The following is a 57,671-nucleotide window of genomic DNA, read 5'->3' as shown; positions in this document are numbered from 1 at the left end:
AGGCCTCCAGCACCGACTCGGCGGCCTTCTCGGTTTCCGCCAGCACCACGCCGACGCCCTGGGTGCCTTCCAGCAGCTTGATCACCAGCGGTGCGCCGCCGACCATCTCGATCAGGTCCGGCACGTCGTCCGGCGAGTGGGCGAAGCCGGTGATTGGCAGGCCGATACCCTTGCGCGACAGCAGCTGCAGCGAGCGCAGCTTGTCCCGCGAGCGGGCGATGGCCACCGATTCGTTGAGCGGGAACACGCCCATCATCTCGAACTGGCGCAGCACGGCGCAGCCATAGAAGGTCACCGAGGCGCCGATCCGCGGGATCACCGCGTCGAAGTCTTCCAGCGGCTTGCCGCGGTAGTGGATCTGCGGCTTGTGGCTGGTGATGTTCATGTATGCGCGCAGGGTGTCGATCACGACCATTTCATGACCGCGCGCGCGGCCGGCCTCCACCAGGCGATGGGTGGAATACAGACGCGGATTGCGCGACAGCACGGCGATTTTCATTGAGCACCTGAATGAGAGGCGGGAACGACTATGAGGGGTTTGTCCTGTACGTAGGTCAGGCCCGGATTGACCACCAGCTGGCCCTGCACCAGCGCCCTGGAGCCCAGCAGCACGCGGTAGCGCATGCTCTTGCGGCAGGCCAGGGTGAATTCCACCGGCCAGATGCGGTCGCCCAGCGCCAGGCTGGTGCGGATCACGTAGCGGGTCTGGCTCTGGCCGTTGGAGCTCTTGATGGTCTTCATCGTCACCAGCGGCGCCTCGCAGCGGTGGCGGCGCTGCACCTGGGTGCCGAGGTGGGCGGTGAAACGCACCCAGGGATGACCATCGCGATGGAAGGGCACGATCTCGCTGGCATGCAGGCAGGATGTGCTGGCGCCGGTATCGATCTTCGCGCGCAGGCCCACCATGCCCAGTTCGGGGAGTGCGATCCACTCGCGCAAGCCGATCACGGAGAGGTGGTCGAAGGTCTTCAAGGAAGTTATTCCGGGCGGTTTGGCGGCATTCTAGCAGGGCGATCGACGCCCGCCAGCGGGCTCCCGGAAGAGTAGACTGAAGCCTTCAACGGCCAGGAATCCCGATTGTGAGCGACAAAGATGACGACAAGGTGCGCCTGGACAAATGGCTGTGGGCGGCGCGCTTCTACAAGACCCGCGCGCTGGCCAAGGAGGCCATCGAGGGCGGCAAGGTGCACCACCGCGGCGAGCGCTGCAAGCCGGGCAAGGAGCCGAAGATCGGCGACGAGTACGTGATCCGCACCGGCTTCGACGAACGCACCGTGGTGGTCAGGGCGCTGTCGGCGGTACGCCGTGGCGCGCCGGAAGCGCAGCTGCTCTACGAGGAAACCGTCGAGAGCATCCGCCGCCGCGAGGAAGCCGCCGCGATGCGCAAGGCTGGCGCCCTCGGCCTGCAGACCGACGGCCGGCCGAGCAAGAAACAGCGCCGGCAGCTGTTCAGTTTCCGCGATCAGGGGTAGGTGCGGACCTTGTAGGAGCGAGCTTGCTCGCGAACAAATCGTCCCGGCGGAACAAACACAGTGCCGTAGGATGGGTTGAGCGCAGCGATACCCATGCGGCCTGATCAGGCCGCAACCACACTCAACCGGTTAACCAGCGGCACCTTCGCCAGCACCCCGAACAACGGCGCTGTCAGCCGCATCAGGCCATCGCTGGCCCATGCCGCGAACGGCGTGAAGCAGCCCCAGGCCAGCGTCACCAATGCCATCTGCATGCCGCCAACGTAGTCGTCCTGCCCCCAGTGCGCGCCGGTCACCAGCCGCGGCAGCATGAACAGCAGCGCCAGGCCCCAGATCACCAGCCATTGCCACGCCGAACGGGCGAACAGGGTGAGGAACAGCGCCCAGAGCAGCAGCACCGAGGCGTGGTCGCCGGGGAAGCTGCGCATCGACTGGTCCTTGATCGCGAACGGCGTGTCTTCCCAGGCGGGGAACAGCTCGCTCAGGTGCACGTCGTCGGCGACATAGGTGGAAATGCTCTCGTGCTGCCAGCCCAGGTGGTGCGCCAGCCTGGCGTAGAGGAAGCGCACCGCGACCAGCAACAGCAGGTTGGCGAGGAAGCCGAAGGTCGCGGCGCGCACCTGGGCGGCCCTGAAGACCCAGTCGCCGCGGATCAGCAGGGACAGCAGGATCAGCCCGACCAGCAGGTCGAACGGCCGCGTGCTGGCGATCGCCCAGGCGGTGCGCCAGATCCCGTTCGTCGCCAGCGGCGCATTGAGGGTGTCGAACAGGCTGAAGTCGAAGCCGTCCATCAGCGCGCGGGCGGGCGTCCACAGCCAGAGGCCCAGCAGCCCCAGGACCAGCAGGTGGCAGGCGATGAAGGGGCGCCAGGACCAGGTGGCTTGGAACGGTGTGGCTTTATCCATAAAATCTACATCCCCCTTCCCGATCTCGAATTCAGCCGGATGCTGCAAGGCGCGCTTTATAGGCCTTTGTCACCGGCTTGTCATTTTCATCCAGCAGCGTTGTGCCAAGCATGTCCCAGATCGACCAATCCCAGCGTTTCCTCTTCGACAACACCGATGTCCGCGGTGAAATGGTCGAGCTCGAACGCAGCTATGCCGAAGTCCTGGCCAAGCATCCCTACCCGCAACCGGTGGCGCAGCTGCTCGGCGAGATGCTGGCGGCGGCCGCGCTCCTCTGCGGCACCCTCAAGTTCGAAGGACTGCTGATCCTGCAGGCGCGTTCCAGCGGCGCGGTCCCGCTATTGATGGTGGAGTGCTCCAGCGAGCGCGAAGTGCGCGGCCTGGCCCGCTACGACGCCGAGCTGATCGGCGACGCCGCCGGCCTGCACGAGCTGATGCCGGACGGCGTGCTGACCCTCACCGTCGACCCGCGCAAGGGCAAGCGCTACCAGGGCATCGTGCCGCTGGAGGGTGCGACCCTGGCCGACTGCCTGTCCGGCTACTTCGCCACCTCCGAGCAGCTGCCCACGCGCTTCTGGCTCAGCGCCGACAACCGCCGCGCCCGCGGTCTGCTGCTGCAGCAGCTGCCGGCCGATCGTCTGAAGGACGCCGAGGCCCGCGCCGCCAGTTGGCAGCACGTCACCACCCTGGCCGACACCCTGACCGTCGAGGAACTGCTGGCGCTGGACAACCAGACCCTGCTGCACCGCCTTTATCACGAGGAAGACGTGCGCCTGTTCGAGCCGAACGCGCTGCAGTTCCACTGCAGCTGCTCCCGCGAGCGTTCGGCCAACGCTCTGGTCAGCCTCGGCCACGAGGATGCCGAACGGCTGCTCGAGGAGCATGATGGTGAGGTGATAGTGGATTGCCAGTTCTGCAATCAGCGCTATCGCTTCGACAGCAGCGACGTCGCCCAGCTGTTCGCCGGCGGCGGCAGCCAGGCGCCGTCGCAGACGCGCCATTGAGCGCGACTATCGGGTCGATAGCCGCACAGTCGTTATCGCGTCCGGATCAGAGGCTGCCAATTTATGATGCATTTCTGGCATACTCCCGCGACTTTTTTCCGCTGTAGTGAGCTTTTCACGTCACTACGCAAAGTTTGGAGGACTCGGCCTCTGGCCGATGGGGACCCACATGACGCAAGCCAATAAAGCCGTTTACACCGATCTCAGCGTTGCCCAACTGGTCGAGGAAGCCATTCGCCGCGGCGAAGGCGAGCTGGCCGACAACGGCGCGCTGGTGGTGCGCACCGGCCATCGTACCGGCCGCTCTCCTGTCGACCGCTTCATCGTCGAAGAGCCGGGCAGCAAGGACTCCATCGCCTGGGGCGCGATCAACCGCCCGTTCCCGGCCGACAAGTTCGACGCCCTGTGGGACCGCGTCGAGGCCTTCAACAACGCCCAGGATCATTTCGTTTCCCACGTCCATGTAGGCTCCGCCGAGGATCACTACCTGGCCGTCAGGATGACCACCGGCACCGCCTGGCAGAACCTGTTCGGCCGTGCGCTGTTCATCGAGCCGGAGCAGTACAACCCGGCCGGCCGCGAAGAGTGGCAGGTCCTCAACGTCGCCAACTTCGAGTGCGTGCCCGAGCGTGACGGCACCAACTCCGACGGCTGCGTGATCCTCAACTTCGCCCAGAAGAAGGTGCTGATCGCCGGCATGCGCTACGCCGGCGAGATGAAGAAGGCCATGTTCGGCGTGCAGAACTACCTGCTGCCGGAGAAGGACGTGCTGCCGATGCACTGCGCCGCCAACATCGGCGAAGACGGCGACGTCACCCTGTTCTTCGGCCTGTCCGGCACCGGCAAGACCACCCTGTCCGCCGACGAAAGCCGCTACCTGATCGGCGACGACGAGCACGGCTGGGGCGAGGGCGTGGTGTTCAACATCGAGGGTGGCTGCTACGCCAAGTGCATCGACCTGTCCGAGAAGAACGAACCGGTGATCTGGAAGGCCATCAAGTTCGGCGCCGTGCTGGAAAACGTCGTCCTCGACGACAACCGCACCCCGGACTACGCCGATGACAGCCTGACCCAGAACTCCCGCGCCGCCTATCCGCTGGAGCACGTCGAGAAGCGTTCGGAAGCCAACCTGGGCGGCGAGCCCAATGCGGTCATCTTCCTGACCTGCGACCTGACCGGCGTGCTGCCGCCGGTGTCGATCCTGAACAACGAGCAGGCTGCCTACCACTTCCTGTCCGGCTACACCGCGCTGGTCGGCTCCACCGAAATGGGCTCCGGCGGCGGCATCAAGTCGACCTTCTCCACCTGCTTCGGCGCGCCGTTCTTCCCGCGTCCGGCCGGTGTCTACGCCGAACTGCTGATCAAGCGCATCAAGTCCTTCGGCTCCAAGGTCTACCTGGTCAACACCGGCTGGACCGGCGGCGGCTACGGCGTCGGCAAGCGCTTCAACATCCCGACCACCCGCGCGGTGATCTCCGCGATCCAGAGCGGCGCCCTGGTCGGCGCGGAAACCGAGCACCTGGACATCATCAACCTGGACGTGCCGAAGGCCGTTCCGGGCGTCGAGACCGTCCTGCTCAACCCGCGCAACACCTGGGCCGACCAGAACGCCTACGATGAAGCTGCGCGCGGCCTGGCTGCCAAGTTCATCGAGAACTTCAAGAAGTTCGACGTCTCCGACGCCATCAAGAACGCCGGCCCGCAGCTGTAAGCGAGCCCGTTCTTCGAAAGAGCCGCCTTCGGGCGGCTTTTTCATTTGCGTACCCGCAGGAATTCGATCATTCCGATCGATAGATTCGAATGAAGCCGGTAGTGCCTGCGCGTACGATGTCGGCTTTTTGCGACCAGAAAAAGGAATGCCTCCATGCATATCGATGACGCCATCCGCACCCGCCGCGCCGTGAAGCTCTACGATCCGCAATTCGCATTGAGCCGCGAGGAGAAGGACGAACTGCTGCAACTGGCGATGCTCGCGCCATCCGCCTACAACCTGCAGCCGGTGCGCTTCGTCGAGGTCAGCGATCCCGAACTGCGCGCGCAGATTCGCGCCGCGGGCAATGACCAGGCGCAGATGACCGACGCCTCGATGCTGGTGGTGGTCTGCGCCCAGGTCGACAGCTGGGAGAAGGATGCCCAGCGTGTCTGGGAAGGCGCGCCGCAGCCGGTGCGCGACTACATGGACGGCGCCATCGACGCCTACTACCGCGGCAAGCCCCAGGTGCAGCGCGACGAAGCCCTGCGCAGCTGCGGCCTCAGCGCCCAGACCCTGATGCTCGCCGCCCGCGGCAAGCGCCTGGATTCCTGCCCGATGGTCGGCTTCGACTTCGAGGCGGTGGGCAAGCTGATCAACCTGCCGGAAAACCACGTCATCGGCCTGATGATCGCCATCGGCAAGCGGGCCGCCGAAGCCAGGCCGCGGGTCGGCAAGCTGGCCATCGACGAAGTGGTGATCCGCGACCGTTTCTGAGGAGGCTTTGCAGGAGCACCTGCGACGTGCCAGAAACGTAGGGTGGATGAGGCTCTTTTCATCCACCATCGCGGGGCCGCATGCGCGGCCATGGTTTCGACCGGCACCCCATCACCAGGGGTAGCACCGGATCGCGAGCAAGCTCGCTCCTACAAAAGCATGCGTTCCGTAGGGCGGGTGTAACCCGCCACCGTTCCGACAGATGCCAACCGGTAGCCACTTCCATGCGCCGGGCGTCCGTAGGATGACCGGGCCATACAATGGTCAACGGAGTGACTCCCATGCATGACACCCTCGAACGCGTCTTCGGCTACCGCCAGTTCCGCCCCGGCCAGGAGGCGGCGATCCGCGCCGTACTGGCCGGACGATCGGCGGCGGCGATCTTTCCCACCGGCTCCGGCAAGTCGCTGTGCTACCAATTGCCGGCGCTGCAGTTGCCACACCTGACCCTGGTGGTTTCGCCCCTGCTGGCGCTGATGCAGGACCAACTGGCCTTCCTCGCCCGGCACGGCATTCCCGCCGCCAGCATCGACTCGGCGCAAGGCCGCGAGCAGACCGCCGAGGTGATGCGGCGCGCCCGCTCCGGCGAGCTGAAGGTGCTGATGATTTCCGTCGAGCGCCTGAAGAACGAACGCTTCCGCCACTTCATCGCCCAGGTGCCGATTTCCCTGCTGGTGGTGGACGAGGCGCACTGCATCTCCGAATGGGGGCACAACTTCCGCCCCGACTATCTCAAGCTGCCGGATTACCAGCGCCAGTTCGGCATTCCCCAGGTGCTGCTGCTGACGGCTACCGCCACGCCCGCGGTGATCGCCGACATGCAGGCGAAGTTCGCCATCGCCGCGGAGGACGTGATCACCACCGGCTTCTACCGGCCCAACCTGAACCTGCTGGTCGAACCCGTGCAGGGCGGTGCCAAGCTGCGCCGGCTGGTGGAATGGCTGGGCGCGCGAGCGGGACAGCCGAGCATCGTCTACGTGACCCAGCAGAAGACCGCCGAGGAGATCGCCGGGCAGCTGGCGCAGCGCGGCATCCCCGCCTGCGCCTACCACGCCGGCATGGCCCATGAGCAGCGCGAGTCGATCCAGCGGCAGTTCATGGAGGGCCGGCTGAACTGCATCGTCGCCACCATCGCCTTCGGCATGGGCATCGACAAGAGCGACATCCGCAACGTCGTGCATTTCGACCTGCCGAAATCCATCGAGAACTACAGCCAGGAGATCGGCCGCGCCGGGCGCGACGGCAAGCCCTCCGACTGCCTGGTGCTGGCCAACCGCGACAGCCTCAACGTGCTGCAGAACTTCGTCTACGGCGACACCCCGGAGCGCGACGGCATCCGCTGCGTGCTCGACGAACTGGCCGGCGCGCCGGGCGGCGAATGGGAACTGACCCTCACCGGGCTGTCCGACCAGAGCAACATCCGCCCGCTGCCGCTGAAAACCCTGCTGGTGCAACTGGAGCTGCGCGGAATCATCGCCCCACGCTACGCCTATTTCGCCGAGTACCGCTTCAAGTACCTGCTCGAACCGGAAAGCCTGCTGGCGAAGTTCGACGGCGAGCGGCGGCAGTTCGTCGAGGCCATAGTCGCCAGTTCGAAACGCGCGCGGACCTGGTGCACCGTGGATTTCGACGGCCTGTACAGCCAGCACCGGGCCGAGCGCGCGCGGGTGGTGAAGGCGCTGGACTTCTTCCAGGAGAGGGGCTGGATCGAGCTGGAGAGCAAGCAGATGACCGAGGTCTATGCGCGCCTGCGCGACGGCTTCGACATCGACGAACTCAGCGGCGAGTTGCACGCCTATTTCAAGCGCCACGAAGACAGCGAGATCGCGCGGATCGAGGCCATGCTCGCGCTGTTCGCCAGCGAGGAATGCCTGAGCCAACGCCTGGCGCGCTATTTCGGCGACGGGAATGCGCCGCAGCACTGCGGACATTGCTCGGTGTGCGCTGGTCAGATCGCCCGGTTGCCGGAAGCGCAGGCCCTGGCGGAGCCTTCCAGGGCGCAGTTGCAGGGCCATACCGCGGCATTCGTCCAGCGGCATACCGAGCTGCGCGGCACGGCTCCGGGAGCGGAATGTCTGACGCGGTTCCTCTGCGGGATCGGTTCGCCGCTGTTCACCCGCATGCGGGCGCGTAGCATCGAGGGGTTCGCCGCGCTGGAAGACTATCCGTACGCCACGGTGCGGCGCTGGGTCGAGGCGCTGTGCTGAGCGTCAGAGGCCCGGCGAAATGCCGGGCCTCGTCCTTGCGTCAGCTGCGCTCCCACACCTCGAAGGCATGGGCTGGCGATTCGTCGGTCGCCACGTGCTCGATGCTGGAAGCCAGATGCCAGTTCGCTTCCAGCTCGGGGAACCAGGCGTCGCCCTCCGGCTGCAGGGCGATGCGGGTGAGATAGAGGCGCTCGGCCAGCGGCTGCGCCTGCGTATAGAGCTGGGCGCCGCCGATCAGCATCAGTTCGTCGACGCCCTGTTCCCGGGCCCAGGCATCGGCGCGCTGCAGCGCTTCTTCCAGCGAGGGGAAGACTTCCGCGCCTTCCAGGGCGAGGCCGGGCTGGCGGCTGACCACCAGGTTGAGCCGGCCGGGCAGCGGGCGGCCCAGCGAGTCCCAGGTCTTGCGGCCCATGATGATCGGCTTGCCGAGGGTCATGGCCTTGAAGTGCCTGAGGTCCGTCGGCAGGTGCCAGGGCATGCGGTTGTCGAGGCCGATCACGCGGTTTTCCGCGAGGGCGGCGATCATGGCGAGGGGGAGTCGGGTCGGTTTCATGGGCGCGAGGATAGTCAGGCCGCGGCCCTGCCGGCAAGGCATCCGTGAAGGCACGCCGTTCAGCGGTTATGCTCTGCGCTGGGATTGCCGACGAGACCGCGTGTGACTGCCTCCCCCATTTCCGAACCCCGTCCCGATCTTCACGCCCTCTGGCTGGCCGAGGCACTGCGCCTGCGCGAGGAACAGGCCGGCGCGCTGGAGGACAGCGAAGCCTGTCGCCAGGCCCTGGTCGCCGGCGGCTCGCTGCAGCGACGCATCCTCGTCCGCGCGGAAGATCTCGCCCGCCGCGACGGCCTCGACAGCGCCCAGCGCGCCTGGCGCCAGGGTGCGCATCTGGCCCTGTGGATAATGCTGGCGCTGGCCCTGCTCAGTGGCGGCGGACTGGCCCTGGCCGCGCTCGGTGACGGGCAGCGGCCGGTCAATGTGTTCTGGGCGCTGGCCAGCCTGCTCGGCCTCGACCTGCTGATGCTGGCCGGCTGGGCCATCGGCTTCTTCGCCGGCGGCGAGGCGGCCGGGGCGTTGGGCCGGCTCTGGCTGTGGCTGAGCGGCAAGCTGTCCCGCGATGCCCGCGCCGCGCAACTGGCGCCGGCGCTGCTGGTGCTGTTCGGCCGCCAGGGCCTGACGCGCTGGGCGCTCGGCCTGCTGGTCCACGGCCTGTGGACGGTCGCGCTGCTCGCTGCCCTCGGCGTGCTGCTGGCGCTGCTGGCGACGCGGCGCTACGGCTTCGTCTGGGAAACCACCATCCTCGGCGGCGACACCTTCGTCCTGCTCACCCAGACCCTTGGCGCGCTGCCGGCGCTGCTCGGCTTCCCCGTGCCGGACAGCGAACTCATCCGTGCCAGCGGCGATGCCGCACTGACCAGCGAAGCCGCGCGCCACGCCTGGGCCGGCTGGCTGGTGGGCATCCTGCTGGTGTATGGCGTGCTGCTGCGCCTGGGTCTCTGGCTGCTCTGCCTGTGGCGCTGGCAGCGCGGCCGCGCGCGGCTCGGCCTGGACCTCTCGCTGCCCGGCTACAGCCTGCTGCGCGAACGGCTGATGCCGGCCAGCGTGCGCCTGGGCGTCAGCGATGCGGCGCCAGATGCGCTGGTCGAACCGCAGCCGCAAGCGCCCGCTGCCAGTGCGGACGGCGCCGTGCTGGTGGCCATCGAACTGGACGACCGCATGGCCTGGCCGCCGACGCTGCCCCAGGGCGTGGCGGACGCCGGCAACCTCGACGACGGCGCCCAGCGCCGCCGCCTGCTGGAGCAGCTCACCCGCTACCCGCCGGCGCGCCTGGCAATTGCCTGCGACCCGCGGCGCTCGCCGGATCGCGGCACCCTGGCGCTGATCGCCGAGCTGTCGCGCTGTGCCGCCGCCACCCGCGTCTGGCTGCTGCAGCCGCCGGTGGGAGAGGCGCTGGACAGCGACCGCCTGGGCGACTGGCGCGCCGCCATCGAACGCCTGCGGCTGCCGCACGCCGAGGCATCGCCGCTGGGCTGGCTGGAGACCGGGCATGACTGAGCCGCTGAAGCTGGCCGTGGTCGGCCACACCAATGTCGGCAAGACCTCATTGCTGCGCACCCTGACCCGCGACGTCGGCTTCGGCGAGGTGTCGCACCGGCCGAGCACCACCCGGCATGTCGAGGGCGCGCGGCTGTCGGTGGACGGCGATGCGCTGCTGGAGCTGTACGACACTCCCGGGCTGGAAGACGCCATCGCCCTGCGCGACTACCTGGAGACGCTGGAGCGCCCCGGCGAACGGCTCGATGGTCCCGAACGCCTGCGCCGCTTCCTCGACGGCAACGAGGCGCGCGGGCGCTTCGAGCAGGAAGCCAAGGTGCTGCGCCAGTTGCTGGCCTCCGACGCCGGCCTCTACGTGATCGATGCCCGCGAGCCGGTGCTGGCCAAGTACCGCGACGAGCTGGCGGTGCTGGCCGGCTGCGCGCGGCCGCTGCTGCCGGTGCTGAACTTCGTCGCCAGCCCGGGCCATCGCGAGGAACAGTGGCGCGAGGCACTGTCGCGTCTCGGCCTGCATGCGCTGGTGCGCTTCGACAGCGTGGCGCCGCCGCTGGACGGCGAGCGGCGTCTCTACGAAAGCCTGGCGCTGCTGCTGGAGCGTGCGCGGCCGCAACTGGACCGGCTGGTGGCCGATCACGAAGCTCAGGGTGCGATGCGCCGCGAGGCTGGCGCGCGGCTGATCGCCGAACTGCTGATCGACGTCGCCGCCTGCCGCAGCCAGGTGGCGCCCGGCGATGCGACAGTGCGCGCGGCCACCGAGGACATGCGCGGCAAGGTGCGCCAGCGCGAGGATGCCTGCGTCAAGGCGCTGCTCGGCCTCTACGCCTTCCGCAAGGACGATGCACGCACCGCCGACCTGCCGCTGCTGGACGGCCGCTGGGGCGACGACCTGTTCAATCCGGAAACCCTGCGCCAGCTCGGCATCCGCCTTGGCGGTGGCGTAGCGGCGGGGGCGGCGGCGGGCGCGGGTATCGATCTGCTGGTCGGCGGCATCACCCTCGGCGCCGCTGCGGCCCTCGGCGCGCTGGCCGGCGGCGCCTGGCAGACCGTCGGCCACTACGGCGAACGCCTGCTCGGAAAACTCAAGGGCCGCCGCGAACTGAGCGTGAATGACGGCGTGCTGCGCCTGCTCGCCCTGCGCCAGCGCCAACTGCTCGCCGCCCTGCAGGCGCGCGGGCATGCGGCGGTGGAGGCGATCCGCGTGGAGTCGCCGGAGGACCGCCAGTGGCGCGAGGGCAAGCTGCCGGACGCCCTGCGCCGGGCGCGGGCGCATCCGGAGTGGTCGACGCTCAATGGGGCGAAGCGGGTGGAGCAGAGCGAGCGGCAGGAGCAGGTGGTGCGGCTGGCGGCGCAGTTGCTGGAGCCATGATTCCGAGGGTTCGCTACGGTGGTTCGGGCATGCGTAGGGTGGATCACGCTCCATCGATCCACCATGGCCGCGCATGCGGCCCCGGGAGGGTGGATGAAAAAAGCCTCATCCACCCTACGTTTCTTTCGCGGCTCCAATCAGGTCGATCAACTCCGCCTCGATCCGCCCATCCCCGATCCGCAGGATTGCCAGCGAAATCGGCAATTTGAATCGCCTTGGCCCCGCGCTGCCCGGATTGAGATAGAGCACCCCGTCGCGCACTTCATGCAGCGGCTTGTGCGAATGCCCCGCAAGCACCACGTCGATGCCCTCTGCGCGCGGATCGATGGGTAATTGCTTGAGATCGTGGATCAGGTACAGCCGCTTGCCGCCGATCTCCAGCGTCAGGGTTTCCGGAATGTCGTCCGCCCAGGCGTCGCGGTCGTTATTGCCGCGCACCACCTCCAGCGGCGCCAGTTCGCGCAGGGTGGCGAGGATTTCCGGCTTGCCGATGTCGCCCAGGTGCAGCAGGCGATCGCAATCGCGCAGGGCTGCGAGGGCTTCCGGGCGGAGCAGGTTGTGGGTGTCGGCGATCACGCCGATGCGGAGGGCAATGCTCATCGGAGCAGCATAAACGACGACGCCACCCGAGGGTGGCGTCGCGCTGGATCAGGCTTCCTGGATCGCCGGAGACTCCGGCAGGAACCAGTTCAGCAGCAGGGCACAGATGCCGCCGGTGGCGACGCCCGACTCTAGCACCGCGCGCACCGCCGCCGGCATGTGCGCGAGGAATTCCGGCACCTGCGATACGCCGAGGCCGAGAGCCAGGGAGATGGCGATGATCAGCAGGGCGCGGCGGTCGAGGCGGGTGCCGGCGAGGATGTTGATGCCGGCGGCGGCCACCGAGCCGAACATCACCATCACCGCGCCGCCGAGCACCGGCTCCGGCACCGCCTGGATGGCGCCGGCGACGCTGGGGAACAGGCCGAGCAGCACCAGCATCGCGGCGATCCACAGGCCGACGTGGCGGCTGGCGATGCCGGTGAGCTGGATCACCCCGTTGTTCTGCGCGAACACCGAGCTGGGGAAGGTATTGAACAGGCCGGCCAGCAGCGAGTTGGCGCCGTTCACCAGTACGCCGCCCTTGATCCGCTGCATCCACAGCGGGCCTTCCACCGGCTGGCGCGAGATCTTGCTGGTGGCGGTGACGTCGCCGATGGCTTCCAGCGCGGTGACCAGGTAGATCACCAGCAGCGGGACGAACAGCGACCAGGAGAAGCCCACGCCGAAGTGCAGCGGCGCCGGAACCTGGAAGGCGGGCGCCTCATGCATGCCGGTGAAGTCCAGGCGGCCGAGGTAACCGGCCAGCGCATAGCCGGCGGCGAGGGCGATGACGATGGCGCCGCTGCGCAGCCAGACCACCGGGATGCGGTTGAGGACGATGATGATGCCCAGCACCAGGCCGGACAGCAGCAGGTTCTCGCCGTTGGCGAAGGTGCCGTTGCCCATCGCCGAGAAACCTCCGCCCATGCTGATCAGGCCGACCTTGATCAGCGTCAGGCCGATCATCAGCACCACGATGCCGGTCACCAGCGGGGTGATCAGGCGCTTGACGAAGGGCAGCACGCGGGACAGGCCCATCTCCACGAAGGAACCGGCCATCACCACGCCGAAGATCGCCGCCATCACCGCTTCCACCGGCGTGCCCGACTTGACCATCGCCGCGCCACCGGCGATCAGCGGGCCGACGAAGTTGAAGCTGGTGCCCTGGACGATCAGCAGCCCGGCGCCGAACGGGCCGAAGCGCTTGCACTGGACGAAGGTGGCGATGCCGGAGATCACCAGCGACATCGAGACGATCAGGTTGGTGTCGCGCGGCGACACGCCCAGCGCCTGGCAGATCAGCAGGCCGGGGGTGACGATCGGCACGATGATCGCCAGCAGGTGCTGCAGCGCGGCGAGCAGGGCGACCACCGGCCTGGGACGATCTTCCAGGCCGTAGACCAGATCGTTGCGGGGTTCGCTGACGGGCGGCTGTGCGAGTGAGGTCATGACGGCGCTCCGTGAAAAAGGGCGCGATTCTACTGTCCGGAGGGCGGGGTGGACAGTGTCATGAGGCAAGGGATGACGAGTGGGGTGACGGAAAGCGGCAGTCTATGACTCGATCAAGTTCGACTTATGACAAATAAGGTCAACAGGTTTCTTGATGTCCCGATTATTTTAATTGCTTGGGAAAATTCCGCTGGTGGGGGAGAAAGGGCTGACTGCGTTGAATTGCCTGCGGGTCATTTAATGCGTTCTTCCGATGTTGCAGTAAGGCATCGGAAGGATGAGTTGAATGTTTCAGGAGGAATTCAAATGAGTACGGTGCAGAAAGGTTTCACGTTGATCGAATTGATGATCGTGGTCGCGATTATCGGAATTCTCGCGACTATCGCATTGCCCGCGTATCAAGACTATACGGCGCGCGCCAAGGTGTCTGAAGTGATATTGGCTGCCTCCACATGTCGTACTTCAATATCTGAAGCATCCCAGACTGGCTTGGCTGCTGCTCCTACTGCCGCTAACCAGTTCGGATGTGGCGAAGGAGGTACGTCGGCTTCTCCAATTTCTCAATATGTTGAAAGTGTTTCCACTTCGCAAGCTGGTGTAATCACAGTCAAGGCTCGTGGCATTTCTCAGTTGGGAACCAAAGTTCTTGTTGAACTCACTCCCTATAGCGATGCTGCTGCAACAGCGAAGTCCGCGGCTGCTGACTTTGCAAGTGCCTCAGTGCAACCGGTTCGCGCTTGGAAATGTTCTGCTCCGGCAACTAATGGTATCGAGGCCAGGTATCTTCCTTCCAGTTGTCGGTAATTTCTGTAAATAAAAAGCCCGGCAATACGCCGGGCTTTCTTATTTGCAGAGGACTATCAGCCTTCCAGCAACGCCTTATTGCGTACCGCCCCCTTATCCGCACTGGTCGCCAGCAACGCATAAGCCTTCAGCGCAGTACTCACGCGACGCGCACGCGGCTGGGCCGGTTTCCAGCCCTTCTTGTCCTGCTCGGCGCGGCGGGTGGCCAGTTCTTCATCGCTTACCAGCAGGTTGATGCTGCGGTTGGGGATGTCGATGAGCACCTTGTCGCCGTCCTGCACCAGGCCGATGGCGCCGCCGGCTGCGGCTTCCGGAGAGGCGTGGCCGATGGACAGGCCCGAGGTGCCGCCGGAGAAGCGGCCGTCGGTGAGCAGGGCGCAGTCCTTGCCCAGGCCCTTGGACTTCAGGTAGCTGGTCGGATAGAGCATTTCCTGCATGCCCGGGCCGCCTTTCGGGCCTTCGTAGCGGATGATGACGATGTCGCCGGCCTTCACTTCGTCGGCGAGGATGCCTTTCACGGCGCTGTCCTGGCTTTCGAAGATTTTCGCGGTGCCTTCGAACACGTGGATGGACTCATCCACGCCGGCGGTCTTCACCACGCAGCCGTCGAGGGCGATGTTGCCGTACAGCACGGCCAGGCCGCCCTCCTGGGAGTAGGCGTGCTCGACGCTGCGGATGCAGCCTTCGGCGCGGTCGTCGTCGAGGGTCGGCCAGCGGGTCGACTGGCTGAACGCGGTCTGGGTCGGGATGCCTGCCGGGCCGGCCTTGAAGAAGGTGTGCACGGCTTCATCCGTGGTCTGGGTGATGTCCCACTGGGCGATGGCGTCGGCCATGCTCGGGCTGTGCACGGTCGGCACGTCGGTGTGCAGCAGGCCGCCGCGGGCCAGCTCGCCGAGGATGCTGAAGATGCCGCCGGCGCGGTGCACGTCTTCCATGTGGTACTTCTGGATGTTCGGCGCGACCTTGCACAGCTGCGGCACCTTGCGCGACAGGCGATCGATGTCGCGCAGGTCGAAGGCGATCTCCGCCTCCTGGGCGGCGGCCAGCAGGTGCAGGATGGTGTTGGTCGAACCGCCCATGGCGATGTCGAGGGTCATGGCGTTCTCGAACGCCTTGAAGCTGGCGACGTTGCGCGGCAGCACGCTGTCGTCGCCTTCGCCGTAGTAGCGCTGGCACAGCTCGACGGCCAGGCGGCCGGCGCGCAGGAACAGCTGCTCGCGGTCGCTGTGGGTGGCCAGGGTCGAGCCGTTGCCCGGCAGCGACAGGCCGAGGGCCTCGGTCAGGCAGTTCATCGAGTTGGCGGTGAACATGCCGGAGCAGGAACCGCAGGTCGGGCAGGCGCTGCGCTCGTACTCGGCGACCTTCTCGTCGGAGCAGGAGTCGTCGGCGGCGACCACCATGGCGTCGACCAGGTCCAGGCCGTGGTTGGCCAGCTTGGTCTTGCCGGCCTCCATCGGCCCGCCGGAGACGAACACCACCGGGATGTTCAGGCGTAGCGCGGCCATCAGCATGCCGGGGGTGATCTTGTCGCAGTTGGAGATGCACACGATGGCGTCGGCGCAGTGGGCGTTGACCATGTATTCCACGGAGTCGGCGATGATCTCGCGGCTCGGCAGGGAATAGAGCATGCCGTCATGGCCCATGGCGATGCCGTCGTCCACCGCGATGGTGTTGAACTCCTTGGCCACGCCGCCGGCCTTCTCGATCTCGCGGGCGACCAACTGGCCCAGGTCCTTCAGGTGCACGTGGCCCGGGACGAACTGGGTGAAGGAGTTGGCGATGGCGATGATCGGTTTCTTGAAGTCTTCGTCCTTCATCCCGGTGGCGCGCCACAGGGCGCGGGCGCCGGCCATGTTGCGGCCGTGGGTGGAGGTTTTCGAGCGGTAATCGGGCATGACACGTTCCTGCGGCTAAATCAGGTATCGGTAAGAGTCTTATCGTGAGCGTGGAACGAAAGACATGCAAACGACGGATGGAGCTGCATGCTCGGAGTCGGACGCAAGGCGAGGCGGGGTCACCGCCCGCGCGGCCTGTGGCTCACGGGCCCGCCGGAGGATAAATGGCGAGGGATGGCCGGATTCTACGCCGGGGGCTGCCGGCAGGGAAAGCCGCCCCGCCGGGCGGGGAGCCATAAGCGTCGTAGGATGGGTGGAGCGAAGCGATACCCATGCGGGATCGGTGATGGGTATCGCAAGCTCAACCCATCCTACGGTGGTCAGCTCGGCAGGATCCGGCAGGTGATGCTCTTGATGTAGCGGGTTTCCGGGATCGCCGGGTGCACCGGGTGGTCCGGGCCCTGGCCGCCGCGTTCGAGCAACTGGATGTGGCGGTCCAGGTGGCGGGCGCTGCCGAGCAGGATGTTCTGCAGGTCGTCTTCCGGCAGGTGCATGGAGCAGGAAGCGCTGACCAGGATGCCGTCCTTGCTGAGCAGGCGCATGGCCTGTTCGTTCAGGCGCCGGTAGGCGGCCTCGCCGTTCTTCAGGTCCTTCTTGCGCTTGATGAAGGCCGGCGGGTCGGCGATGACCACGTCGAAGCGTTCATCGGCGGCCTTCAGTTCGCGCAGGGCTTCGAACACGTCGCCCTCGACGCAGGCGACCTTCTCGGCGACGCCGTTCAGCGTGGCGTTACGCTCGACGCCGTCGAGGGCGAAGCCGGAAGCGTCCACGCACATCACTTCGCTGGCGCCGAACGCCGCGGCCTGGATGCCCCAGCCGCCGATGTAGCTGAACAGGTCGAGCACGCGCTTGCCCTGCACGTAGGGCGCGAGGCGGGCGCGGTTCATGCGGTGGTCGTAGAACCAGCCGGTCTTCTGCCCGGCCAGCACCGGCGCCTCGAACTTCACGCCGTTCTCTTCCAGCGGCACCCATTCCGGAACGTTGCCGTAGGCGCTGTCCACGTAGCGCTCCAGGCCTTCGGCGTCGCGCGCGCTGGAGTCGTTCTTCCACAGCACGGCGCTGGGCTTGAGCACCTGCAGCAGGGCGGCGAGGACGTCGTCCTTGCGTAGCTCCATGGCCGCGGAGGCGAGCTGGACCACGACCACATCGCCGAAGCGATCGACCACCAGGCCGGGAAGCAGGTCGGAATCGCCGTAGACCAGGCGGTAGAAGGGCTTGTCGAACAGGCGCTCGCGCAGGCTCAGGGCGACGTTCAGGCGGTGGACCAGCAGGGATTTATCGAGAACGTGCTTGGTATCGCGGGAAATCAGGCGGCCGCAGATCAGGTTGTTCGGGCTCAGTGCGACGATGCCCAGCGGCTTGCCATTGGCCATCTCCAGCACGGCCTGGTCGCCGGCGGCGAAGGCGTTCAGCGGGGTGGCGGCGACGTCCACCTCGTTGCTGTAGACCCACAGGTGGCCGGCGCGCAGGCGGCGCTCGGCGTTGGCTTTGAGACGCAAGCTGGGCAGGGTCATGGGAGGCTCCGGGAAAAAGAGCGAGATTATACCCAATGCACCGGCGTCTGGCTGGACGCGCCGCCCGGTGGGGCGGCGCGTGGTTGGACGGACAGGCTCAGTCGAGCATGTCGCTGTAGCGCGCGTCCTTCCTGAACACCAGCGGCTGGCTGAAGCCCGGCACCTTGATGCTCTCGGTGCCCAGCTCGATGGCCTGGTCGTCGATCATGTCCGAACCGAAGTTGTAGATGATGTCGAACTGGCCCTTGAGCGCCTGCTGGTCGTAGGCGGCGGCGTTGACGCGGGTCTGCTCGCGGCGCTTGAGATAGTCCTCGAAGGCGGCGTCGCCGTAGCGCTTGCGCAGCATCTTCTCGACCCGGCGCGGGGCCAGCAGCACGGCGGTGGCGTTGTTGCCGCCGAAGCCCTTGGAGTTGATGAAGGAGACTTCCACGTCCGGATGCTGCTCGTCCTGCCGGGCGACGATGTGCAGGTTCTGGCGGTGCACGTCGTCGGCCACCTTGTCGATGGTCTTGATGCCCGGGACGATGCCGTACCTGAAGGTGCCCAGGGCGGAAATCACCTGGTCGGCGCTGGCCGCAGCCAGGGAGTGGCCGACGTAGGCCTTGACCGCGGTGACCGGCCACTGCTCGATGCCGAAGGCGCCGGCGACGCGGTCGAGCAGCTCGGACTCGGTGACGCGGTTGGCCGGGGTGCTGGAGCCGTGGGCGTGGACGAAGCTGTGCTTGCGCACGTTGTCGAGGCCGACCAGCTGCGCGGCGGCGGCCACGGCCTTGGCCACGGTCAGGTAGTTGCCCGGGCCGGGGGCGGAAATCGATTTCTTGAAGCCGTCGGCGTTGATGAACACGTCGGTGGCCGCGCCGTGGATGTCGGCGCCCAGCTCCAGGGCCAGGGCGTCGTCCATCAGCACCACGTACTGGGAGGACTCGGCCAGGGTGAAGCCGCAGTTCTCGCCGAACGGCCGCGCGGCGCGGCGGAAGTCGACTTCGCCGCCGCCCTGCACGTTGCGCAGGCCTTCTTCGGTGGCCAGGGCGCTCATGGCGTTGTAGCCGTCGATGATCTCCGGGGTGACCGGCGCTTCGCTGTTGCCGACCAGGGCGACGCGGGCGCGGCCGTCGTTGATCAGGTCGATGGCCTTCTGCAGGTTGTAGAGGAAGGTGGCGCAGGCGCCGGTGACCGCGCCGGTGGTGCCGACGCTGCCGAGCACATAGGCGTTGATGAAGTCCGCCGGCATGGTGTTGAGGCCCAGCGGGCACTGCTTGGCGGTGACGCGGCCGCCCTTGAGGCGCGATTGCAGCATGCCGCCCAGGCCGTATTCGTCGAGCTGGCTCATGATGCTGCCGGAGAACACCGCGACTTCATCCGGATGCACGTGGTCGAGGATGGTCTGCCAGGCCAGGCCGGTGGAGCGCAGCGCGTCGGTGGCGCCGGTGATGGCCAGCTGCAGGCCACGCGGGTGGAAGCGCGAGTTGTACAGCTCGCCCGGCTCGAAGCCGGTGGGCAGCTGGCCGGCGGATTTCACCGGCAGCTCGCGGTAGCTGTCGACCTTGAATTCGCAGCTGTCGTGCAGGGTGACCTGGACCTGGTTGCCTTCCAGCGGCTGCACCGACCAGTTGGCCGGCAGCGGTTCCGGCAGTTGCTTGGCCTGGGTGACGAAGGTCAGCGGCTGGCCGTTGCCGCTCACCGTCACGCTCTTCTGCCAGTGCACGGCGGTGACGTCCATGTACTGCTCTTCGATGCGGCGCACCAGGGTCGACTTGAGAATCTGCTGGCCGAAGCGTTTCTCGATGGCCGCCAGGTCGATGGATTCGCCCTCGGCGGACTGGTACTGGCCGCCCTCGACCCTGACCAGCTTCATCATCACTGCCAGGCCGGCGAGGGTCTCCTGGCGGGCGGCCGTGTCCATCGACTCGATGACCGTGCGGCGGAAACCATGGTGGAAGGAACTGCGACCCGCTGCGTTATACCCACCAAAACCAACGATGACCGGTAGTCGAGACATCTCTCGGAAACTCCTTCAAAAAGTTCTTCTTGTGCGGGCCGATGCGCGATGTGCGGGCGACGCTGCGCGGACAGCGGTACGCCGGCAGGCGACATGGGCGCCAGGCACGAACCAGGCGGCAGTTCAATGATTCGAATGAATACGATGACGTGGATCATGACTTGCGAGTCACGCGCTTGGCTAGCGCGCGTCATCAGTTGCTGTCAGGGAGAAGGAGGCGGCGGGAAGGGAAAACGGGCTCCGGAAGCCGTCAGCGGCTCCCGGAGCTGCGGTGCGGGATCAACGGTACTCGACGCCTGGCTTCCTGGTGCTGACGCGGGTGCCGGCCTTGCCCTGGGTGATGGCGACGATGTCCTGCAGCGCGCCGATCACCGCGTCCTTGCCGGTGTTGCGGGCGAATTCCATCGCAGCCTGGACCTTCGGCCCCATGGAGCCGGCGGCGAAGCCCATGCGTTCCAGATCGTCCGGGTGGGCCTGGGCGATGGCCTTCTGGGTCGGCTTGCCCCAGTCGACGTAGGCGGCATCGACGTCGGTGGCGATGACCAGCAGGTCGGCGTCCAGTTCCTGGGCCAGCAGCGCGGAGCAGAGATCCTTGTCGATCACCGCCTCGACGCCGCTGAGTTTCTTGCCGGTGTCGTCATACATGGTCGGGATGCCGCCGCCACCGGCGCAGATGACCACGGTGCCTTTCTCCAGCAGCCACTTGACCGGGCGAATCTCGAAGATGCGCTTGGGACGCGGGCTGGCGACCACGCGGCGGAACTTGTCGCCGTCCGGTGCGATGGCCCAGCCCTTCTCCTTGGCCAGCGCCTCGGCTTCTTCCTTCGAGTACACCGGGCCGATCGGCTTGGTGGGGTTCTGGAAGGCCGGGTCCTTCGCGTCCACTTCCACCTGGGTGAGGATGGTGGCGAAGGGCACTTCGAAGGGCAGCAGGTTGCCCATTTCCTGTTCGATCATGTAGCCGATCATGCCTTCGGTCTCGGCACCGAGGACGTCCAGCGGATAGGGGGTGACCTTGTCGTAGGCCGCGCCCTGCAGGGCCAGCAGGCCGACCTGGGGGCCGTTGCCGTGGGCGATCACCAGTTCGTTGCCAGGATGCACCTTGGCGATCTGCTCGGAGGCGATCTTGACGTTGATGCGCTGGTTGTCAGCGGTCATGGGCTCGCCACGACGCAGCAGGGCGTTACCGCCCAATGCGACGACGATACGCATGGTTGTTCTCCTTTGAATGAGGTGGATTCCGGCGGTAAACAGGAGCGATCGTGCGGGAAAGTTGCGCGATTCCCCGCCGCAGGTCCATGCGGCGGGGAGTCGTGCGGGCCAATGGCACCCGTGTCGCCCCTGGACGACCGGGATCAGAGGTCGGCGAGGGTCGAGACGAGGATCGCCTTGATGGTGTGCATGCGGTTTTCCGCCTGGTCGAAGGCGATGCAGTACGGCGATTCGAAGACGTCTTCGGTGACTTCGATGCCGTTCTTCAGGTTCGGATACTGCTCGGCGATCTGCTTGCCGACCTTGGTGTCGCTGTTGTGGAACGCCGGCAGGCAGTGCATGAACTTCACGCGCGGGTTACCGGCGGCCTTCATGATTTCCATGTTGACCTGGTAGGGCAGCAGTTCCTTGATGCGCTCGCCCCAGGCTTCCACCGGCTCGCCCATGGAGACCCAGACGTCGGTGTGGACGAAGTCGCAGCCCTTCACCGCTTCCTTGGGGTCTTCGGTGAGGGTGATGCGCGCGCCGCTTTCCTCGGCGAATTTCCGGCAGGCGGCGACGTGTTCGTCGCTCGGCCAGAGGGCCTTGGGAGCGGCGATGCGCACGTCCATGCCGAGCTTGGCGCCGATCAGCAGCAGCGAGTTGCCCATGTTGTTGCGGGCATCGCCCAGGTAGGCGTAGGAGATGTCGTGCAGCGGTTTGTCGCTGTGCTCGCGCATGGTCAGCACGTCGGCCAGCATCTGGGTCGGGTGGTATTCGTCGGTCAGGCCGTTGAACACCGGTACGCCGGCGTACTTGGCCAGTTCCTCGACGATCTCCTGCTTGAAGCCACGGTATTCGATGGCGTCGTACATGCGGCCGAGCACGCGGGCGGTGTCCTTCATGCTCTCCTTGTGGCCGATCTGCGAGGAGGTCGGGTCGATGTAGGTGACGTTGGCGCCCTGGTCATAGGCGGCGACTTCGAAGGCGCAGCGGGTGCGGGTGGAGGTCTTCTCGAAGATCAGGGCGATGTTGTTGCCTTTCAGGTGCTGGCGCTCGGTGCCGGAATACTTGGCGCGCTTGAGGTCGCGGGAAAGGTCGAGGAGGTAACGCAGCTCCTGGGTCGAGTGATGCATCAGGCTGAGCAGGTTACGGTTGTGCATGTTGAAAGCCATGAGTCTTCTCCTTGTGGGAAAAAGGGGGAGGGGCGGCTCGGATGGAGCCGCCCGCTGGTGTCTGGGAGTTAAAGGTCGACCGGATCGCGAACGATGGGGCAGGTCATGCAGTGACCGCCGCCACGGCCGCGGCCGAGCTCGCTGGCGCTGATGGTGATGACCTCGACACCGGCCTTGCGCAGCAGGGTGTTGGTGTAGGTGTTGCGGTCATAGCCGACCACCACGCCGGGTTCCAGGCAGACCACGTTGTTGCCGTCGTCCCATTGCTCGCGTTCGGCGGCGAAGGAGTTGCCGCCGGTCTCGACGACGCGCAGTTTCTTCAGGCCGAGGGCGTCGCCGACCACCGAGATGAAGTCCTTGCCCTCGTGGGTGACGCTCATGCCCGAGGGGTTCTTCTCGTCCGGACGGATGCTGAAGGGCACGATTTCCTTCACCACTTCCGGGAATACGGTCACCAGGTCGCGGTCGCAGAAGCTGAACACGGTGTCCAGGTGCATGGCGGCGCGGGACTTGGGCAGGCCGGCGACGATCACGCGCTCGGCGGCACCCTTGGCGAACAGCGCCTGGGCGACCTGGCCGATGGCCTGGCGGGAGCTCCGCTCACCCATGCCGATCAGGACGACGCCTTTGCCGATCGGCATCACGTCGCCGCCTTCCAGGGTGGACATGCCATGGTCCTTGTCCGGATCGCCGTACCAGATTTCGAATTCGGCGTTGGTGAATTCCGGGTGGAACTTGTAGATGGCGGTGGTCAGCAGGGTTTCCTGGCGACGGGCCGGCCAGTACATCGGGTTCAGGGTGACGCCGCCGTAGATCCAGCAGGTGGTGTCGCGGGTGAACTGGGTGTTCGGCAGCGGCGGCAGCAGGAAGCTGGAGTGGCCCAGGTACTGGCGGAACATCTTCAGCGCCTTGGAGTTGTCGCTGTCCGGCACGTCGTCGGCAGTGACGCCGCCGATCAGGAACTCGGCCAGCTTGCGCGGCTCCAGGCCTTCCAGCCAGGAGCGCAGTTCGTTGGTCAGGCCGATGCCGACGCTGTCATTGGTGATCTTGCGATCGAGGATCCACTTCAGGGCGTCCTTGTTCTGCACCGTCTCGGTGAGGAGGTTGTGCATTTCCAGCACATCGATCCCACGCTCGCGCATCTTGGTGACGAAGTCGAAATGGTCGCGCTTGGCCTGGTTCACCCAGATCACGTCGTCGAACAGCAACTCGTCACAGTTGCTCGGGGTCAGGCGTTGGTGGGCGAGTCCAGGCGAGCAGACCATCACTTTGCGCAGTTTGCCAGCTTCGGAGTGGACGCCAAGTTTGGTTTTTTCCGTGCTCATTACATGTCTCCGGTGAATTTCACAGAGTGAGGAAACCGTCGTAGAGGCCATAGGCAGCGATCACCGCACCGATGACTACCACTGCGAAAATAAGCTTCTCGACGTTGGTGAAGATCGGTTGACCGACTTCGTGTTTGGCCTTGGCGAAGAGAATCACGCCAGGGGCATAGAGGAGGGCCGACAGCAGCAGGTACTTCAGGCCGCCGGCATAGATCAGCCAGACCGCGTAGATCACCGCGATGATGGCGATGAGCATGTCCTTGCCGCGGTCGCCGCCCGCCTGCTCGTAGCTCTCGCCGCGGACGGTCAGCAGCAGGGCATAGGCCGCCGACCAGAAGTACGGGATCAGGATCATCGAGGTGGCGAGGTAGATCAGCGACAGGTAGGTGCCCTGGGAGAACAGGGTCACGACCAGGAACACCTGGACGCAGGCGTTGGTCAGCCACAGGGCGTTGGCCGGCACCTGGTTGGCGTTCTCCTTGCGGATGAACTCCGGCATGGTGTGGTCCTTGGCCGCGGCGAACATGATCTCGGCGCAGAGCAGGACCCAGGAGAGCAGGGCGCCCAGCAGGGAAATCACCAGACCGACGCTGATCAGGATCGCGCCCCAGTGACCGACCACGTGCTCGAGCACGGCGGCCATCGACGGGTTCTGCAGCTTGGCCAGTTCCGGCTGGGTCATGATGCCCAGCGAGAGGACGTTCACCAGCACCAGCAGCAGCAGCACGATGACGAAGCCGAGGACGGTGGCCTTGCCCACGTCGGAGCGCTTCTCGGCGCGGGCGGAGAAGATGCTCGCGCCCTCGATGCCGATGAACACCCAGACGGTGACCAGCATCATGTTGCGCACCTGGTTCATCACGCTGCCCAGGTCGGGGTTCATCGAGCCCCAGATGTCACGGGTGAAGATGTCCAGCTTGAAGGCGAAGAAGCAGATCAGGATGAACAGGAACAGCGGCACCATCTTGGCGATGGTGGTGACGACGTTGACGAACGCCGCTTCCTTGATGCCGCGCAGGACCAGGAAATGCACGGCCCAGAGCAGGATGGAAGCGCCGATGATCGCCGCCAGCGTGTTGCCCTCGCCGAAGATCGGGAAGAAGTAGCCGAGGGTGCTGAACAGCAGCACGAAGTAGCCGACGTTGCCGAGCCAGGCGCTGATCCAGTAGCCCCAGGCCGACGAGAAACCCATGTAGTCGCCGAAACCGGCCTTGGCGTAGGCGTACACCCCGCCGTCAAGGTCCGGCTTGCGGTTCGCCAGGGTCTGGAAGACGAAGGCAAGGGTGAGCATGCCTATCGCGGTGATGGCCCAACCGATAAGAATCGCGCCGACGTCGGCGCTTGCGGCCATGTTCTGTGGTAGCGAGAAGATCCCGCCTCCCACCATGGATCCGATCACCAGAGCGGTCAGCGCCCCGAGTCGGAGTTTTTGGCTGCCTTCTTGCGACATTTTCGGAATCTCCCTACCGGAAAAATGTGATTGCGCTATTGGGCCAAATCTGTCAGGCACGTGCCGTGATACATATCAATAGCTTGCTAACGAAAATTTCTGGTCTCGATCCCACATCGACCAGCACCGCTGGGAAAAGATAGGAGAGGTTTTGATTTGTCGCTTGGATCAGCAGGAATGAAATCTGAAAAAGTGGTCAAAAATGTGTCAGCAAATGGCGCGAAATGCTGGCCATTTGTCTCTAAATAGCGAATAGCACTTGATGCGATATTAGTTACAGCTATTAGTTATTTATCGAGGAGAAAAAACAGGAATAAAGAAGGAAATGTCTGTCGGCATGGCGCGCCGGAAGAAGTGTGCGGAAGCGGTGGATGGTGAATATTCGAAGTATTTCCGGGAGGGGCCGGCGCCTGCGGACGTTGCGCAGGCGCATGGGGAAAACGGGATGGCTCAGCGCTGCGGCGGTGCGATTTCCAGCGCGGCGAGCAGGCGGGACAGGCATTGGTCGAGGGAGAGTTCGCCGGTGTCCAGGCGCAGCGTCGCGGCCAGCGGCGCTTCGTAGGGGGCGCTGATGCCGGTGAAGTCCGGCAGGTCGCCGGCCCGGGCCTTGCGGTAGAGGCCTTTCGGATCGCGCTGTTCGCAGGTCGCCAGGGGCGTGCTGACGTGCACTTCGAGAAAGCGCCCCGCACCGATGATGCGCCGGGCCATTTCGCGATCCTCCCGGTAGGGGGAAATAAAGGAAGAAACGACGATCAGCCCGGCGTCGTTCAGCAGGTGCGCCACTTCGGCGATGCGCCGGATGTTTTCCGAGCGATCCGTGGAGGAGAAGCCGAGGTCGCGGCAGAGGCCATGGCGGACATTGTCGCCATCGAGAACATAGGCAAGCCTGCCGCGCTCCATCAGGGCCTTTTCCAGGGCGAAGGCGAGGGTGGACTTGCCTGAGCCGCTCAGGCCGGTCAGCCAGACGGTGGCCGGCTTCTGGCCGAGCAGGACTTGTCGGTGGTGGGAAGTGACCTGGCTGGAGTGCCAGACCAGGTTCTGCTGGGTGTGGACAGGTTCGTGCATGAGGCCCCCGGTGGTAGCGAAAAGCGCCGGTGTACCTGTCCTTCATATCGCCCGTCTTGATGCGGCACGAGGCCGTTCCGCCGTGATCGACTGCCGTTGACGGATGTGTGAACGGATTCGCAGATCGAGCAGGGCAGTGGCTACTGCTCGGCGTCCTCCGCTCCCGCGCCGCCGCCGGAGAACAGCAGGCCGTGCTTGCGCAGCTTGTCGTGGAGAGTCTTGCGCGGCACGCCAAGGGCTTCGGCGAGGCTGCGCATGGAGTTGTGCGGGCGGGCCATTTCCGCGGCGATCAGCGAGCGCTCGAAAGCTTCGACCTGCTCGCTGAGACCGGCGCCGGCGTGAACCTGCCCGGCCATCTGCACCGCATTGTCCAGATCGAGGTCCAGCCCCAGGGCGAAGCGTTCGGCGACGTTCTGCAGTTCGCGCACGTTCCCGGGCCAGCCGTGGGAGAGCAGTTGCCCGCGCTGCGCCGGGTCGAGGCTGCGCACCGTCAGGCTGTGACGCTCGGCGGCGCGTTCGGCGAATTGGTGGAACAGAAGGAGGATGTCGTCGCCGCGTTCGCGCAGCGGCGGGATGCGCAGGCTGGCGACGTTCAGGCGGTAGTAGAGGTCGGCACGGAAGCGCCCCTCGTCGGCGGCCAGGCGCAGGTTCTCCTTGGCCGCGGCGATGACGCGGATGTCCAGCGGGATCAGCTGGTTGGAACCGAGCCGTTCGACCACCCGCTCCTGCAGCAGGCGCAGCAGCTTGACCTGCACGTCGAGGCTCATGCTCTCGATCTCGTCGAGAAACACGGTGCCGCCGTTGGCGAATTCGAACTTGCCGATGCGGCGCTTCTGCGCGCCGGTGAAGGCGCCCTGCTCATGGCCGAACAGCTCGCTCTCGACCACCGACTCGGCCAGGGCGCCGGCGTTGATCGCCACGAACGGGCCGTTGCGCCGGGCGGAGAGGTCATGCAGCGCGCGGGCCACCACCTCCTTGCCGGAGCCGGTTTCGCCGAGGATCAGCACGTCGGCCTGGATCGAGGCGAGGGCGGCGACCTGTTCCTGCAGGCGCTGGATGCCGGGCGACTGGCCGATCAGGCGGCCGCGCAGTTCCTTCTGTTCGGACAGCGCCAGGCGCAGGCTGCGGTTGTCCAGCACCAGGCGGCGCACATCCAGGGCGCGGCGCACGCTGTCCAGCAGGGAGTCGCTGGGGAAGGGCTTTTCGAGGAAGTCGTAGGCGCCGGAGCGCATCGCCTTGACCGCCAGCGGCACGTCGCCGTGGCCGGTGACCAGGATCACCGGCAGGTCGGCGTCGATGGCGTGCAACTGTTCCAGCAACTGCACGCCGTCGATGCCGGGCATGCGGATGTCGCTGACCACCACGCCGGGCCAGTCGCGCGCCAGGCGCACGTCCAGCTGGCGCGCATCGGCCAGGGCGGCGACCTTGAAGCCGGCGAGGTCGAGGGTCTGGCTGAGCGCCTGGCGCAGGTGCGGATCGTCGTCAATCAGCAGCACCTGGGTTTCCGGGGCGAAGGGTGCGGCAGGGCTCATGCGCGGATTTCCTCCTGGGGCGTCGGCGATACGCCGGGAACGCCCGGCAGCAGGTGCAATTGTACGAGAGCGCCGCCCTCAGGGTGGTTGCCCAGTTCGAGACGGCCGCCGAGGGCGCGCAGCAGGGTGTCGCAGATCGCCAGGCCGAGGCCGAGCCCCTTGGCGCTGGTCTTGGTGGTGAAGAAGGGTTCGCGGGCGTGGGCCAGCGCCTCCTCGGAGAAGCCCGAGCCGTTGTCGCGCAGCTGCAGGGTGATGGCTTCCGGCGTCTGGCTGGCGGTCAGCCAGATGCGCCGCGGCGGCGCGGTTTCGCTGAGGGCGTCGAGGGCGTTGGAGAGCAGGTTGGTGAGGATCTGCCGCAGGCGCGTCTCGCCGGCCTGCACCCACAGCGCGGCATCCGGCAGGTCGCGCAGCAATTCGACGTTCATCGCCCGGCGGCGCTGCGCGACCATGGCCAGGGCATCGTCCAGCGCCGGCTGCAGGGCGACGTTCTCCGGCGCGCGCCGCGCCCCGCGGGCGTAGGCCTTGAGGTGGGAGATGATCGAGGCCATGCGCTCGGTCAGCTCGCTGATCTGCTGCAGGTTGCCGCGGGCGTCGTCGATGCGCTGGTGATCGAGCAGCACGCGGGCGTTGTCGGCATAGCTGCGGATCGCGCCCAGCGGCTGGTTCAGCTCATGGCTGATGCTCGCCGACATGGTGCCCAGCGCGGTGAGCTTGCCGGCCTTCACCACCTCGTCCTGGGCGTGCAGCAGCTCGCGCTGCGCCTGTTCGCGCTCGTGTACTTCCTCCTGCAGGCGCTCGTTGGCCGCCTCCAGCTCGCTGGTGCGTTCCAGCACGCGGATTTCCAGCTCGTGCTTGGCCTGGGCTTCCAGTTCGATGCGTTCCAGATAGTGGCGGCGGCTGATGTTCAGCAGGGTCAGCAGCAGCAGCAGGGCCAGCAGCGTGGCGCCGCCGATCAGCAGGACGTTGCGTACCGGGTTGTCCACCAGCGTGCGCGGGCTGTAGATACTCACCGTCCAGCCGGTCTCGGACAGTCTGCGGCTCTGGCTGATCCAGTCCTTCTCGCGAATCCGCAGCGGCTGCGGATGCACCACCGGGTAGGGAATGTTCTCCGCGATCTCCCGCTGCTGCGCCGGCGACAACTCCCGGCTGGCACGGAAGCGCCACGCAGGGTTGGACGACATGATCACCACGCCCTTGTCGTCCTGCACCATCAACTGCTCCGGCGTGTTGCCCCACAGCCCTTCCATGTGCTCCAGGTCGACCTTGACCACCAGCACGCCGAGCAGCCTGTCGCCCTCGCGCACCTCGCTGGCGAAGAAGTAGCCACGCCGGTTCGACGTCGTCCCCAGCCCGAAGAACCGCGCCAGCTGGCCGCGCAGCGCCTCCTTGTAGTAGGGGCGGAAGGAGAAGTTGTGGCCGACGAAGGTGTCCGGCTGGTCCCAGTTGGATGCGGCCTGGGTCATGCCGTCCGGGAGCATCAGGTAGATCACGTCGGCGCCGGTGCTTTCACGGATTTCCGCCAGCTTGCCGTTGGCCGCGGCCTGCGCTTCCTTGCTGGCGGGCTGCTGCAAGGCTGCCCGCAGGGCAGGCAGCTCGCGCAGGATCGGCGGCAGGTCCTGATAGCGCCGCAGCGTGCCGAGCAGGTTGGCGACGTAGAGGTCGAGGGTCTGCTGGTTCTGCTGGGCCAGTTCTTCGCGGTAGTGGCGGTCGGCGAAGTGGTGGAGGGGCCAGAGCAGCGGGGCCAGGACCAGGAACAGCAGGACGGGGGAACTCCAGCGGGAGAGCGGGAGGAATGTCATGGGAATCGTCGGGCTCCGCGCCAGTGGATGGTTCAGGGGGCGATGGGGGGCGTGGCCTGGTCGAACACTTCGCTATCCCGCAGGTATAGACCCTGGCGGTCCTTGTCCGACAGTTCGGGAACGCCGTCGAGGGGCCAGTCTATGGCGAGGTCGGGATCATTCCAGGCGATGCATCGTTCGTCCGCCGGCGACCAGAAGTCCGTGGTCTTGTAGAGAACCTCGGCGCTTTCGCCGAGGACGAGGAAGCCATGGGCGAAGCCTTCCGGTATCCACAGCTGGCGCTTGTTGTCGGCGCTGAGGATTTCTCCCACCCATCTGCCGAAGGTGGGGGAGTTCCTGCGCAGGTCCACGGCGACATCGAATACCGCGCCGGCGATCACGCGATTCAGCTTTCCCTGGGGGTGGCGGACCTGATAGTGCAGGCCGCGCAGCACGTTGCGGCCCGAGAGGGAATGGTTGTCCTGCACGAATGGCCGGGTCGGGCCGACGGTGGCTTCGAATCTGCGCTGGTTGAAGCTTTCGAAGAAGAACCCGCGTGCGTCGCCGAAGACCTGGGGTTCGATCAGGACGACATCCGGGATAGCGAGACGTGTAGCTTTCATCAGAAGACGGTGTCCACCAGCAGGCGTTTCAGGTATTGGCCGTAGCTGTTCCGTGCCAGCGGCTCCGCGAGGGCTTCGAGCTGTTCGGCGCTGATCCACTTCCGGCGGAAGGCGATCTCTTCCGGACAGGCCACCTTCAGGCCCTGGCGGTTTTCCAGGGTGGCGATGAACTGGCTGGCGTCGAGCAGGGATTCGTGGGTGCCGGTATCCAGCCAGGCGTAGCCGCGTCCCATGATTTCCACCGACAGTCTGCCCTGTTCGAGATAGGTCCGGTTGACGTCGGTGATCTCCAGTTCGCCGCGGGCGGAGGGCCTGATGCTTCTGGCGATGTCCACCACCTGCTGGTCGTAGAAGTAGAGCCCGGTCACCGCATAGTGGGATTTCGGTTTCTTCGGCTTTTCCTCGATGCTGACGGCCCTGCCGTCGCCATCGAACTCCACGACGCCGTAACGCTCCGGGTCGTGGACGTGGTAGGCGAACACGCTGGCGCCGGATTCGCGCTGGGTCGCGTGCAGCAGCAGTTCATGCAGGTCGTGGCCATGGAAGATGTTGTCGCCGAGTATCAGCGCATTGAGGTCGTTGCCGATGAAGGATTCGCCGATCAGGAAGGCCTGGGCCAGTCCGTCCGGGGATTCCTGGAATGCGTAGTGCAGGTCGAGGCCCCACTGGCTGCCGTCGCCCAGCAGTTGCTGGAAGCGGGGCGTGTCCTGGGGCGTCGAGATGATCAGGATCTCGCGGATACCGGCCAGCATCAGCGTGCTGAGCGGGTAATAGATCATCGGCTTGTCGTAGACCGGCAGCAGTTGCTTGGAAATGGCCAGCGTCGCGGGATGAAGGCGGGAGCCGGTGCCGCCGGCGAGAATGATGCCTTTGCGCTTCATGGGGTTTCCTGTTCGGCCAGTTCCTCGAGCATGCGCAGGACATGATATTCCCAATGGGGCAGCGTCAGGCCGAAGGTGCGCTGCAATTTGCGGGTGCACAGGCGCGAATTCGCCGGGCGCCGGGCTGGCAGCGGGTATTCGGCGGTGCCGATGGGCAGGATGTGCTCCGGCCGGGTCCGCAGGGCAATGCCGAGGCGGATCGCCTCGCGGACGATGAACTGTGCATAGCCGTGCCAACTGGTTTCGCCGCTGGCGACCAGGTGGTAGGTGCCCTGGGCGTGCGCGGCGAGGTCGGCGTCGTGCTGCAGGCGATGCAGGATCAGGGCGGTGACGTCGGCAATCAGCTCGGCGCTGGTCGGTGCGCCTATCTGGTCAGCGACGACCTTCAATTCCTCGCGTTCCTTGGCCAGACGCAGCATGGTCCTGGCGAAGTTGCTCCCGCGCGCGGCATAGACCCAGCCGGTGCGGAAGATCAGATGCCGGCAGCGGCTGTTGCGGATGGCCTGTTCGCCTTCGAGTTTCGTCTGGCCATAGACATTGAGCGGGCCGGTAGCGCTTTCCTCTTCGAATGGCGCGTTGCCGCTGCCGTCGAATACGTAGTCCGTCGAGTAGTGCACCAGCAGGGCATCCAGGTCATGCGCGGCGGCGGCCAGCACCGCAACCGCCTCCGCGTTCACCCGGCGCGCGTTGGCGGCATCGCTTTCGGCCTTGTCCACGGCTGTGTGGGCGGCCGCATTGACGATGATGTCCGGCTTCTCGGTGCGGACCCGTTCCGCCAGTTGCTGCAGGTCGGAGAGGTCGCACCGCTGGCGGTCGCAGGCGATCAATTCCCCCAGCGGGGCGAGCGATCGCCGCAGTTCCCAGCCGACCTGGCCGTTGGCGCCGAGAAGAAGAATCCTGCTCATCGGTATTGCCTGGCGACCCACTCACGGTAGGCGCCGCTGGTGACGTTTTGAACCCAGTCCTGATTGTCCAGATACCAGCCGATTGTCTTCCGGATACCCGTCTCGAAGGTTTCCGCCGGCTTCCAGCCCAGCTCGCGCTCCAGCCGCGAAGCGTCGATGGCATAGCGCCGATCATGCCCCGGACGGTCCGCAACGAAGCGGATCTGCTCGCGATAGCTCCGGCCGTCGGCCAGCGGGCGCTTCTGATCAAGGATGTCGCAGACGCTGTGCACGACTTCCAGGTTGGTCTTCTCGTTCCACCCGCCCACGTTGTAGACCTCACCGATCTGGCCCGCCTCCAGCACTCGCCGGATGGCGCTGCAGTGATCCCCTGCATATAGCCAGTCGCGAACCTGCTGGCCGTCGCCGTAGATGGGCAGCGGTTCACCCGCCAGGGCGTTGTGGATGACCAGCGGGATCAGCTTCTCGGGAAACTGATAGGGTCCGTAATTGTTCGAGCAGTTGGTGGTCAGCACCGGCAGCCCGTAGGTGCGGTGATAGACGCGGACCAGGTGATCGGCCGCGGCCTTGGAGGCCGAGTAGGGACTGTTCGGCTGGTATCTGTCGCCTTCCCTGAAGGCGGGATCGTTCGGCCCGAGCGAGCCGTAGACCTCGTCGGTGGAGACATGCAGGAAGCGGAAGGCGGCCTTCTCCGCCGCGCCGAGAGTGCCCCAGTAACCCCGCACCGACTCGAGCAGATGGAACGTCCCGACGATATTGGTCTGGATGAAGTCCTCCGGAGCGTGGATCGAGCGATCGACGTGCGATTCCGCCGCGAAGTTGATCACGGCCCGCGGCCGGTGCTCAGCCAGCAGACGATCCACCAGCGCGCCGTCGCCGATATCGCCATGCACGAAGGTATGGCGCGGGTTCCCTTCCAGGCTGGCGAGGTTCTGCAGGTTGCCGGCGTAGGTCAGCTTGTCGAGGCTGACTACCGGTTCGTCATGGCTGGCGAACCAGTCCAGCACGAAGTTGGCGCCGATGAAGCCGGCGCTGCCGGTTATGAGGATGGTCATGGTTGCGTTGCCTGTGTGGCGTGGCGCCGATCCGCCAACTGAAAGGCCTGCTTCATGTTGCTCATTCTGGGTGGTTTGGCGGAGAGGGAGTAGATCTCCGACGAGAACGCAGAGCTTGTGCTAGCAGATTGGCGCTTGTGAGCCGGTTTAGGGGCTTTTAGAAAGTCTATCAACATCTCCGATGCATACGCGCTGGCTGCTATGGATATGAGCGGCCTGCATCGCTTGAGGCGGCTCGGGCGCTGGTTTTTGGAAGCGCCCTTATAGTGTGGTCGGAGGAAGATGACCTTCCACTTCCAGATGTGATCTCAAATTCGGAAATTGACTATCTTTCCAGATATAGAAAATAAATCCCCTTTGAACGAAAGAAAGTCCTCTGTCTTGGGTATGCTCCGGGCCTCAGGCTCGCGCGATTTCGAGTGTGATTACGCAATAAACTCACAGAAGATTTTGATATAATTTGGCATAGTCATTAATCATTCTTCTGGCTGTGAACAGTTCATCGAAACGTTTGCTGGCGCCATGGCCAAACTTTGCCGCATCCTCTGGAGAATTCCAGAGCGACTTCATCGCTTGCTTCAGCGCCTGTGGATCTCCCGGCGGAACGACTAATCCGGTTTCACCTGCGCGATTGATATACGATGTTCCCGTTCCTATTTCACAGGAGATCATCGGCTTACCATACATCGCGGCCTCAAGAAGTGATATTCCGAATGCTTCTGAACGCAAGTGGGAGGGGAAGACAAATGCGTGGCAAAGGGTGAGCAACGCTGCCTTGTCTTCATCTGGAAGAGGGCCTGGGAAATGAACATTGTTTAATCCAAGGTTCGTAGCTTGATTTCGTAGGTCTTGTTCAAGTGGCCCGCCTCCAATAATTACGATTGGCCAATTCTCTCCCTTGGCGGCTTCCAAAAGGAAATTCAGGCCCTTGTAGTAACGCATGGCGCCGACAAACAGGAAGAAGCGAGGCCCCAATCGACTGCGCCAGTGCTCAATTCTTTCAGGCGAGGGTGATGGGTATGTTGATCTTTCCAATCCGTAAGGAATTATCCGCACCTTGGAGGAGTGCTGTGCCAAGACCGGACTGGTAGCTACATAATTAGGAGAAGAGGCCACGATGCAGTCGACGCTTTTTAGGAAGCGATGCATCATTGGCTGATAAAGCCATAGTAGACTCTTCTGTTTGACGATGTCGGAGTGGTAGCTGACTACAGTTGGCTTTTTCACTCCAGTGGTAAAATGCAGGAGATCCATGAAAGGCCAGGGGAAATGGTAGTGAACTATGTCTACCTGTTCCACAAGTTCGGCGAAATCTCTTACGGCCGCCAGTGAAAATCCGGTCGATGCAAGTTGAAGGTCCAGCTTGGAGCGATGAGTGAAGTGGTTAGCTATCAATTCGTTTCGCGCTGAACCTCGGCGGCTCAAGTACAGGACTTCGGGCTGGATCCCTTGCTTAACCCCTCCTTCGGCAAGTTGATATATTACCTGCTCAATTCCCCCCATTGTTTCCGGGTAATAGGTCTTGAAGAAATGAAGAACTTTAATCATTGGCCTTCCAGTACTTTTTGGTAAACCTTCACCGTCTGGAAAGCACAATGCTGCCAAGAAAATGAAGCTGCGTGAGCCAAACCTTGGGGAATTGCCGTTGCGCGCCAGTCTTCGTCCTGAAGACCTTTCAGCAGCAGCCCTGTCAACGCGTCGACATCCAATGGCTCGCACATCAGTGCTGCTGGGCCGGCTACTTCCGGCAAAGATGAACTGTTCGAGCAAATGACAGGTACACCCGAACTCATAGCTTCCAGAACAGGTAAACCAAAGCCTTCATAGAGGGACGGGAACACAAACAATCGTGTTCCGGAATATAGGAGCGGCAAGTCTTCGCCTGGAACGTAGCCAAGATAGCGAGCCCATCCTTCACGTTGCGCTTGCGTGATTCGGTCATGAACGGGCTCGTTCTGCCAGCCTTGGTACCCTGTAAGAAGTAGCGGCCATCGCTGACGTATGCCAATAGGCAATCGACTATAAGCGTTCAGCAATGTCTCGATATTCTTGCGAGGCTCGATAGTGCCCACAAAAAGGCTATAGCCGCCTGGCTTCAGGCCGTAACGTGCCAACGGAGCTTGCAATGACTCGTGGCTGCGGGGATGGAAGTCCTCGGAGCTGGCCAGGGGAACCGCGTGAATACGATCCAGGGGCCAGGAAAAGTATTTGGAAAGCTCATGGCGGGTGTATTCGGAATCTGTAATCAGCGCATCCGCCCGGGTCAGAGTTTTCTGCAATTCCTTCTGCAGATAGCGGAGGCGTTGAGGAGGATGGCAGTCTGGCCAGGTGAAGGGCGAGAGGTCATGGAATGTGGCCACGGTCCGCCCAGGAAAGGGGGGGATGAAGAAGTTCGGACCGTGGTACAGATAGTCCTCATGGCCTCGCATTGCCCTCGCTCTGAACAGGGGCATCAATAAGCGATATACCTCTATGGCAAGGGCGCTTTTCTGTATGGTGCGTTTGAGTCCATAACCACTTCCGGATTTGTCAGTGGGGACAGGGAGCTCCGACAGGAAACGCGCCCCTGAGAAAAGCTTCAAATCGGATATATCAGGATTATGCTGAAGTCTCCGTGCCAGTTCGTAGGTATATCGACCAATACCGGTAAGTGGAAATCGGACCGGCTCAACAGACAGCACTAACTTCATTTATTCAGCCGCCAGCATCCAGCGCAGGGTTTCATCCAGAGGCGGCGTATCCCAGTCGTCGAGCAGTGCGCGTAGCCGTGACGCATCGCCAGACAAGGTTTTGACTTCATTCGATCGAACGAATGCCGGGTTGACCTCGACTCGAAGTTGATGCCCGGTGATCGCCTGACACATGGTCAGCACCTCACGCAGAGAGTGAGTACGACCGGAGCAGACATTGATGATCTGCCCCAGGGGCCTGGACTCGATGAGCCCACGGTAGGCGCTGACCACCGCCCGTACATCGCTGAAGTCACGCCAGACATCGAGGTTACCAAGTTCGATCTTCTCCGCCTTGCGGCGGAAGTGAGAGACGATCTTGGGCAACAGGAAGTTCTCTGCCTGTCCCACTCCGGTGTAGTTGAACGGACGGGCGATCACAATCGGTAACCGTTCCTGCCAGAGCTTCGCCATGTATTCCATGGCCAGCTTGCTCACTGCGTAGTCATTCGCCGGTTCCGGTTGGGTTTCTTCGGTAAGCACGCCTGCAGAGGCATTGCCATAGACGTTGGCACTGCTGGCGAGGAGAACGCAGTCCGGAACCTTGCCGGAGGCGTCGATTGCCTCCAGCAGGTTGCGGGTGCCAACCAGGTTGACCTGGTAGAAGGCGTTGGCATCGCCATGGGAAACGAATGCCAGGGCGGCGAGGTGCACCACCAGGTCCGGCTGGACCGATTTCATCAGTGCCTGTAGCGCATCAGAATCGGTCAGGTTGGCCTGGTGATAGTTGGCTTCGGAGCCCGGATGGCTCCCCACGCCGATGACTTCGTATCCGTTCGACTCGAGTTCGGCTGCCATATAGCGGCCGGTAAAGCCATTGATACCTGTAATCAGTGCACGCTTGCCGCCGGTAGCCATCAGAAAGAGAACCCCTGTTCGTTACGACGCAAGTCGGCCTCGACCATCATGCGGCACAGCTCTTCCAGGGTGGTCTTCGGTGCCCATCCCAGTTTCTCCTTGGCTTTGAGTGGGTTGCCGATCAGCAGATCCACTTCCGCAGGACGATAGAACTTCGGGTTGATGGCAACTATGACCTTGCCGGTTGCGGTATCGATCCCTTGTTCCTGTTCGCCAGTCCCTTTCCACTCCAGGGCAATATCCACGGCCTTGCAGGCCAGGGAGACGAAATCTCGTACGGTTTCCGTACGGTTGGTGGCGAGTACGAAGGTGTCCGGCTCGTCAGCCTGCAGCATTCGCCACATGCCTTCGACATATTCCTTGGCAAAGCCCCAGTCGCGCTTGGCGTCGAGATTGCCCAGTTCAAGACGATCCTGCTTGCCCAGTTTGATCTTGGCGATGGTGTCGGTGATCTTGCGGGTCACGAATTCGCGTCCACGCAGCGGCGACTCGTGGTTGAAGAGAATGCCGCTGGAACCAAAGATGTCGTAGGACTCGCGGTAGTTGATTGTCATCCAGTGGGCATACAGTTTGGCGACGCCGTATGGGCTGCGCGGATAGAACGGTGTTGTCTCCGTCTGGGGGATGGCCTGCACCTTGCCGAACATCTCGGATGTGGAGGCCTGATAGAAGCGAACCTTCGGATTGACGATGCGGATAGCCTCAAGAAGGTTCACTGCACCAATGCCCGTGATTTCTGCAGTGGTGAGAGGTTGTTCGAAGGACACGCCGACGAAGCTCTGTGCGGCGAGGTTGTAGACCTCTGTCGCTTCGGTTTGCTGCAGCAGGCGGATGCTGGCGGAAAGGTCGGTCAGGTCATATTCGACCAACTGCAGGTTCGGGTGCTTGTCGATCCCAAGTTCTTCGATGCGCCAGAAGTTGACTGAGCTGGTACGGCGGTAGGTGCCAAAGACGGTGTAACCCTTTTCCAGCAGCAGTTGCGCAAGATAGGCGCCATCCTGACCGGTAATCCCTGTAACGATCGCTTTCATCTTTGTTCCTCACAAAAACTTCTAGGTGCTGTATTTCAATGGCGATCCGATTCTGGATCGCGGACATGCTGCTTATAAAGTTGGTTCAAGCGAATCGCCGCGTCCCACGGCGAGGTAGCGCAATCCGTGCCGGCTTGGCTCTCGCGGATCATACAGATTGCGCCCGTCGACTATCACTGGCTGGGCCAGCGCACTCTTGAGCCAACCGAAATCCAGGGTGCGAAACTGCTTCCACTCTGTGCAGATCACTAATGCTGCTGCGCCAGGAACCGCCGCATCGCGACTCTCTACCAACTCGAAGTCGTCCCTTTCGCCATAGATGCGCCGCGCTTCGTCCATGGCTTCTGGGTCGTAGGCCCGAACTATGGCACCTGCGGCCCAGAGCGCTTCGATGAGACTCCGGCTGGGCGCTGCGCGCATGTCGTCGGTATTGGGTTTGAAGGCCAGCCCCCAGACAGCAATGGTCTTGCCCTCCAGATCGCCAGCCAAGGCTTTGTTCAGTTTGCTGAAGAGCACGTTCTTTTGCCGGTTGTTGACGTGTTCGACCGCGTGCAGCAAGTGCGCCTCATAGCCGACCTGCTCAGCGGTTCGCGCCAAGGCCTGTACGTCCTTGGGGAAGCAGGAGCCGCCGTAACCACAACCCGGGTAGATGAAGTGATAGCCGATTCGGGGGTCTGATCCGATGCCCTTCCGTACCTGTTCCACATCTGCGCCCAGGCGTTCGGCCAGGTTGGCGATCTCGTTCATGAAGCTGATCTTGGTGGCGAGCATGGCGTTTGCCGCGTACTTGGTGAGTTCGGCGGAGCGCACGTCCATGAACATGAGCTTGTCGTGATTCCGGTTATAGGGGGCGTAGCATTCTCGCATACGCCCGCGCACATGCTCCGAATCCGTGCCGACCACGATACGAGAACCCTTGGTGAAGTCGTCGATGGCCGCGCCTTCCTTAAGGAACTCCGGATTCGAGCAAACGTTGAACGTCAGTGCGGAAGCCCTGCTTTCGAGTCCGGCTTGTATGGTTGCTTGTACCTTGTCGGCGGTGCCGACGGGCACGGTGGACTTGTTGATCACGATCTTGTGATCTTGCATGTACTGGCCAATGGTCTTGGCTACAGCGAGCACATACTGCAGATCGGCGGAGCCGTCCTCGTCAGGCGGAGTGCCTACGGCGATAAACTGCAGTTCGCCAAAATCGACACCCTTCGCGGCGTCTGTGGTGAAGCGCAGGCGGCCTTCCGCGTGGTTGCGTTTCACCATCGACTCTAGGCCGGGCTCGTAGATTGGAATGATGCCCTGTTCGAGGTTGGCGACCTTTCGGCTGTCAATATCTACACAAATAACGTGGTGACCGACATCGGCTAAGCAAGCGCCGGTAACAAGGCCAACATAGCCTGTCCCAAAAATTGTTATCTGCATCGTTGGCTCCCATTTCGGCCATGATGTTGATTGTCTATTTAGAGATGTCTAGTTTGTAGAGGGAGATTCCCAAGACTCGATTGTCATTTCCACCATTAAGAGCTTTAGGGGAAATTGCTTTCGGTATAGTGATAGCTAAATCACGGTAGTCTTCTTTGCTGGACAAGGATAGAACGATCTTCTGTAAAGCGCCGCTGTTGACTGAGAGCGAAGGTATCGCTTCGCTCTTGGTGTCTGAATTTACCCATTGGAAGTGCAGGTGAACAGGCCTGTTGGTCGAAGCGCCATAGACAGCGAACTTTACCGAAACTCGACATTTATCTGTCTTGCAGGTGAGTGGCCGGTAGATTCTGAGTGTGGCCTTGCCACTTGACCAAACGTTACTTTCCTCAATCGCATACCATCCATCCGCAAGGATGAATGGAAGAGCACAGCTTTGAGGTCCGGCAGTTACCGGATAAATATCATGGCAGATATTTGTGGCCATTTCTTCTGGCAATGGGAGGTTGGAAGTTTGTATCTCTTTGAGTCTGGCGATCGAGTAGTATTTTCGCGATTTTACTTCAATGATCCCGGAGGCCAATAGCTTTTCTATTATTGGTGAGAGACTATCTTCAAACTTGGTCTGTGCTGGCCAGGAGTAGAAGTCTTGGTGAAAGTCTATGTGAGGAAAAATCACAGCGTCAGCTTGTTTTCTGATGAGAAGCTCCAAGGTGCTTGCTACCAGGCGGTTGTCTATTCTTCCGTTTGGTAGGTTTTTGATCGCCGGCGGCCAGAACTGTCTTGCTATTGCAACGTTTTTGTCACCTCCGATGTTGTATGTTTTTATTCCTGAGGCTGGGGAGATAAAAGTTGCTATGAAGTCGTTTCTGTAGGGTAGATAGGCAACTATCTCATTGTCGGTTGTGTCTTGGTTCAGGGGGGTGACAAGATCTCTCTCAATTCCAATAAATCCATTGCGGTGGGATTTATAGGCCGCGAATTTCTGCTGGATATGGGGGAGATTGGATGTAATAATGAAAATAGAAGCAATGAGAATTAGCTTCTTGTGGGAATTGTTTTTTTGATCGGATAAAGAAATGACAAGTATCATCCAGAGGCCGAATATGCCAAGTGCAGTCCATCGGTAAGCTGCGCGCATATTGTTGAACCCCGGAAGATTCTCAGATATCAGCGCTGAGCCGGTAGGTGCGATGGCTGCACTCGCCGGCATTTCTGCTCCAGCAATGCCAAGTTTTTCGGTGTTTATTTTCAGGCTCGGCCCGAGCGACATGTAAAAGCCGAAGAGTGATAGAAGCAACATTGCATTGAGTAGCCGGCTTTTCTCCTTTGAGAATATCCAGGTAATCAGGCCTGTAATAATAATTGGAAGTGCGAATGTAGTATTCCAGACCGAGGCGTCACCGAACAGATTATCCGCTGTCCGTGTTACGCTTAGATTGAGCGCATCCCAGAGCCAATTAATGCCTTTGGTGGGTGCCAGAAAATAGAATATGTCCGCCCCCCAGCCTCGGAAAAAATCCATTGAAGCAGGCTCGAAATGACTTTTTCCTATATAGGCGGTATACAGATAGTATGCGATTCCGAAGCTTATGATGTGTGTGGGTAAGGCGAACAGAATCGTGCTGCGGCGCGTTGAGCGATTAAATAATGTGCAAGCCCCCATGATGCTGGAGCCGACTGCGAACATCATGAACGTATAGCCGTCCATGAAAATAGATACCAAGCAGCAGCTCAAATACAAAGTGATGGGTAATATTCGTTCCTTCGCATGGCTTTGGGGGACAATGAATAGTTGGATTGCTGCGTAGAAATATAGTGATAGGAGAGCGATGCCCGAGGCGAGCATTGAGAAATCTTGGTGTGCCCATATTATGGGCTGGCTCGTCCAGAGGACTGAAAGAAGAGTCCTCACATATGGGGTGAGATTAAATTTTTTGCAAATTGCAGAGCATGAAATATAGGAGATTATCAACCAAAACGCGACAGTTGTTGAGTATGCGTCTTGCGGCGACATTCCAAACTTAATAAGGGCGCCCATCGGGAGTGCGCCTGAGAGGCCGAATGCTATTCCGGCAGGATTCGGAAAGCCTATGTTGTTGGCGTATATTGATAGGATTGGTGCGTTGGATAATGAGATTGCAAATCCAGATGTCCAAATGGCTTGTCCAAACGTTGGAACGGCAATGTAAGGGATTGCACCATTTATGATCAGAATGAAGGATATGGCAACAAGTGTTACCAGGTAGCTTTCTTTGAGTGATTTTATTTTAAAATTCATCATGCTACCGCTTTTTCTTTAAACAGAAATGCAAACGCAAAAAAGAGTAGGTCGCCTACTACTGTCACTATTCGGCCCAGCAGGATCGCCAGCAACAGGTCCGTTCCGGCAACAGCGTCACCCATCAGAAGAAGCAACGCCAGTTCGCGAACGCCCACCCCGGCTGGTGCACCTGGAGTAACCAGGCCAACCAGCCATGCAATGACAAAGGCTCCTGCAAAGAGAGGCCAGGCCTGGGCCTCCAGTCCGGCGTCTCCCGTTACCAGTTCCAGTAGGCAGTAGAAGAGGCTGCCTGAAACGGACAGGAAGCCCACGTACCAGCAAAACGCGATAGCGATATCGGGCTTCGAGAGGGCTTTGGCGATAATGACGGTGGTGCTGACTGCAAGCAGAAACGCGCTTACTGCCAGGTAGCCGGGGACTGCAGAAACTACCAAGGGCAGCGTCAGGAGTCCGAACAGGGCTCCGGCGTAGCAGAGGATTGCGAGTTCCCAGAACGCGGACTTCGCAAGCGTCCAGGCAGGATATCCGGCGGCCATGCCGAGTCCCTGCCTTCCTGCAAGATGGAAGATGTTACCTGGGAGATACTTGCCGAGCTGGGTGATTCCGTAGGTTCGAATCCCCCAGTTCCTATCGGCAGATGTGCCGAGTTGTCGGAGTATTCTGAGCCAGGCAAAGGCAAGTGCGAGATTGGCTGCGCCATACAGCATGGACAGACCGAGAGCCTCCGCCCATCCATGTAGGTCGAGCTGAGAAAAGTCGATCTGTCCCGAGTAGTCCTTTAGCCGGAGTGCTACGAACACGATGCTGAATATCGCCAGCCCGCTGCCCAGCCAATGCAAATAGCGCTTCAGATTTGTGCCGGCCTTCATGCCTCCATTACCTGGGCTTGCACAGGAGCATTGTCCAAGGTAGGGGACTCCTGACTTCGAGGACATCGAAGTAGCGCGACACCAGGGAAATGAAGCCTTTTTGCGACCAATGCTGGATGTGGCCGGGTGTATTGCCGAAGTCCGCGATGTACTTGCCACGGACGAGGTTGAGGGCACACCAGATTGGTTCCCTCGGAACGCTCAGTATCAGGTGGCGGCCCACGACTCGCTGGAGGGCTTCAAGCCCTTGCTCGGGATGTTCCAGGTGCTCCATGACCTCGCAGCAGACGACCAGATCGGCAGAGTCGCGACCCGTCTCGATGTCATAGATGCTGCGTGCCTCGAACACTGACGAAGGCAGATTACGTTCCGTGGCGTTGGCGCGGGCGATATCAATGGCCTGGGTGGAGAAATCGCTCCCGCGCGCATTCAACCCCTGCTCACGCCAGCGCATTACCCAGAAGCCTTCTCCGCAACCAACCTCGTGAATGGATGTAGGTTGAGCCTTGGCCACCAGTTCGGAGAGCGAGTTGTCAAAACCCGCCATGATCTTGCGAACGATGGGATTTTTCGAGTTGTACTTGTCGTACGCGTTGCCGACTACGATGCCATCTTCTTTGAGGCCGCCAGAGATTCTCATGCCTGCTCTCTCTTTTCCGAGGTCTTGTTCGTTTCAGTGCTGGTAGCGGGCAGTTGCGTGTCCGCAACCCGGAGCATCCGGTAGCGCACGTCTTCCATGAGTTTTCGATTGGCTGCCAGAAGATCGGTCACGAAGGCAGTAAGGAATGTCTGGAATCCCATCACCATCAATACCGCCGCGAGAATAAGCGACTGGATGTGGCCATCCCCTTCACCGCCGATGTATTTCCAAAGGAATCGGAGGCCAATGATGAAACCGAGGGTGAACAGCGCAACGCCGATCGAGCCGAAGAAGCGAAACGGTCGATAGATCACGAAAATCCGAATGATGGTGACGATTGAGCGCTTGATGTACGACGGGATGCTTTTCACCAGCCGGGATGGCCGCAGGTCGTCGTTCACCCGGATCGGGACCGAGGTAATGGCCATGTTCTTTTGGCCCGCCTGGATAATGGTTTCCAGCGTGTAGGTGTAATCGCTGAACACCATCAGACGCTGTGCGGCGGTACGGCTCATGGCCCGGAACCCGCTAGGCGCGTCAGGAATGCTGGTCTTGCTCGCGACCCGAACGACCCAGCTACCGAGTTTCTGCAGCAGCTTCTTGACTGGTGAGAAGTGTTCGATGGTCTCGATGGGGCGGGCACCGACGACGATATCGGCCTTGCGTTCGAGAATGGGGGCCGTCAGTGCAGGTATGTCTTCCGCGTTGTACTGGTTATCCGCGTCGGTATTGACGATCACGTCGGCACCGAGCCGCAGGCAGGCGTCCAGGCCTGTCATGAAGCCACGGGCCAGGCCCTGGTTACGCGTGTGGCTGACAACATGGTCGACGCCACAGGCTTTGGCTACCTTCACGGTATCGTCACGGCTGCCATCGTCGATGATCAGCCACTCGACGGTTTTGAACCCCTGAACCTGGCGTGGCAAGGCGGCTAGCGCAATGGCAAGGGTACCTGCCTCGTTGTAGCAGGGGATCTGAATAATCAGTTTCAAGCCGAAGTTCCTTTTTTTGTTAGGTGCTCTGCTTTGTAAATCTGAGCGGTGGTTGGCGGCTGGTCTGCCAGGAGCGCGGACGTGAGCTGTGCAGTGGCCTGTTGCCAAGTCAGCCAGGGCATGTCGACAGACTTGGGATGGCTACCGAGCCTTTGAAGCCCCAGCCAAGCCACGATTGCGTCGCTGAGATCTTTTGCCGAGTGCCCGCTGAAATAAAACGCATGCTCTCCCGCAACCTCGCGGAATACGGGCAGATCTCGCGCAAGTATCGGGAGCTTGTGCTGCGCCGCTTCGATGAGGGGCAACCCGAACCCTTCTCCCAGGGAGGGGGCCAGCAAGCAGGACGAATTGGCGTAGACCTTCAACAGGTACTCATCGCTGATGCCCTCCAGCCAGTGCAGCCGGTTGCCCAGTTCGGGGTGTTGCCGAAAGCGAGCGGCCAGCGTATCGACCATCCAGCCTTCCTTCCCAACCACCACCAGATTGAAGTGGCAGCCTTCGGACCAGAGTCTCTCGAAAGCATCCAGCGCTTGTCCGTGGCCCTTGCGTGGCTCGACAGTGCCGACCATCAGGAAGCTCGGGGCACTGGAAAGCCTTTGCAGCAAGTCCTGGGCGTTTTCGGGCAGGCCGGAGGAAGGGGACGAGGTGTCCAGGTCGGCGCCCAAATGGAACCACTGGATATCCAGGTGGGGCGTGCGTTCAGGTACGTTCTCTGCGACCCATTCTGCGAGGTCGTGTGCCACCGCTTGGGAAATGCAGATCGCTGAGTCCGCCTTGGCGACGACTTTCAGCCAGTCGGCATGGCCTTCCTTGAAGCCTGGTGGATAGATGTTGTCTAACTGGACCGGAATCAGGTCGTAGACTACGAAGGACACCTTCACGCCGCGATTCTGGAGGTCACGGTAGACGCCTTCGCGGTCTGCCTGGATCACATAGCCGCCGGCAAGATCGAGACCGAGCAGGATGTCGCCTGGTTGTGCCTCGATGCGATTACTGCCAATCCAGCCTCTCGCCAAATTGAGCAGGCCAAGTGTGTAGTCGTGGGCATATCGATAATGCCAGGCACCATGGTCTTCGCTGAGATATACCGGCTCGACGCGGAAACCCTCCGGTGGTGCGTCGATCAGGGCCAGGGTCAACGCCCTGACAACGCGCTGAATACCGGTTTTGAAGTCATCGCGTGCAACTACCGATACGTCGAGGAACAACGTGCGAGAGGGTCGCCGACGAGGAAAGTCCAGCGCCAGTACGCGGCTGAGCTCCTTCAGTTGGTCTTCGCTCGGGTTGGGGGGGAGTGCCTGAGCCAGCGAGGACACCAAGCTCCGGGAACCGAAGGCGTTCTTCCGGCAAAAGGTCTCGATGCTTTGTGCATAGCCCTCGGCACAATGCGCCGGGTCATGGACGGTATGTAGAAACTCCTGGGCGCGACGTGCAAGTGCCTGGCGCTCGTCGGGATGCAAACGTAGAAATTCCAGTTCTGCGGTCAATTCGGAGTCGAAGAACTCATCCGGAATCTTGCGAACGACGTCGCCCGGGATATCCGCCATGGAACCATTGGCGTTGATCACGGTGGCAATTGCGTAGTTCATGCAGTCGAGCACCGCGGCAGATGTTTCGCCACGCGAGAGGGTTCGCAGTTGAACGGCAACATCCGCTGCAGCCAGATAGAGGCGATAGGTATTCGTATCGGTCCAGCCGCTTATCCGGACGTTCCCGGATTTGCCGTATTTGCGGACACGCTCGGAAAGCTCGTGCGCGTAAGGGGAATCGTCCGTGTCGCCGACGTACACCAGCTTGCAGCGCTTGTCACCTCTGAGTACCGAAGAGGCTTCCCAGGCATCGAGCAGGCGATGGTTCTGCTTGGTCTTGCCGACGAAGCCGAAACTGCAAACGAGAAAATCGTCTTCCGAGATGCCCAGTTCCTTGCGAGCTTGCGCTCGATCAAGCTGCTCAGCAGGATGGCGCAGAAGGGGGATGACGCTCAGGCCGTTTTCCAGACCGTACCACTGCTTGGCAAGGCGCCTAGAATTTTCCGAGTGGACGATGACGCCAAATGCCTTCTGCAGAACGCTGAAGTTGCAGGGGTAGCGGAAGACAACAGGTTCATCGTGTTCGCGAGAACGTTCATGAATGGCCTTGTACCCATGTGCAAGATAAAGCTCGTTCCACAATGAGTTCCTGGCGAAACCATGGGTTTCCCGGTACCACTGCACCCCGCTGAGGAAGAAGTCATGGAGTACCACGATGCCGGGGAAGCGCTCGAGCAACTCGAACATTTTGACGTGCATTGGGTTATTGCCGAAGTGGTACAGGATCCTCTGATACCGATGGCCGCATTCTTCAAAGTCCTCCATCGACAGCACTTGGCAGTGTTCGCGAATCCAGTCATCGCTGATCTCCGCCTGATCCACCACGACGTCTATGTCGTAATAGCGCGCCAGGAACGGGATAAGTTCCGCGCTGTAGTCAGCAATACCTGAACGTTCAGGAGGCAACGGTGAGATATAAGCCATCCGGGGCTTGCGTAGTTCGAGCGTGTTGATTTCTATGGGGGTGGGGTGATGCCCTTCCGTTGCCGCCATCAATCGATCGAGCAGGCTCTGCGTCGGCTCAAGGCAGATCAGTTGGGAGGCAGATCCTGTGTCGCTCGGGTTTTTCAAGTTGCCCTGGTTTCCGGTGGTCAGAATCAGATCGAAGGATCTGGTGGCAGCGCGTAATGCAGGCGTATCGAATTTCTGTTCAGTGAGAAAACCCAACTGGAATGCTCTGGAAGCATCGGGAAGGCGGCCAAGCGCTTGAATATCCGCGGACAGATCGGTCAGCAACAGGAGGTCTGGTTGCAAGTTGGCGATGAATGCCTGGTGGATGAGTTGGTCCAGTTTGGCATTGGTCGCCTGGCCACATGGCGAGAGCCAGACGCGGATGTTTTCCGGGCGCACGTCGCTCGCCAGAGCTCGCCTGATGGGAAGAATGCTCTCCTCGTACCGGCTGTTCAGGACCAAGAGCAGATCATGCGCAGTTGCTTGGCGCGCGACTGTTTTGACGGATTCGAGTAGTTTGCTCTGCGCTGCGGGAAACTCAGCCTGGAGGCCTTGCAGGTCAATCACAATTCGCATTACAGGCTTCCTGGTTTTTGCTGCTTGATCGCGTCGTTAAGTTCATGGAAGTAGCGGCGAGCCTCTGCGGATAGGGCTGACAGATCAGGGCCTCTTGGCACTCCGCCGGTCTGGTCCAGGCCTTCCTGTTCTGGAGTTGAGTACCCCTCATGCATCGCCAGGTTGGTATCGACCGGTGGGAAATAACCGATCAAATTGCGCCGCTTGGCAAAGAGGCGCAGATGGTGATGCAGCTTGGGATGACGCTGGAGTATGCGGGCTAGCCTGGTGCGAAGCGCGGGGCGCTCCAGGACTGTATGCATGGCCAGATGTAGGAAGGGTCGTGCAGTCGCTTTGATCAGTCTGACCGGAAGGCTGGCAATCCGGCTAACCGCGTGCGAGAGCGCGCGCAGCGGCCAGGTTATGCGCCACGAGGTGCTAGTGAGCAATGCCTTGACGTGTTGCTCCTGTGCAGCGGCCTGCTGCCACCAGTGATGGGTATTGCCCAGTGCTTCGTTCAGTTGGTGCTGGATGGAGTGCATGCGTTCTTCCAGGCTGACCAGGGACGCATGGAGGCCGCGCTTGTAGGTCTCTGTATTGAGCAGATCCGAATGGATCTGGTGCTTGTGATGCGTGACTTCGGAAAGTTCTACCGTCAAACCTTCGAGCTGAAGGTTCAGCGCCTTCAATTGTGTCTTCAGGTGGTCGATCCGTTCGCTGGCCCCGGCAAATTCGCGTTTGACTTCTTCACACTCGTCTTTCAGCATCTCGGCGTGGCATTTCACTTCGCTCAATTCCGAATCGAGTAGTGCCTTTTGCTCCTCGACCCGTGTAAGTGCCTGCTCGAGTAGTTGACGGGCATGCATGTCCTCGGCAGATATCTGCTCCAGTAGCTCTACCCTGTTCTGGAGTTGTTCCATCTGGCCGCTGAGTGCCGCTTCCTTTTGAGTGTTGCTGTCCACTTTCTCGGCAACTTCCCTGATGCTTGATTTCAGCCCGCTATCGTAGCGCCATGCCAGCATGTCCAGTGCCAGCCCGTATTCCTTCGCGAATGCTTCATCGAACAGCGCAAGTTGTTCGTCGATTGCTGCCTTTTGGGAAACGATTGCATAGTCCGGACTAGCTCCACCCAGGACGTGCATCAACTCCAGATTGGTTTCAGTTGCCAGTTGTGGCGGTTCTTGCAAGCGCAAAGTCTTGGTGCGTTGGAATCCGGAATGCTCCGCGAGGAAGTTCAGTACCAGATGTGGAATGGGGCGCTCGTGGGTCGGGTCCAAGTAGAAGTTGTTGGTGCCGACCACGAGGTTTTCCGGGTTGGGCGTCTCCAGGATCAGAAGGCCCGCAGGTTTCAGGGTGCGCAGAGCGTGGGCCACCAATGTCTGCAGGCTGGAAAAGGGCATGTGTTCGGCGATATGGAACCCTGAAACCACAGATAGGCTGGCATCTGGCGTGCTTTCGAGTGTGGTCAGGGCATCGGCCAGCTCGGCAGGCAGATTGAGTGCTTGGCATGCATCCAACATGCCTTCATCCAAGTCTACGCCGTGAGCCTGGAAGCCATCCTCTAGTAGCACTTCGAGCCATTCGCCACGGCCGCATCCCAGATCAAGCGCCTGGTTTTCCGCGTAAATCTGCTTCAGGGGTTGAAGAAACGGCAGATAGACCTGCTGCCGTTGTTTGATCAGTTCACGGGAGCCGCGAAGGCGATCTTCGAAGGCGCGATAGAAGGAGGTTGTCATCGATTGCACTCCACTTCGGGGGGCATCCAGGCCAACCCAACAAACTCTTTTTTAGCGATATTAACTACATTGAAAACTAGCGCCAGATCGCACCATTCATAATTGCAGTTGATGTGTGTGTCTGCAGTATGCAGGGCCACTGCAACTGAATATGATCCGACGCCCAGATTGGCGGGGAAACTGAATCGATATTCTACGTACTCTCCGGCCTGGAGCGATTTCAGTTTGCAGCCCAAATGATGGGTGTTGGTTCCGAATACCGATTGTCCTACTCGATCCTTGATCGTATATCCAACAACCAGTTCAGGGATTTCATCTTTGACAAGTGTTTTGATATGCAGTGAGACGGGTTCTCCCACGGAAACAAATTCAATAGGTTCACCCCTTGCATTGTGAAGGCTCACCGACTCAATACTTGCTGCACCGTTCCCGGATCTTGTTTGTACCCGTCCATTTTGGAGACTTTGGGTACTTACGGTAACATTTTCCCTTTCAGCAATGATGGCGTTATAGAAATCCATCACTTCTTCCGGCGCCCCATCCTTGATGATGCTTCCTTTTTCCAGCAGGATCGCCCGGTCACACAACGACTGAATTGCTCCTCGATCATGTGAAACGATCAGAAGCGTGGTGCCCTGTTTCTGGAACTCGCGAATACGATCGAAGCTCTTGTGCTGGAAATAGCTGTCGCCCACTGAGAGCGCTTCATCAACGATAAGAATTTCCGGACGAAATGCAGTCGCTACGGAGAACGCCACCCGCATTTGCATGCCGCTCGAGTAGGTCCGCACCGGTTCGTCGAAGTATTCGCCAATTTCTGCGAATGCCTCGATGTCTCCTATGGCCAGATCGATCTGTTCCGCGCCGAAGCCCATCAAGCCAGCGGCGTGATAGACGTTCTGGCGGCCTGTCAGTTCAGGATTGAAACCCATGCCCAGTTCGAGAATTGCGGCGATGCGGCCGTTTATCTGGATGGACCCCTCGGTGGGTTGGAGGGTGCCGGTGATCATCTTCAGCAAGGTCGATTTGCCGGCGCCATTCTGACCAACGATGCCAATGGCTTCTCCGGGCTCGATGGAAAAGCTGATGTGCCGAAGTACCCAATGTTCTTCCGTGGGCTGGATTGGAAGATTGAACCAGCGGGCAATGCGCTGCCATTCCGAACGATAGCTACGGTAAGCCTTTCCCAGGTTCTTTACGCTCAGCAGGCTCATAGTACGTCCACCATTTCCGCGCTGGCTTTGCGGAATACGAACAGGCCAAGCCCGAGAAGCGACACGCTGATCAGCACAATGGAAACCAGTGATTCGAAATGCGGCGTTTGCCCGTACACGAGCACCGCATGGTAGGCCTCTACCACCGGATACATGGGGTTATAGCTGAGATACACCTTCAGCCACTCCGGCAGGATGGTGGCGGGATAGACGATGGGAGTGAACCAGAACAGGACCTGCAACACGATGGGAATGACCTGGCCGAGGTCGCGCATGAAAACGTTGAACACCCCCATTACCAGGCCGACGCCCAGGGCGAACGCTAGGACGAGCGCTGTCAGGGGAATCAGCCACAGTAGCGTCCAGGATGCCGAGTGTCCCAGCAGGAAGATCACCCCCAGCGTGGCTACGGCGAGGAAGAAGTTGTTCATGAGGCTGGAGCCCACCACGATCGCCGGCAGGGTGATGCGCGGGAACATGATTTTCTTCATCAGGTTGCCGTGCTCGAGGAAGACACCTAGGCAGCGATTGACGACTTCTGCGAACAGACTCCAGGCGAGAATACCTGCCATCAGGTAGATGGCGTAGGCGTACGGGTTGTCGATACCAGGCAGCTTCGCGGCAAGGACGTTGGACAGGATCATCGCGTAGATTGCGACCTGGACCAGCGGGTGAATGATTATCCAAAGGGCGCCCAGCTTGCTGCGGGCGAACTTCGCGGTGAATTCGTTTCTGATCGAGGAAATAACAAAGCCCCGGTAAATCCAGAGGCTTCTCAACATCGCATACATATCGGCTCCAGGACGGCCCCTCACACTGGATGGTGATCGGGAAGGCGCCGGGGGTCATCCTGGGCCTTCCAGTTGCAAAACTAGCGCGGCTGCACGGACCTCAACACGGCGCGCGGCCGTAGTTGTCTTCCAGGCGCACGATATCGTCTTCCCCGAGGTAGTCGCCGCTCTGCACTTCGATGAGTACGAGATTGATGACTCCGGGATTCTCCAGCCTGTGCTGGTGCCCCGCCGGAATGAAGGTCGATTCATTGGTGTTCAGCAGGAACGAACTGTCGCCATTGGTGACCTTCGCCATCCCGCTCACCACGGTCCAATGCTCGCTGCGATGGTGGTGCATCTGCAGCGACAGCGAAGCGCCCGGCTTGACGACAATGCGCTTGATCTTGAAGCGCTCGCCTTCTTCCAGTGTGGTGTAGGTACCCCACGGGCGGTGAACGGTACGGTGAAGCAGATGCGCATTGTGGCCCTTCTTCTTCAACTGGGCGACGATCTGCTTGACCTCCTGGCAATGCTCCTTGTGGGAAATGAGCAGTGCGTCAGGCGTATCGACGACGATCAGGTTCTGCACCCCGATCAGCGCGGCGAGGCGATCCGGGCTGTGCACGTAGTTGTTGTTTGCGCTGTGCGTCAGGACTTCGCCTTCGCAGCGGTTGCCATTGGAGTCCGCGCCGGTCAGTTCAGCCATCGCCGTCCATGAACCGATATCGCTCCAGCCCAGATCACAGGGCACGGTGGCAACCTTGTTCGAGCGCTCCATCAGGGCGTAGTCGATGGAAATGTCCGGGACTTTTTCGAAGTGCTCGGCGTCCAGCGGCAGGCAGCGATGCTGTTTGCCTTCGCTCAGCCGGGAATTGGCCACGGTGGATTCCACCGCGCTGGAAACCTCGGGGGCATAGGTTTCCATTTCCTCGAGCAGTGTGCTGACCTGGAAGCAGAACATGCCCGAGTTCCAGAAGTAGTTGCCTGCCTGCATGTATTCCTGGGCGGTCGCAAGGTCCGGCTTCTCGACGAAGCGCTTGACCTTCAGGCCGCCATCCAGCGATTCGGTGCTGCTTTCGATGTAGCCGAAGCCCGTTTCGGGGTACTGGGGTTGTACGCCGAAGGTGACCAGCCAGCCGTTCCTGGCCAGCTTGACTGCATTGCTGACTGCCGTCGCGAATGCATTGGTGTTCTGGATCAGATGGTCGGCTGGAAGGACCAGCATCACCGCTTCGGGGCCATGAACCTGCTTCAGATGGATGGCTGCCGAAGCGACGGCTGCAGCAGTGTTGCGTCCAAATGGTTCCAGGACATAGCTGAGGTAGCAGTGCTGGCCATTGATGGCCCGGTACTCGTCTTCCGTCTTGAAGAAGAGTTCCCGGTTGGTGACTGTCAGTACCTCCGACACGCCATCCAGATCGAGCGCACGCTGCAGCGTTTTCTGCAAAAGATTCTGCCCATCGGGCAGGGGCATGAAGGGTTTGGGGTGGGCTTCTCGGGAGACCGGCCAAAGGCGACTACCGGCTCCCCCACAAATGATCACAGGAAAGAGCATTGTTTTTGGTCCTTGTGTATTCGTCCTGAAATACCGAATGCCGGAGCATCCAGCGTTCGCTTGCTGACAGGGCCTCATCGAAGCCGCTACCCACGGAAAGTCCTTTCCCCCTCGGTCCCACCTACCGAGAGCGTTTCACGATAGGGCGAAGATTAGCTCATCGGATTATTCAGACAAAGCGCTCTGAATCGGTGGGCTAGCGGGGCGCACCAAGCATAGGCTTGAGGTTGATGGCCTTTCGATTGCAGAAGCGGCGATTTGTTCCGTTCCGGATACAAATCATGGTCTTGAGGGCTACGCGGGCCATCCGAGGCCAGGCGTGCAGACTGGAAAAACAAAAGGCCCCGCATCGCTGCGGGGCCTTTGTATTCGTGGTGCCGGCACCAGGAGTCGAACCCGGGACCTACTGATTACAAGTCAGTTGCTCTACCAGCTGAGCTATACCGGCAAGGAGGGCCGCCATTATAGCCAGCGGGAGGGCGGTGTAAACCTCTTGTTTTTCAGTGTGATGGCGCGCTGTCCGGCTAGTGGCCGCCGGCTGCTTCGGCGGCTCCGGGGCGGGTGCCGAAGGGGGGCTTGGCGAGCCAGATGATGACCAGCATGGCGACGAATACCCAGCCGAGCATGGTGAAGTATTCGACCGTCGAGATCATGTAGGCCTGGCCTTCCACCATGTGGTCGAGGAGGGCGGCGCTGTGCTGGTTGACGCCGCCGAGCTGCTCGAGGGCGTCGGCCGTCGACGGGTCGTAGAGGCTGATGTGCTCCGTGAGGTGCGCGTGGTGCTGGCTGGCGCGGTGGGTCCAGAGCCAGGTGGTCAGCGAGGCGGAGAAGCTGCCCGCCACGGTGCGCAGGAAGGTGGCCAGGCCGGAGCCGTCGGCGATCTGCTCCGGCGTCAGGTCGGAGAGCAGGATGCTGAGGATCGGCATGAAGAACAGCGCCACGCCCAGGCCCATGACCAGTTGCGCCATGGCGACGTGGTAGTAGTCGACTTCGGTGTTGAAGCTGGCGCGCATGAAACAGGTGGTGGCCATGGCCAGGAAGGCGAAGCCGGCGAGCAGGCGCAGGTCGAAATTCTGCGCGTAGCGACCGACCAGCGGCGAGAGGAACATCGGCAGGATGCCGATCGGCGCCGCGGCGAGGCCGGCCCAGATCGCCGTATAGCCCATCTGCGTCTGTAGCCACTGCGGGATCAGCAGGCTGATGCCGAAGAAGCCGGCGTAGCCGCACACCAGGGCGATGGTGCCGACGGTGAAGTTGCGGTTGGTGAACAGGCGCAGGTTGACGATCGGGTGGCGGTCGGTCAGTTCCCAGATGACGAAGGCCGCCAGGGCGATCGCCGCGACGATGCTGCCGCCGATGATGAAGTTGGATTCGAACCAGTCGAGGTCGTTGCCCTTGTCCAGCACCACCTGCAGGGTGCCGACGCCGAGCACCAGCAGCGCCAGGCCCATGTAGTCCATCGGCTCGCGCTTGAGCGTCACCGGGCGTTCGCGCAGTTGGTTGTAGACCACCACGATGGCGAACAGGCCGATCGGCAGGTTGATGAAGAAGATCCATGGCCAGCTGTAGTTGTCGGTCAGCCAGCCGCCGAGCAGCGGTCCGGCGATGGGTGCGACGACCGTCACCATCGCCAGCAACGACAGCGCCATGCCGCGCTTGGCTGGCGGATAGATGGAGATCAGCAGGGCCTGGGTGATCGGGTAGATCGGCCCGGCGACGAACCCCTGCAGCGCGCGGAAGCCCACCAGCGTGCCCATCGACTGGGCGATGCCGCAGAGGAACGAGGCGATCAGAAACAGGATGGTGGCGGCGAGGAACAGCTTCACTTCGCCGAAGCGGCGGCTGAGCCAGCCGGTCAGCGGCAGCGCGATGGCGTTGCTGACGGCGAACGAGGTGATCACCCAGGTGCCCTGCTCGGCGCTGGCGCCGAGGTTGCCGGAGATGGTCGACAGCGACACGTTGGCGATGGTCGTGTCGAGCACCTGCATGAAGCACGCCAGCGACAGGCCGATGGTGGCGAGGGCGAGATTGGGCGGGGTGAAGCTGGCGGGCTGGCTCATCGTCGGGCTCTGTCAGCGCTGCGCGGTGCGGTGGGCGCTGTCGGCCAGGTTGGCGTGGATCAGCTGTTCGATCAGGCGGTCGGCCGAAGCCAGCTGCTGCTGGTAGACATCGGTGGACAGCGGCGCCTCGCGCGGCGGCTGCTGGGCCAGCACCGGGCCGTCCTGGTCGTGCAGGTCGACCTGCGCGGTCATCGACAGGCCGATGCGCAGCGGATTCTTCGCCAGCTCCTGCTGGTCGAGGCGGATGCGCACCGGGATACGCTGGATGATCTTGATCCAGTTGCCCGAGGCGTTCTGCGCCGGCAGCAGGGAGAAGGCGCTGCCGGTGCCGACGCCGAGGCTTTCGATGGTGCCGCTGAACTTCACGTCGCTGCCGTAGAGATCGGAATGCAGCTCCACCGGCTGGCCGATGCGCATGTACTTGAGCTGGGTTTCCTTGAAGTTGGCGTCGACCCACACCTGGTCCAGCGGGATCACCGCCATCAGCGCCGCGCCCGGCTGCACGCGCTGGCCGACCTGCACGGTGCGCTTGGCGACGTAGCCGGTCACCGGCGCGACCAGCACCGCGCGGGCGTCGTCCAGGTAGGCCTGGCGCAGCTTGGCCGCGGCCGCCTTCACATCGGGGTGGGACATGATGTCGGTGTCGTCGACCAGGGCGCGGGTGGTGTCGAGCCGCTGCTCGGAGGTGGTCAGGGCGTTGCGTGCGGTGTCCAGGGCGTCGCGGGCGTGGGCCAGTTCCTCCTGGGAGATGGCGCCATCGTCGGCGAGGTTCTTGCGGCGCTTGTAGTCGGCTTCGGCCTTGGTCAGGGCGACCTTCTTCGCCGCCACGTCCGCCTTGTTGCCTTTGACGTTGCTGAACAGCCCGCGCACCTGGCGCACGCTGCGCGCCAGGTTGGCCTCGGCCTGCTGCAGGGCGATGTCGGCGTCGCTCGGATCGAAGCGCACCAGCACCTGGCCCTTGTGCACCAGGTCGCCGTCGTCGGCGCCGATGCTCACCACGGTGCCGGTGATCTGCGGAGTGATCTGCACCACGTTGCCGTTCACGTAGGCGTCCTCGGTGTGCTCGTGCCAGCGGCCGACGAGGTATTCCCAGCTCGCGCTCGCGGCGCCGGCGATCAGCACGACGGCGAGCAGGATCAGCAGCCAGCGCTTGCGCTGCGACATGCTGTTGGCGATTTCTTGCTTGTCGGTGGTCATGTCGATTGCCTCGTTCAATGCGCGCCAGTCGCGCTGGCCTGGGCGACGGCTGCGGCGTCGGGCTCGAAACCGCCCCCCAGGGCTCGTATCAGTTGCACGGAAAGGTCGATCCGCCGCGCTTCCAGTTCGGCCAGCTGGCGTTCGGCGAGCAGCAGCTGCTGCTGCACGCTGAGGGCGTCGAGGTAGTTGCCGACGCCTTCGCCGTAGCGGCGCATGGCCAGTTCGAAGTTGGAGCGGGCGATGTCGCGGGCCTCGTGCTGGTCCTCCAGTTGCTGCTCCAGCGAGCGCAGCCGGCCGAGGTCGTCGCTGACTTCACCGAGGGCGCCGACCAGCGTCTTGTTGTACTGCGCCACCGCCAGGTCGTAGTCGGCGTCGCTGCCGGCGAGGTCGGCGCGCAGGCGGCCGCCGTCGAAGATCGGCAGGGAAATCGCCGGCGCCACCTGGTAGAAGCGGCTCGGCGCCGAGAGCAGGTCGCTGCCGTGGATCGCCGCCAGGCCGAGCATCGCGTTCAGGTTGAGGTTCGGATAGAAGCGCGTCCGGGTCGCCTCGATGTCCTTGCTCGCCGCCTCGATGCGCCAGCGTGCGGCGACGATGTCCGGGCGGCGGCCGAGCAGTTCCGCGGGCAGGCTGGAGGGCAGGGCGAGGACGCCTGGCTGCAGTTCGCGCGGGCGCTGGATGTCCTGGCCGCGGTCCGGACCCTGGCCGAGCAGGATGGCGAGGGCGATGCGGTCGCTGTCGATGCGTTCCTGCGCGGCGGTCAGCTGCTGCCGGGCGAGAGAAACCTGGGCCTGGGTCTGCTGCAGCTGCACCTTGCTGTCGAGGCCGGCGTCCATGCGCTTGCGGCTGAGGTTGTAGAGGCGCTCGGAGCGCTCCAGTTCGTCGCTGGCCAGGTCGTGGGCGACGTAGGCGTGGGCGAGTTCGCTGTAGGCGCGGGCGACGTTGGCCGATAGGTCGATGGCGGCGGCCTGACGATCCACCTCGGCGGCATTCGCCCGGCCGAGCGCGGCTTCCCAGGCGGCGCGCTGTCCGCCCCAGAGGTCGAAGTCGTAGGCGAAGCCCAGCGACAGGTACTTGATCGCCGAATAGCGGCCACCCAGCGGTGCGGGGGCGACGCTTTCCGGAGCGCGGAGGCCGGAATAGCCGGCCGATGCGTTGACGCTGGGCATGCGCGCGGCGTCCTGCACCTGGGCCGCGGCGGCGGCCTGGCGGGCGCGGGCCTCGGCGATCTGCAGGTCCGGGCTGCCTTTCAGCGCCTCGCCGATCAGCGCGTCCAGTTGCGGGTCGCCGAAGACGTTCCACCAGTTCTGCCGCGGCCAGGCGGCATCGGACAGCGGCGTCCCGTCGAGGGTACGGCCGGCCTGCAAGGAGGCAGGGTCGAGCTGCCTGCCGCTGGGCTCCAGCCCGGCCGGACTGACGCAGCCGCCGAGGGCGATGCCCGCGGCCAGCAGCAGCGTCGCGGTGCGTGTCCCTGCGAATGGGGGCATGGGATCAGTTCTCCTCGGCCGGCTGGACGCTGGCGCCATGGGCGCTGAGGACCTTGTCGAGCAGGCCGACGAGAGTCTGCAATTCCTCGGCGGAAAGGCATTCGACCAGGTCGTTCATCGCCGAGGTGGCGATTTCCGGAGCCTGGGCGTTGATCGCCTCGCCCGCGGGGCTGAGCTTCAGGCGGATGCTGCGACGGTCGTTGGGGCACGGATGGCGCAGCAGCAGTTCCTTCTTCTCCAGGCGATCGAGCATGCGGGTCATCGAGCCGCTGTCGAGGGAGAGCTCGCGGCACAGCTCGGCCGGAGTGTTGGCGCGGTTATGACCGATGAAGAACAGCACCTTGAATTGGGCGGCGGTGATGTCGAGGTGCCCGAGGTACTTGTCCAGCATGCGGTCCTTCAACTGGTTGGCCGCTGCCAGGTGATGGGCGATGGATTTCCTGAAGGGGAAATCGGCGGTGGTGTAATGTTTCATGACAGGTCAGTAACTGCCTAGGCAGGAAATGTCGCTCAATAATACTGCCCAGGCAGTGATTGACAAGAGTCAATTGTTTTTCTCATGGAACAATAAGTTCTCGGTTCCGTCATTAAACCGTCATGTGGGACAGAGATGCCCGTTTGCCCATGATCGGTCGATTGTCTTATTCACAAGTGGGGATCGGGTTAGAAGCAAATCGTCCAAGGGCGTTTCGATGACTGGGGTTAATTTATAACTATATGTTTTTATTGATATTTATTTCCGTTGATCGAAGATTGACCAGTCTGCCATGCGGCACTGTAGATAGCCCTTTCCGACTGTTTTTCAGCCGTTTCGCACAGAGTTATCCACAGCTTCTGTGGGCGGATGGCGGAGGTGCCCGAGTTAGGCGCGTTCGGCCAGGAGCAGCAGATTGCGAGGGGTCAGATGCATGGGGCAGAAGCGGCCGAGGCGGACCTGGTACGACTGTTCCTGAAGGAATAAGGCGCGGTCGAGCAGCAGCCAGAGCTCCAGCGGCCGGCGGAACAATCCGCGCAACAGTTCCAGGTTGCGCACCGTGGCCA

Annotated in this window: 47 protein-coding genes and 1 tRNA gene (2 of these 48 running past the window's edge); 8 read left to right on the top strand and 40 right to left on the bottom strand. The window is 62.4% G+C overall.

Annotation, left to right across the window (positions count from 1 at the left end):
• Both rimK and rimB read right to left on the bottom strand, forming a co-directional pair.
• Nucleotides 1–499, bottom strand: the 5' portion of a protein-coding gene (rimK, locus tag BLR75_RS17650; protein WP_084311676.1) for a 30S ribosomal protein S6--L-glutamate ligase. It extends 407 nt beyond the left edge of the window; the window shows 499 of its 906 coding nt (coding positions 1–499); its start codon is at nucleotides 497–499; the stop codon falls past the left edge of the window.
• Complete coding sequence (gene rimB / locus BLR75_RS17645; protein ID WP_084311677.1) at nucleotides 496–972, bottom strand: retropepsin-like aspartic endopeptidase RimB; 477 nt, start codon at nucleotides 970–972, stop codon at nucleotides 496–498. The genes rimK and rimB overlap by 4 nt, the downstream gene beginning before the upstream one ends.
• Nucleotides 973–1,079: 107 nt before the next feature.
• Between rimB and BLR75_RS17640 the strand changes: the two genes are divergently transcribed.
• On the top strand, nucleotides 1,080–1,472 hold the full coding sequence (locus tag BLR75_RS17640; RefSeq protein ID WP_084311678.1) for an RNA-binding S4 domain-containing protein: 393 nt from the start codon (nucleotides 1,080–1,082) through the stop codon (nucleotides 1,470–1,472).
• A gap of 104 nt (nucleotides 1,473–1,576) precedes the next feature.
• Here BLR75_RS17640 and BLR75_RS17635 read toward each other — a convergent pair whose 3' ends face one another.
• Nucleotides 1,577–2,377: a phosphatase PAP2 family protein gene (locus BLR75_RS17635; RefSeq protein ID WP_084311679.1), complete on the bottom strand. Its 801-nt coding sequence runs from the start codon at nucleotides 2,375–2,377 to the stop codon at nucleotides 1,577–1,579.
• A gap of 110 nt (nucleotides 2,378–2,487) precedes the next feature.
• Between BLR75_RS17635 and hslO the strand changes: the two genes are divergently transcribed.
• The 4 genes from hslO to BLR75_RS17615 all read left to right on the top strand — a co-directional run bounded on the left by hslO (nucleotide 2,488) and on the right by BLR75_RS17615 (nucleotide 8,055).
• The gene (gene hslO, locus BLR75_RS17630; RefSeq protein WP_084311680.1) at nucleotides 2,488–3,381 is read left to right on the top strand and encodes an Hsp33 family molecular chaperone HslO; all 894 of its coding nucleotides are present in this window, start codon (nucleotides 2,488–2,490) and stop codon (nucleotides 3,379–3,381) included.
• Between the two features lie 169 nt (nucleotides 3,382–3,550).
• Nucleotides 3,551–5,092, top strand: coding sequence for a phosphoenolpyruvate carboxykinase (locus BLR75_RS17625; RefSeq protein WP_084311681.1), 1,542 nt, complete (start codon nucleotides 3,551–3,553; stop codon nucleotides 5,090–5,092).
• 153 nt (nucleotides 5,093–5,245) lie between these two features.
• Nucleotides 5,246–5,848 carry a nitroreductase family protein gene (locus tag BLR75_RS17620; RefSeq protein ID WP_084311682.1) on the top strand — a complete coding sequence of 201 codons (603 nt, stop codon included), beginning with the start codon at nucleotides 5,246–5,248 and terminating at the stop codon, nucleotides 5,846–5,848.
• 281 nt (nucleotides 5,849–6,129) lie between these two features.
• Complete coding sequence (locus BLR75_RS17615; RefSeq protein WP_084311683.1) at nucleotides 6,130–8,055, top strand: RecQ family ATP-dependent DNA helicase; 1,926 nt, start codon at nucleotides 6,130–6,132, stop codon at nucleotides 8,053–8,055.
• 40 nt (nucleotides 8,056–8,095) lie between these two features.
• On the opposite strand, the gene BLR75_RS17610 is transcribed toward BLR75_RS17615, so the two are convergent.
• Entirely contained in the window at nucleotides 8,096–8,608 is a 513-nt protein-coding gene (locus BLR75_RS17610; RefSeq protein ID WP_090416113.1) for a dihydrofolate reductase, read from the bottom strand.
• Between the two features lie 117 nt (nucleotides 8,609–8,725).
• Between BLR75_RS17610 and BLR75_RS17605 the strand changes: the two genes are divergently transcribed.
• Both BLR75_RS17605 and BLR75_RS17600 read left to right on the top strand, forming a co-directional pair.
• Nucleotides 8,726–10,108: a DUF2868 domain-containing protein gene (locus BLR75_RS17605; protein WP_084311765.1), complete on the top strand. Its 1,383-nt coding sequence runs from the start codon at nucleotides 8,726–8,728 to the stop codon at nucleotides 10,106–10,108.
• A complete protein-coding gene (locus BLR75_RS17600) occupies nucleotides 10,101–11,474 on the top strand; it encodes a GTPase/DUF3482 domain-containing protein (RefSeq protein ID WP_084311684.1) in 1,374 nt (457 codons plus the stop codon). Before BLR75_RS17605 ends, BLR75_RS17600 begins: the two co-directional genes overlap by 8 nt.
• A gap of 114 nt (nucleotides 11,475–11,588) precedes the next feature.
• Here BLR75_RS17600 and BLR75_RS17595 read toward each other — a convergent pair whose 3' ends face one another.
• Entirely contained in the window at nucleotides 11,589–12,074 is a 486-nt protein-coding gene (locus BLR75_RS17595; protein ID WP_084311685.1) for a metallophosphoesterase family protein, read from the bottom strand.
• A gap of 48 nt (nucleotides 12,075–12,122) precedes the next feature.
• The gene (locus BLR75_RS17590) at nucleotides 12,123–13,505 is read right to left on the bottom strand and encodes a nucleobase:cation symporter-2 family protein (RefSeq protein ID WP_084311686.1); all 1,383 of its coding nucleotides are present in this window, start codon (nucleotides 13,503–13,505) and stop codon (nucleotides 12,123–12,125) included.
• A 126-nt stretch (nucleotides 13,506–13,631) separates the two neighbouring features.
• Between BLR75_RS17590 and BLR75_RS27210 the strand changes: the two genes are divergently transcribed.
• Nucleotides 13,632–14,309, top strand: coding sequence for a pilin (locus BLR75_RS27210; RefSeq protein WP_281246548.1), 678 nt, complete (start codon nucleotides 13,632–13,634; stop codon nucleotides 14,307–14,309).
• Between the two features lie 56 nt (nucleotides 14,310–14,365).
• Here BLR75_RS27210 and ilvD read toward each other — a convergent pair whose 3' ends face one another.
• The 34 genes from ilvD to BLR75_RS17420 all read right to left on the bottom strand — a co-directional run.
• Nucleotides 14,366–16,204, bottom strand: coding sequence for a dihydroxy-acid dehydratase (ilvD, locus tag BLR75_RS17580; protein ID WP_084311688.1), 1,839 nt, complete (start codon nucleotides 16,202–16,204; stop codon nucleotides 14,366–14,368).
• Nucleotides 16,205–16,524: 320 nt separating this feature from the next.
• Nucleotides 16,525–17,718 carry a class I SAM-dependent rRNA methyltransferase gene (locus BLR75_RS17575; RefSeq protein ID WP_084311689.1) on the bottom strand — a complete coding sequence of 398 codons (1,194 nt, stop codon included), beginning with the start codon at nucleotides 17,716–17,718 and terminating at the stop codon, nucleotides 16,525–16,527.
• 97 nt (nucleotides 17,719–17,815) lie between these two features.
• Complete coding sequence (locus BLR75_RS17570; RefSeq protein WP_084311690.1) at nucleotides 17,816–19,717, bottom strand: beta-ketoacyl synthase; 1,902 nt, start codon at nucleotides 19,715–19,717, stop codon at nucleotides 17,816–17,818.
• Nucleotides 19,718–19,996: 279 nt separating this feature from the next.
• Nucleotides 19,997–20,929 (bottom strand): carbamate kinase, encoded by a 933-nt coding sequence (arcC, locus tag BLR75_RS17565; RefSeq protein WP_084311691.1) that lies wholly within the window; start codon nucleotides 20,927–20,929, stop codon nucleotides 19,997–19,999.
• 143 nt (nucleotides 20,930–21,072) lie between these two features.
• Nucleotides 21,073–22,083, bottom strand: coding sequence for an ornithine carbamoyltransferase (locus BLR75_RS17560; protein ID WP_084311692.1), 1,011 nt, complete (start codon nucleotides 22,081–22,083; stop codon nucleotides 21,073–21,075).
• Nucleotides 22,084–22,151: 68 nt separating this feature from the next.
• Complete coding sequence (gene arcA, locus BLR75_RS17555; protein ID WP_084311693.1) at nucleotides 22,152–23,408, bottom strand: arginine deiminase; 1,257 nt, start codon at nucleotides 23,406–23,408, stop codon at nucleotides 22,152–22,154.
• A gap of 19 nt (nucleotides 23,409–23,427) precedes the next feature.
• Nucleotides 23,428–24,858 carry an arginine-ornithine antiporter gene (gene arcD / locus BLR75_RS17550; protein ID WP_084311694.1) on the bottom strand — a complete coding sequence of 477 codons (1,431 nt, stop codon included), beginning with the start codon at nucleotides 24,856–24,858 and terminating at the stop codon, nucleotides 23,428–23,430.
• Between the two features lie 450 nt (nucleotides 24,859–25,308).
• Entirely contained in the window at nucleotides 25,309–25,923 is a 615-nt protein-coding gene (cysC, locus tag BLR75_RS17545) for an adenylyl-sulfate kinase (protein ID WP_084311695.1), read from the bottom strand.
• A 140-nt stretch (nucleotides 25,924–26,063) separates the two neighbouring features.
• On the bottom strand, nucleotides 26,064–27,455 hold the full coding sequence (locus tag BLR75_RS17540; RefSeq protein WP_084311696.1) for a sigma-54-dependent transcriptional regulator: 1,392 nt from the start codon (nucleotides 27,453–27,455) through the stop codon (nucleotides 26,064–26,066).
• Entirely contained in the window at nucleotides 27,452–29,254 is a 1,803-nt protein-coding gene (locus BLR75_RS17535; protein ID WP_084311697.1) for a sensor histidine kinase, read from the bottom strand. The genes BLR75_RS17540 and BLR75_RS17535 overlap by 4 nt, the downstream gene beginning before the upstream one ends.
• 32 nt (nucleotides 29,255–29,286) lie before the next feature.
• Complete coding sequence (gene rfbC, locus BLR75_RS17530) at nucleotides 29,287–29,856, bottom strand: dTDP-4-dehydrorhamnose 3,5-epimerase (protein WP_084311698.1); 570 nt, start codon at nucleotides 29,854–29,856, stop codon at nucleotides 29,287–29,289.
• A complete protein-coding gene (gene rfbA, locus BLR75_RS17525) occupies nucleotides 29,856–30,737 on the bottom strand; it encodes a glucose-1-phosphate thymidylyltransferase RfbA (RefSeq protein WP_084311699.1) in 882 nt (293 codons plus the stop codon). The genes rfbC and rfbA overlap by 1 nt, the downstream gene beginning before the upstream one ends.
• On the bottom strand, nucleotides 30,734–31,642 hold the full coding sequence (rfbD, locus tag BLR75_RS17520) for a dTDP-4-dehydrorhamnose reductase (protein ID WP_084311700.1): 909 nt from the start codon (nucleotides 31,640–31,642) through the stop codon (nucleotides 30,734–30,736). The genes rfbA and rfbD overlap by 4 nt, the downstream gene beginning before the upstream one ends.
• On the bottom strand, nucleotides 31,639–32,697 hold the full coding sequence (gene rfbB / locus BLR75_RS17515; RefSeq protein WP_084311701.1) for a dTDP-glucose 4,6-dehydratase: 1,059 nt from the start codon (nucleotides 32,695–32,697) through the stop codon (nucleotides 31,639–31,641). The genes rfbD and rfbB overlap by 4 nt, the downstream gene beginning before the upstream one ends.
• A 438-nt stretch (nucleotides 32,698–33,135) precedes the next feature.
• Nucleotides 33,136–34,245 carry a glycosyltransferase family 4 protein gene (locus BLR75_RS17510; RefSeq protein WP_084311702.1) on the bottom strand — a complete coding sequence of 370 codons (1,110 nt, stop codon included), beginning with the start codon at nucleotides 34,243–34,245 and terminating at the stop codon, nucleotides 33,136–33,138.
• The gene (locus BLR75_RS17505) at nucleotides 34,242–35,387 is read right to left on the bottom strand and encodes a glycosyltransferase family 4 protein (RefSeq protein WP_084311703.1); all 1,146 of its coding nucleotides are present in this window, start codon (nucleotides 35,385–35,387) and stop codon (nucleotides 34,242–34,244) included. Before BLR75_RS17505 ends, BLR75_RS17510 begins: the two co-directional genes overlap by 4 nt.
• On the bottom strand, nucleotides 35,388–36,284 hold the full coding sequence (locus tag BLR75_RS17500) for a GDP-mannose 4,6-dehydratase (protein ID WP_084311704.1): 897 nt from the start codon (nucleotides 36,282–36,284) through the stop codon (nucleotides 35,388–35,390).
• On the bottom strand, nucleotides 36,284–37,315 hold the full coding sequence (gene gmd, locus BLR75_RS17495; protein WP_084311705.1) for a GDP-mannose 4,6-dehydratase: 1,032 nt from the start codon (nucleotides 37,313–37,315) through the stop codon (nucleotides 36,284–36,286). Before gmd ends, BLR75_RS17500 begins: the two co-directional genes overlap by 1 nt.
• Before the next feature lie 72 nt (nucleotides 37,316–37,387).
• Nucleotides 37,388–38,731, bottom strand: coding sequence for a UDP-glucose dehydrogenase family protein (locus BLR75_RS17490; RefSeq protein WP_084311706.1), 1,344 nt, complete (start codon nucleotides 38,729–38,731; stop codon nucleotides 37,388–37,390).
• Between the two features lie 34 nt (nucleotides 38,732–38,765).
• Complete coding sequence (locus tag BLR75_RS26565) at nucleotides 38,766–41,015, bottom strand: hypothetical protein (protein WP_139207041.1); 2,250 nt, start codon at nucleotides 41,013–41,015, stop codon at nucleotides 38,766–38,768.
• Complete coding sequence (locus BLR75_RS17485) at nucleotides 41,012–41,884, bottom strand: hypothetical protein (RefSeq protein ID WP_084311707.1); 873 nt, start codon at nucleotides 41,882–41,884, stop codon at nucleotides 41,012–41,014. The genes BLR75_RS26565 and BLR75_RS17485 overlap by 4 nt, the downstream gene beginning before the upstream one ends.
• A 7-nt stretch (nucleotides 41,885–41,891) precedes the next feature.
• A complete protein-coding gene (locus BLR75_RS17480; RefSeq protein WP_084311708.1) occupies nucleotides 41,892–42,524 on the bottom strand; it encodes a class I SAM-dependent methyltransferase in 633 nt (210 codons plus the stop codon).
• Entirely contained in the window at nucleotides 42,521–43,516 is a 996-nt protein-coding gene (locus BLR75_RS17475; protein ID WP_084311709.1) for a glycosyltransferase family 2 protein, read from the bottom strand. The genes BLR75_RS17480 and BLR75_RS17475 overlap by 4 nt, the downstream gene beginning before the upstream one ends.
• Nucleotides 43,513–46,632, bottom strand: coding sequence for a glycosyltransferase (locus BLR75_RS17470; protein ID WP_084311710.1), 3,120 nt, complete (start codon nucleotides 46,630–46,632; stop codon nucleotides 43,513–43,515). Before BLR75_RS17470 ends, BLR75_RS17475 begins: the two co-directional genes overlap by 4 nt.
• Nucleotides 46,632–48,347 (bottom strand): class I SAM-dependent methyltransferase, encoded by a 1,716-nt coding sequence (locus BLR75_RS17465; protein WP_084311711.1) that lies wholly within the window; start codon nucleotides 48,345–48,347, stop codon nucleotides 46,632–46,634. Before BLR75_RS17465 ends, BLR75_RS17470 begins: the two co-directional genes overlap by 1 nt.
• Nucleotides 48,344–49,561, bottom strand: coding sequence for an ABC transporter ATP-binding protein (locus BLR75_RS17460; protein ID WP_084311712.1), 1,218 nt, complete (start codon nucleotides 49,559–49,561; stop codon nucleotides 48,344–48,346). The genes BLR75_RS17465 and BLR75_RS17460 overlap by 4 nt, the downstream gene beginning before the upstream one ends.
• Nucleotides 49,558–50,352, bottom strand: coding sequence for an ABC transporter permease (locus tag BLR75_RS17455; RefSeq protein WP_084311713.1), 795 nt, complete (start codon nucleotides 50,350–50,352; stop codon nucleotides 49,558–49,560). Before BLR75_RS17455 ends, BLR75_RS17460 begins: the two co-directional genes overlap by 4 nt.
• Nucleotides 50,353–50,452: 100 nt before the next feature.
• The gene (locus BLR75_RS17450) at nucleotides 50,453–51,889 is read right to left on the bottom strand and encodes a mannose-1-phosphate guanylyltransferase/mannose-6-phosphate isomerase (RefSeq protein WP_084311714.1); all 1,437 of its coding nucleotides are present in this window, start codon (nucleotides 51,887–51,889) and stop codon (nucleotides 50,453–50,455) included.
• A 372-nt stretch (nucleotides 51,890–52,261) separates the two neighbouring features.
• Nucleotides 52,262–52,337, bottom strand: a tRNA-Thr gene (locus tag BLR75_RS17445).
• A 76-nt stretch (nucleotides 52,338–52,413) separates the two neighbouring features.
• Nucleotides 52,414–53,949, bottom strand: a complete 1,536-nt coding sequence (locus BLR75_RS17440; protein ID WP_084311715.1) for a DHA2 family efflux MFS transporter permease subunit — start codon at nucleotides 53,947–53,949, stop codon at nucleotides 52,414–52,416.
• 12 nt (nucleotides 53,950–53,961) lie between these two features.
• Entirely contained in the window at nucleotides 53,962–55,146 is a 1,185-nt protein-coding gene (locus BLR75_RS17435; RefSeq protein ID WP_084311716.1) for an HlyD/EmrA/EmrK family protein, read from the bottom strand.
• A 14-nt stretch (nucleotides 55,147–55,160) separates the two neighbouring features.
• Nucleotides 55,161–56,630 (bottom strand): efflux transporter outer membrane subunit, encoded by a 1,470-nt coding sequence (locus BLR75_RS17430; RefSeq protein WP_084311717.1) that lies wholly within the window; start codon nucleotides 56,628–56,630, stop codon nucleotides 55,161–55,163.
• A gap of 4 nt (nucleotides 56,631–56,634) precedes the next feature.
• Nucleotides 56,635–57,105, bottom strand: coding sequence for a MarR family winged helix-turn-helix transcriptional regulator (locus BLR75_RS17425; protein ID WP_084311718.1), 471 nt, complete (start codon nucleotides 57,103–57,105; stop codon nucleotides 56,635–56,637).
• Between the two features lie 387 nt (nucleotides 57,106–57,492).
• A protein-coding gene (locus BLR75_RS17420; RefSeq protein WP_084311719.1) for a methyltransferase crosses the window boundary here: on the bottom strand, nucleotides 57,493–57,671 show its 3' portion. The gene runs 1,045 nt beyond the window's last position; only the last 179 of its 1,224 coding nucleotides appear in the window; its start codon lies off the right edge, out of view; its stop codon occupies nucleotides 57,493–57,495.

This window comes from Pseudomonas jinjuensis (genome assembly GCF_900103845.1).
In the GTDB taxonomy this organism is placed as follows: Bacteria; Pseudomonadota; Gammaproteobacteria; order Pseudomonadales; family Pseudomonadaceae; genus Pseudomonas; species Pseudomonas jinjuensis.
The sequence above is the reverse complement of the archived record's forward strand: the minus strand, read 5'-3'. Positions and strand labels throughout refer to the sequence as shown.

Bases quoted from the DNA above. Each gene is read 5' to 3' on its own strand.
- BLR75_RS17535 (WP_084311697.1), bottom strand. From the start codon at position 29,254: ATGACATTCCTCCCGCTCTCCCGCTGGAGTTCCCCCGTCCTGCTGTTC.
- BLR75_RS17595 (WP_084311685.1), bottom strand. From the start codon at position 12,074: ATGAGCATTGCCCTCCGCATCGGCGTGATCGCCGACACCCACAACCTG.
- BLR75_RS26565 (WP_139207041.1), bottom strand. From the start codon at position 41,015: ATGATGAATTTTAAAATAAAATCACTCAAAGAAAGCTACCTGGTAACA.
- BLR75_RS17505 (WP_084311703.1), bottom strand. From the start codon at position 35,387: ATGAAGTTAGTGCTGTCTGTTGAGCCGGTCCGATTTCCACTTACCGGT.
- BLR75_RS17540 (WP_084311696.1), bottom strand. From the start codon at position 27,455: ATGAGCCCTGCCGCACCCTTCGCCCCGGAAACCCAGGTGCTGCTGATT.
- rfbD (WP_084311700.1), bottom strand. From the start codon at position 31,642: ATGAGCAGGATTCTTCTTCTCGGCGCCAACGGCCAGGTCGGCTGGGAA.
- arcA (WP_084311693.1), bottom strand. From the start codon at position 23,408: ATGAGCACGGAAAAAACCAAACTTGGCGTCCACTCCGAAGCTGGCAAA.
- BLR75_RS17575 (WP_084311689.1), bottom strand. From the start codon at position 17,718: ATGACCCTGCCCAGCTTGCGTCTCAAAGCCAACGCCGAGCGCCGCCTG.
- BLR75_RS17440 (WP_084311715.1), bottom strand. From the start codon at position 53,949: ATGAGCCAGCCCGCCAGCTTCACCCCGCCCAATCTCGCCCTCGCCACC.
- BLR75_RS17625 (WP_084311681.1), top strand. From the start codon at position 3,551: ATGACGCAAGCCAATAAAGCCGTTTACACCGATCTCAGCGTTGCCCAA.
- BLR75_RS17480 (WP_084311708.1), bottom strand. From the start codon at position 42,524: ATGAGAATCTCTGGCGGCCTCAAAGAAGATGGCATCGTAGTCGGCAAC.
- BLR75_RS17560 (WP_084311692.1), bottom strand. From the start codon at position 22,083: ATGGCTTTCAACATGCACAACCGTAACCTGCTCAGCCTGATGCATCAC.
- BLR75_RS17620 (WP_084311682.1), top strand. From the start codon at position 5,246: ATGCATATCGATGACGCCATCCGCACCCGCCGCGCCGTGAAGCTCTAC.
- BLR75_RS17485 (WP_084311707.1), bottom strand. From the start codon at position 41,884: ATGAAGGCCGGCACAAATCTGAAGCGCTATTTGCATTGGCTGGGCAGC.
- BLR75_RS17450 (WP_084311714.1), bottom strand. From the start codon at position 51,889: ATGCTCTTTCCTGTGATCATTTGTGGGGGAGCCGGTAGTCGCCTTTGG.
- cysC (WP_084311695.1), bottom strand. From the start codon at position 25,923: ATGCACGAACCTGTCCACACCCAGCAGAACCTGGTCTGGCACTCCAGC.
- BLR75_RS17435 (WP_084311716.1), bottom strand. From the start codon at position 55,146: ATGACCACCGACAAGCAAGAAATCGCCAACAGCATGTCGCAGCGCAAG.
- BLR75_RS17430 (WP_084311717.1), bottom strand. From the start codon at position 56,630: ATGCCCCCATTCGCAGGGACACGCACCGCGACGCTGCTGCTGGCCGCG.
- ilvD (WP_084311688.1), bottom strand. From the start codon at position 16,204: ATGCCCGATTACCGCTCGAAAACCTCCACCCACGGCCGCAACATGGCC.
- BLR75_RS17590 (WP_084311686.1), bottom strand. From the start codon at position 13,505: ATGACCTCACTCGCACAGCCGCCCGTCAGCGAACCCCGCAACGATCTG.
- BLR75_RS17510 (WP_084311702.1), bottom strand. From the start codon at position 34,245: ATGATTAAAGTTCTTCATTTCTTCAAGACCTATTACCCGGAAACAATG.
- BLR75_RS17500 (WP_084311704.1), bottom strand. From the start codon at position 36,284: ATGGCTACCGGCGGCAAGCGTGCACTGATTACAGGTATCAATGGCTTT.
- rfbA (WP_084311699.1), bottom strand. From the start codon at position 30,737: ATGAAGCGCAAAGGCATCATTCTCGCCGGCGGCACCGGCTCCCGCCTT.
- BLR75_RS17600 (WP_084311684.1), top strand. From the start codon at position 10,101: ATGACTGAGCCGCTGAAGCTGGCCGTGGTCGGCCACACCAATGTCGGC.
- BLR75_RS17470 (WP_084311710.1), bottom strand. From the start codon at position 46,632: ATGCGAATTGTGATTGACCTGCAAGGCCTCCAGGCTGAGTTTCCCGCA.
- gmd (WP_084311705.1), bottom strand. From the start codon at position 37,315: ATGAAAGCGATCGTTACAGGGATTACCGGTCAGGATGGCGCCTATCTT.
- arcC (WP_084311691.1), bottom strand. From the start codon at position 20,929: ATGCGTATCGTCGTCGCATTGGGCGGTAACGCCCTGCTGCGTCGTGGC.
- BLR75_RS27210 (WP_281246548.1), top strand. From the start codon at position 13,632: ATGACAAATAAGGTCAACAGGTTTCTTGATGTCCCGATTATTTTAATT.
- BLR75_RS17455 (WP_084311713.1), bottom strand. From the start codon at position 50,352: ATGTATGCGATGTTGAGAAGCCTCTGGATTTACCGGGGCTTTGTTATT.
- BLR75_RS17615 (WP_084311683.1), top strand. From the start codon at position 6,130: ATGCATGACACCCTCGAACGCGTCTTCGGCTACCGCCAGTTCCGCCCC.
- BLR75_RS17490 (WP_084311706.1), bottom strand. From the start codon at position 38,731: ATGCAGATAACAATTTTTGGGACAGGCTATGTTGGCCTTGTTACCGGC.
- BLR75_RS17425 (WP_084311718.1), bottom strand. From the start codon at position 57,105: ATGAAACATTACACCACCGCCGATTTCCCCTTCAGGAAATCCATCGCC.
- BLR75_RS17635 (WP_084311679.1), bottom strand. From the start codon at position 2,377: ATGGATAAAGCCACACCGTTCCAAGCCACCTGGTCCTGGCGCCCCTTC.
- rfbC (WP_084311698.1), bottom strand. From the start codon at position 29,856: ATGAAAGCTACACGTCTCGCTATCCCGGATGTCGTCCTGATCGAACCC.
- BLR75_RS17610 (WP_090416113.1), bottom strand. From the start codon at position 8,608: ATGAAACCGACCCGACTCCCCCTCGCCATGATCGCCGCCCTCGCGGAA.
- arcD (WP_084311694.1), bottom strand. From the start codon at position 24,858: ATGTCGCAAGAAGGCAGCCAAAAACTCCGACTCGGGGCGCTGACCGCT.
- BLR75_RS17570 (WP_084311690.1), bottom strand. From the start codon at position 19,717: ATGTCTCGACTACCGGTCATCGTTGGTTTTGGTGGGTATAACGCAGCG.
- hslO (WP_084311680.1), top strand. From the start codon at position 2,488: ATGTCCCAGATCGACCAATCCCAGCGTTTCCTCTTCGACAACACCGAT.
- BLR75_RS17460 (WP_084311712.1), bottom strand. From the start codon at position 49,561: ATGAGCCTGCTGAGCGTAAAGAACCTGGGAAAGGCTTACCGTAGCTAT.
- BLR75_RS17465 (WP_084311711.1), bottom strand. From the start codon at position 48,347: ATGACAACCTCCTTCTATCGCGCCTTCGAAGATCGCCTTCGCGGCTCC.
- rfbB (WP_084311701.1), bottom strand. From the start codon at position 32,697: ATGACCATCCTCATAACCGGCAGCGCCGGCTTCATCGGCGCCAACTTC.